We start from the raw sequence: 57,671 nt of genomic DNA, 5'->3' as shown, positions 1-57,671 counted from the left end.
AAAAGAAGGACTAAATGTTAAAGACAAAAAAACATCCGTCACTTAATAAAAATTAAAACAATTGCCCCATGAGAAAATCAATTTCAGTACTAGTGCTTTTTTTACTATTCATCTCTTTCAATCAATCCTTTAGCCAGATAGATGTTAACGTAACAGATATTGAAAGTGAAGAAACTTTTTCATTCAATGAGATCTATGACACTTACGACTTGGACAAATCACTTCCCACTATGGTCATTACCTGGAGCGGAAAATGGTGTTATCCCTGCATCAATTTAATCAACCGATACAATGATTGCGACTTGTCGATGCTAAATCTAATAACCATAAATGTAGACGCTGAAGACAACTTAGCCGATATCTTAGACGAGGGGCACCACCATGATTGGGACAAGGCAATAAACCTTCATGCAAACTTAGGGGAGGATGAGAAGGGCTTTGACAATGTATTCAATGTTACCTCAGCTCCATTGGTGCTGTATTTAGTCGATGGGATGATCTCAGATGCTGTAGTTAGTTATTCCCTTTACCCCTATCGCTTGTTACAAACCGACCGAATCAAAGACATTGGTTTTATATGGAACAGTTCAAAAGACTTAAACTCTCTTGCATGGGCTTATTACAGCAATGAGGATGACAAAGAAAAATTAGAACTGGCAAAAGAATGGGTTATTCGCTCAATTAAATTGGAGAAAAACTACTCAAACACTGACACTTACGCCGCTTTACTTTTCAAAACAGGAGAATATACAAGATCATTAAAACTCGCCAAAGAGGCTATAGAAATTGCCAAAGAAAAAGACCTGGATTACAGTTCTACAACAGATTTAATAAATAAGGTAATTGAAAAACTATAAGAAAAAACCACTTAATATAGGGCTGTGATAAACATTAATCACGGCCCTTATCTTACCTCTCCTCATTCGAACAATCCTTTAAATACACACCACAAAACAGAACATTTAACTGAAAATAGGACTAGAAACGAAAATTAATCACATAGATAGGAACTACCACCAAACCCATCTTTTATTACTATCTTAGCTAAACTTTTATTATACAATTAACCTAAACTAAACCCACTATAAATTCAGCGGGAAATATATCATGAAATCAATTGCTTTCATAGATACTGAAATAGATGCAAAAACCCGAAAGGTTTTGGACATAGGGAGTATTAAAAGCAATAGGGCAGTATTTCATTCTCCTTCAATAACTGCTTTCACAAATTTTATTAATGGGTCACAATTTATTTGCGGCCACAATATTTTCAATCATGATTTAAAGTACATTCAAAGGAATCTCAACGAAGTAAAAATCGAAGCTGCCAATATTATTGACACCTTATATTTATCTCCACTATTATTTCCTAGAAAACCTTATCATGCCTTACTAAAAGATGACAAACTTCAAACAGAAGAAAAAAACAATCCTTTAAATGACGCCATAAAAGCCAGGGATTTATTTTTTGATGAAATTGCAGCCTTCCAACAGACAGATGAATCCTTACAAAGGATATACTTTTTACTGCTTAGAGATAAAAGAGAATTTAGTGCTTTTTTCACCTTTATTGGGTTTGCAAGCAAACAGGTTGAGGTAGAATCCTTGATTCGTGAAAAATTCAATTCCGAGATTTGTAGTAATGCAAACCTTAAGCATCTTATCGCTAATAATCCCATTGAGTTGGCCTATTGCCTTTCATTGATACATACCAAAAGTCGTTTTTCAATCACTCCACCATGGGTATTGAAAAACTACCCTGAGGTGGAAAGGTTAATGTATTTGTTAAGAAACAATGCCTGTCTCACTGGATGTGGTTATTGCAACCAGGCTTTGGATATTCACAGGGGATTAAAAAGATTTTTTGGCTATGACGCTTACAGAACTTTCGGAAACGAGCCCTTACAGGAAAAAGCCGTAAAAGCAGCGATTAACAACAAGTCAATTCTAGCCGTTTTCCCTACCGGAGGGGGCAAGTCCATTACTTTTCAAGTTCCTGCCTTGATGGCTGGGGAAAATGCCAAAGGTTTGACAGTTGTAATTTCCCCCTTGCAATCCTTAATGAAGGATCAAGTGGACAATCTGGAGAAAAGTGGAATAACGGATGCCGTTACCATTAATGGCTTGTTAGACCCTATAGAGAGAGCCCAGTCCTTTGAAAGGGTAGAAAATGGCGCAGCATCCATTCTTTACATTTCCCCGGAATCATTACGATCTAGAACCATAGAACATTTACTTCTTGGCAGGAATATTATCAGGTTTGTAATTGATGAAGCCCATTGTTTTTCCTCTTGGGGCCAGGATTTCAGGGTAGATTATTTATATATCGGGGATTTTATTCACGCTTTACAAGTGAAAAAAAATAGAACGGAAGGAATCCCTGTGTCTTGTTTTACCGCAACGGCAAAGCAAAAAGTCATTGAAGATATTCGTGATTATTTTAAAGAAAAGCTCTCCCTGGAATTGGAGATTTTCAGTTCGAATACTTCAAGAACAAATTTGCATTATAAGGTCTACCCTAAAGATGATGAAGAGCAAAAATACAATACAGTAAGGAATTTAATTGAAGAAAAAAACTGCCCAACAATCATATATGTATCAAGAACCTATAAGGCCTACAAGTTAGCGGAACGCTTATCCGATGATGGTTTTCAGGCAAAACCCTACCATGGAAAAATGGATAAACAGGAGAAATCTGAAAATCAAGATGCTTTTATTAATGGGGATATTCAAATAATGGTGGCGACATCTGCATTTGGAATGGGTGTCGACAAGAAGGATGTTGGTATGGTAGTCCATTACGAGATTTCAGATTCTCTTGAGAACTACGTTCAAGAAGCGGGCCGTGCAGGTAGAGATGAAAATATTACTGCAGACTGTTTTGTATTATTTAACGAAGATGACCTTAGTAAACACTTTATATTACTCAATCAGACCAAATTAAGTATAAAAGAAATTCAACAGGTTTGGAAAGCTATAAAATATATCACCCGCTTTCGCTCCTCGGTATCAAATTCTGCATTGGAAATAGCCCGCAAAGCTGGTTGGAATGACAGTATTGATCAAATTGAATCTAGAGTCAAAACAGCGATTTCAGCATTGGAAGAAGCTGGCTACTTGAAAAGAGGGCAAAATATGCCTAGAATTTTCGCTAATAGTATATTATCAAAAAATGCACAGGAAGCCATTGATAAAATTAACGCTTCGGAAAAATTTCAGGATAAACAAAAACAACATGGCGTTCGAATAATAAAAAAGCTTTTTTCCAGCAAAAGCAAAAGTCACTCAAACAATGAAGAAGCAGAATCACGGGTAGATTACATCTCTGACCACCTCGGAATTGTTAAGGAAGAAGTCATTAATATTATCCGCCTCCTTCGCGAAGAAAATATTTTGGCTGATGCCAAAGATTTAACTGCTTTTATAAAAAAGGGGGAACACAAAAATAGATCTCTTAGCATTGTGGAATCATTTGTTAAAATTGAAAACTTTCTTCTTTCAATATTTGAAGAAGAGGAAATGTCATTTCATATAAAAGAACTGAATGAACAAGCCGAAGAAAGCGGCTGTGAGGAAGTAAGCCTCCATAAGATTAAAACCATTGTTAATTTTTGGGCAATCAAAAATTGGATCAAACGGAAAACACAAGGCTATTCCAAAAGCCACCTGGCCGTTGTATGTATTCAGCCGAAGGAAAACCTTAAAGCGAAATTAAAAAAACGGCATGAACTGGCTGTTTTCCTTGTAGATTTTCTCTATACCAAAAGCTTCGCCAAAACCTCGAATGAGGTACAGTTCAAAGAGCAAGTACTGATTGAATTTTCGGTTCATGAACTTAAAAAAGCCTATGAAGATTCTCCTCTGCTATTTAAGCTCGATATCACAACTGAAGACATCGAGGACACGCTTTTTTATTTATCGAGAATTGAAGCAATAAAAATTGAAGGTGGTTTTTTAGTTGTTTATAACTCATTGACCATTGAGAGAATTGAACAAGACAATAAAATCCGGTACAAGGTCGAGGATTATCAGAAATTGAATCAATTCTATGAAAACAAGGTGCAGCAAATCCACATCGTAGGAGAATATGCCAAAAGAATGATCAGCGATTACAAGGAAGCCTTACAATTTGTAGAAGATTATTTTCAATTGAACTATAGTGTTTTTTTGAATAAATACTTCAAAGGAAGTCGACAGAATGAAATCAAAAGAAACATCACACCTACTAAATTCAGACAACTTTTTGGTGAACTTTCACCTCGACAGTTGAAGATCATAAAAGACAATCAATCAAAGAATATAGTGGTTGCAGCAGGTCCGGGGAGTGGCAAAACAAGGGTGTTGGTCCACAAATTGGCTTCCTTACTTCTTATGGAAGATGTGAAACACGAACAGCTACTTATGGTTACTTTTTCGAGGGCAGCAGCTTCAGAATTCAAACAAAGATTACTCAATTTAATTGGCAATGCTGCTAATTTCATCGAAATAAAAACCTTCCATTCTTACTGTTTTGACTTGCTTGGAAAAATTGGAAATTTAGATAAGTCGTTGGACATAATTAAAAAAACAGTTGAAAAAATAAACAATGGAGAAGTAGAAGCCAACAGGATTACAAAGACAGTTTTGGTAATAGACGAAGCCCAAGACATGGATGCGGATGAATTTGCCTTGGTCAATGCATTAATGGAGCGAAATGAGGACATGAGAGTAATTGCTGTTGGCGATGACGACCAAAATATATTTGAATTTAGAGGAGCCAATTCCAAATACTTGCAAAAATTTATTAATGAAAAACGGGCGATCAAATATGAACTGACAGAGAATTACAGAAGCCAAAGTAACCTGGTGGAATTCACCAATCAGTTTATTGAGAAACTTCAAAACCGATTAAAAAGCAGTCCAATTAAAGCCGTCTCAACTACAAATGGGAAAATACGAATGGTAAAATACCAAGGCCAGCATCTGATTTCTCCTTTTGTGATTGACATCAGAAACACTGAAATCAAAGGAACCACCTGTGTATTGACCAGATCAAATGATGAAGCTTTACAAATCACTGGCTTGTTGCTTAAAAATAATATTCCGGCAAAATTAATTCAGAGCAATGATGGCTTTAATTTATACAATCTTTTGGAGGTTCGGTTCTTTTTGAATCAATTGGAGTTAGACGACGATGTTTTTGTGATAAATGATGACGTTTGGAGAAATGCCAAACGTGCTTTGTGGGAAAAGTATCGAGGGAGTTCAAAGATTGAAATTTGCATTAACCTTATTAAGGAATTTGAAGCATCCAATCCCAAAAGAAAATACAAAACGGACCTTGTCCTCTTTATTCGTGAGTCAAAGCTGGAAGATTTCATCACTGATCAGGGGGATACAATTTTTGTTTCGACCATACATAAAGCCAAAGGCAAAGAATTTGACAATGTTTTTCTACTCCTCCAAAACCTTACCCATTTAAATAGCCAGGACATAAGACTCTTGTACGTTGCCATGACAAGAGCTAAACAGAATTTGCTTATTCATTTAAAAGGAAATTTTCTGGATAAAATTATCGTTGATGACTTGCTGAAAGCAGAAGACCCTGAGCTTTGGACCGAACCAGATATTATGGTCATGCAACTGAGCTATAAAGACGTTTGGTTAAGCTTCTTTAAGTCCACTCAATATAGAACCTCCCAATTAAAAAGTGGAGATGAGCTACAAACTTACAATAGAGACTGCTTTGATAAAGAAGGAGAACCAATATTAAAGTTTTCAAAGAAATTCCGTAGTCAAATAAATGAATTGGAAAAGCGAGGTTTCTAGCTCACCTCAGTAATAGTAAACTTTATCGTATACTGGAAAGAAGAAGAAACTGAAAAAGAAATCAAGGTTGTATTACCCGAATTGCATTTTAAAAGAATACCTTTCATTACCACCAATCCACCTGAATTAGAAAATAGCCCTTCTGTGGCTTATTAGTATCAGCTTAAAACAGGCAGGTGACATTCTCCTTGAAATCAGAATGGCTCAAAATCGCATAGGTGAAGCTTCTTAATTTGCTTGCCGTTCCAAAAAAAACACTACAATCCATTGAATACAAATAAATACAAAGTCTTACTCGTCGCACTTATTTTATTGGTTTTCTCCCGTGTAAACGCTCAACAATTGGATGCCCCTAAGGCTGGGGCTTTATTGATTATGGGTGGAGAATGTACCAATGATTATTTTTTAACACAGTTTTCAGGATTAGTGGGTGGGCTTGAAAGTAAGATTGTAATTATCCCTACAGCCATGGAGGACAATCTGCTTGACACTGAATTTGACCTCAACAGGATTAAAAAACCTTTTGAGGATCATGGCTTTAAAAACATTGAGATTGTACATACACGAAGCAAAACAATTGCCAATGGGGATTCTTTAAATGCTATCCTGCTTAAAGCAGATGGGATCTGGATCACGGGAGGCAGACAATGGAGGCTGGCCAAAACCTACCTCGGCACCCAAGTCGTCACCTCCCTAAAAACCATCTACAATGCAGGGAAAATCATCGCCGGAACCTCAGCCGGTGCCTCTATCATGGGCTCCCTACTTGTCAGGGGAGATTCGCTAGACCACACTTTGATGATTGGAGATTTCCCAGAAGGTTTTGGCCTGGTAGAAAACATTGCCATTGACCAACACCATCTCGCCAGAAACAGACAGTTTGATATGTTTGAGATCAAAAGAAAGTATCCTAATCTCCTCGGAATTGGTATTGAGGAAAACACAGGGCTTATTGTTAATAAGGACAAATTCAAGGTGGTTGGAGCGGGTTATGTCAGTATTTACGATGGCACTCGATGGTCAGCCGAACGGGATACGATTTACAATCTTCCCGCAGGTTTGGAACAATTCTATTTATTGGCCGCTAACCTCGAGTATGACATGCAAAAACGAAAGGTTATCTTCCCTGAAGACCGCTTAGAAGGCAGCACCAATGCTCCGCTACCATTGACACTGGAAGGGACCTACCAGCAAGCCGAAGGGCTTGAGGTTGGGAATGACATCCGAATTAAGGTGACCATAGAGAACGGTAAATGCTATTTTGAACAATCATGGAATGGCGCCTCCTATGAGGTCAAGTACGATCATGCCCTGACCTTCTTCAGGCCCAATGCCAATGCAGTATTCTATTTTGAAAAAGACAAATTCGGATCCATCGATCGTTTCAATTATTACCAGCATGGAAGTACGACATGGAAAAAATTAGACAAGAACTAAAAGTAAAACCCTTATTCCAGTTTCCCAAACATTATCCGCTCTTTACGGCTGGCTGAAAAGTCACCCTGTGTTGTGATAAGCCAGATACTATTGTCGTGTTTAGCGAAACTTGGATACTGAAAAGATTTGGTGGTCCTAAAGCTGTATTTGCGTTCCCAATTTTCCCCATCACGAGAAACATCAATATTAAATACACTACGAGAAACGCCATCCACTTGGCTTGCTTCCTGCCAGCCTAAGTAATAGATTCCATCGAAACAATCAAATGTTGGCTTTGAGCTTGTCCCATTAGGAATGGAAGGAATTGGTTGACCAATGGTCCAGTCATGAGCGTCTTTGCTATAGCTGATATAGTAATTCCTGTCTCCCTCATCGCTACGACAAATGGCCATCCATCTGCCATCAGGAAGCCGGTTGACAGAAGATTCAGACAAATTCGCTGATTGCGGTTTATTGAAATGACCCAACACTTCAAAAGTATCCAGCTTTTTGTTTGTTACAGCCAAGGCATTTTGCTTACCGGGGAAGTTGTTCAGTGCCACATAAATTCGCCCGTCAATTTCTTTGAAGGAATCAAAAAGGTAGGCACCGTATCCAACCGGCTTTTTATTAAAGCCTTGGGCTTTGGCATCCCTATAAAAGTTTTCAGTGGTAAAATCTTGTTTGCCTGCGGCTGTTTTGATTTTCGCTTTGTAAATCTTCTTCGAAAAGCTTCCAGAGCGCAAATTATAATCAATGTACCATACCTGAGAATGAGGGTTTTCTCCTGAAAGTTCGCTCACAAAGTAAATGCGAAGCGTTTTCTTATCCTTCTGAATGATCCGCGGTATCCAGCATTGCCCTTTTGGCAGGGTAACATTCTCAAAACTTTGTTCACCACGTGCAAAGGGGATAATCTTTTCTGTTTCTAAAGTCTTTAAATTAACTATAGACATGGCAGAATAAATAAAGTCCCAATTACCACTCTCGCCAGGTTGTAGATCATTTACCTCAGCCACTATATAGGCGTAGTCACCCACCATTACAAATTCAGCATCATGCGCTCCCTTGACTTCGGGAGCAGTAACTTTTACCAATCGCTCAAGTACTGCATTTCCTTCGGCAACAGGGTCCCAATTCTCCGGTAAAATTTGCTGGGCATGTAAAGACAATGAACTGAATACGGCAAGCAATAACAAAAAACTTCTCATGGTAAATATTTGGGTTTTGTAAATTGACTAAGCTAGCTTAATTGCTTTTAACATTGCTTACCCTACTATTTGCCTTCTTCTCATGCACGCTAATTAATGAAAAGGAACAGGTTTTTTCTAAAAAACTTTTCTAATCTTTGAGAATAAATAGCCACTTTAATTGCTTTCAACCATAGTTGGGGCTTATTTAAACTAGGAGTCAAAACTTGATCAGTAGATTAAACGGCAGTAAGATAGGGGTTAAGCCAAATATTTACAAGGGTAAACAATCACGCATAGCTACCGGAGTTCCTTATGGCTCAGGAGTACAATAGACCAAAGCCTTATTTCGCTTCATTCTAGTATAATTGCTGGCCAATCGTGTTTATTTAAATTTCTCTTTTCTTTTATTTAAATCTCTTGAGGAATGATGAACTGCAAGAATGCTTACCTCATTATCTGATTTGATTCTATAGATTATTCTATAATTGCCTTCAATCAATTCCCTTATTTCCGGATCATTAATCTCAGGTATGATTTTTCCAGACCTAATTTGATTTTTGAGAACTTGTGTTCTGATTTTTATTCTTGTTACTTGTAATTTCGCATATTTTACCGAGTCAAGAGAAATGTATTCGGCGATATTTTTCAAATCATCCCTGGCTTGAAAGGTCCAATTTATTTGAACCATTTACTCATCTCTTTTTCAAGTTCATCTTCAGAGATTTCTTCACCTTTCTTAGACTGCTGATTGCCACGTTCAATTTTTTCAATCAAAATCAGTTTTTCAACCAGCTCCTCAATGGTAAACTCCTCAGGGAGATTTTCTATTTGTTCTTTAAGCTTTGTTTTTGTAATCATTTTTCTATATAATATAAGTCAATTTACAAAAATAAGTCAAATATCCGCTTTTAAAATATTTGCTAATGTAAGGGTATTATACATTGCTCAAGACATTCAGTATTAATTGATATGCATCTTTAATGCGTTCTATCGCTGGTTTGTACTTTTATTATTACCTCTTGTATGCCCACCAAGTGATAAAATTAAGCAGTGATTTTGATTAGCTTGTCCGGTTGATACAAATGACCAATCCAATCTCCCAAAATGGCTTCACTTGAAGGCCTGAGCCACCCATGTCTTAGGTTTTTTGAAACCTCATGAAGCTTGGAATAAAACGATAAAGCAAGCACTAAAAAGCGGTACAAGACCAACAATCCGTTCACTTTTCACAAAGACGCCATGTAAATAATCTACTGAACCAACTAACAGAAACTATTGAACACTCCTAGTGTATAACTATTGGAGGTTCTGATGGCTCAGGAACACAATAAAGCGAAGCCTTTATTCGCGTAATTGTTTGGCTAATCGCTTTATTAGAATTGTAAGTTTAATTTCAATTTTGCTCCCAAAGCATTGAGAATTCTCATTACTGTTTCAAAAGTCACATTTCCAGTACTATTCTCTAATCTTGAAATTTGAGCTTTTTTAACGCCAACTAATTCCCCTAATTGTTCTTGTGTCAAATTTCTCTTTTTTCGGGCAGTTTTAATCATATCCCCTATTAGTTCAAGTTTAAGCTCAAATTCATATTCCTCTCTTTCCGGAGTTCCTTTTTCCCCAATCAAAAGGTCTTCTGCTTCTTCCAATTTGTAACTTTTCATTGCTTTTTGCTCTTCAGATAATTTATTCTAATGTTTTCCGCTTTGTCTATCTCTTTTTTATCCACTTTGCTCGTTTTCTTAATAATTCCATGTGTGGCAAAAACAAACGTTTCAGTTTTATCCTCTTTGTCCCAAAATGCCAATAACCTGTATTGTATTCCCGAATATAAAATCCGAAACTCCCAAATTTCCTTGGTGAGTTTTTTAAAGAATTTTGGGTTAGAATGTTCTTCAGCTCTTCTTATGTTTTGTAATATTTTCTTCCTGACCTTTAAATCCTGTTTTTGGACAAATTCAAATGCTTCTTTTAAAAGCCTGGTTTCAAAGCGTTTCATCAATCATTTCTAAATCCAATTACGAATTAAAGATACAAAAAGTTTCGTTAATTGTAAACACTCATTTTATATACAAACGTTTGCTTGTCTAACTTCAATTTCCTCTTCAAGGCCCTCAAATTTAGTTTTAGCAATGAGCTAGGTGTCTGTTTATTTTAACCTGTAAAAACACTAAATCTTAACCCTAGTCTTAGGCTTCACTCAAAATCAACATTGAGCAAAAAACTACTTATTTTCAATTCTTTCTTTTGGTAACAATTCACGATACCACTTTTCTAATTTTTGATCTTTAAAAACAAACAAATAAAATTCGTCATTTTCAAAATGGTCCCTATAAGACAAAACTTCTATTTCATTGTCGTCTTCTAATCGCTTTTCCGCAATTGTATAGTCAGTTCCTAATATCTGAGTAACCTGTTCTTTCGACATACCAAGTTCAAGCTTATTCATCTTAGCACTTGTCATATGGGCTACCTGTAAGGAAGTACATGAATAAAGTAACACCAATAGAAAACCTGAAAAAATCCAATTTTTAAACTTTTTCAAATACATAATTATTTTTGAATATTGTTAATAGGATTGAGTGATTTAGTTTTGATTATTTGTCCATAATCTAATCCCATATTCTGATTGCTATCCTACACTTTCCTATAACGGCAAGTATATGGTTTTTTGGCGAATTTGAAACACAAATCTTTCAACTTCACCTCTATTTTTTTAATTGAAAAATCACTCCTATTTAGCACATCACCCGCCATAAATGATTTACCCTGTTAAACGAGTCCTGCTAAGCCAGGAAAACAGCAGTTACCCTCCTTTCATCCTGTATTACACATACCGTAATATTCAACATTTTAAGCTCTGAAAAATAGCAAACTATCATTGAAAAAGCCTGTGAAAATGTGATTGGCTTAGATTTACATTCCAAAAACTGCATAGGTGGAACAGTAAATTATTTAGGAAGGATTTACACCTACAGGATTACAACAGCTTTGTGGTCCACTAACGATCAGTGTCGAGTAGGAAAAGGGAGTTTCACCCTTCCCCTCTCACAGAACCGTACGTGATAGTCTCCCATCATACGGCTCTTCTAATTTAATTTACAAATATAAGCTCATCCTCTTTCAAGTTGGCAAATCGTATTTTAAATTAGCTAACCCCTTTGCTCCACTCCCATTACAGGAGATTCATCACTACTACGGGTTAGTCCGCCACCTTACACTACATTGGTAATCATCTTGCGGTTGCTCTGCTTGATCTTTCCCTTTTACATTAATGTAAGGCTTCCTGCGTTCCATCTATAAGCTCAGATAAAAGTCATGCCCCCTATACGACGGTTGCCGAATAGCCAGTAAATAGGTTTCCGCTATCCTTGTCCCTGAGAACTCGACGTTTCTCGGATTTGACAACATCTTTTGCCTTCTCGACGCTTCGTCGGTAGGTTCGCTTTCGATCATCTCTTTTATCAACACCTGACAGATCCAGTCTGCCTTTTCTTCTCTCGCTTCACACAAACAAATCACTTTGAATGCATTAGAAAAGTGGTTTAGAACCAACTCCTATAAGCGGATTCTGGTGGGTCGGTTCCACCATCTTATAAATAGTTACGTGAAACTGATGTTTCACTCACAGCACACAGCGAGCAGGCAAGGGGGATTTCACCTCGAGCCTATCATCTCGATTGACAGGGATACGTTAGAGTCTACCAACATACGGCTCTTCTTATACAATCTTTAATCCCTAATTAGAATACCCCACATGCCAGTGATAAAACAGACTTGGATATTGTATCCGAACCCTGTCCAACCATTTATAAGCTTTTGTAAGGTTGTTTCTATACCTTTTGTAGCGATACCTTGCCCACCTTATTAGTTTTATACGCAATATATAAAACACTTTGGATAGACTATAGCCACGGTATTTACCAAAGTAACGGATCCATCCCCTAAGTTTTGGGTTTAAATGATGGGCAATACCTACAATTCTGTCACATTGAATTCGTGGGATTTCCATCTTCCTGAGTTGGTCGAATATTCGTGACCTTGACTAGATGCTCATAGCACAATCAAATCCTAGAAACAGTTTCTTTGTTTTCTTGGATTTCGAAGTACGCGGCTGGAATGTATATCCGAGAAAGTCAAATTGTACTTCCCTATACTTTTGTCGCCTTTTGAAATCCTTGCAATACACGATTTTCGTCTTATCAGGATGCAATCTCAACCCACAATCTTCCACTCTTTCTTTTATTTTTTGTAGGCTCTTTTCTGCCTGAGTTTTTGTCTGGCAATGAATGATAATATCATCCGCATAGCGTACAAATTTAATAGAAGAATCAATTGTCTTAAGCCAAACGTCCAAGGTATAGTGCAAATACAAATTGGCCAAAAGTGGACTGATCACTCCTCCTTGCGGTGTGCCTTTTGTTCTTGCTATAACTTCACCTTCTTTGGTTTGCAATGGAGCATTGAGCCATCTTTTGATGTACTCGAATATCCACTTTTCTTCCACATGTTTGTTCAGCGCTTTGAGCAACTTAACATGGTCTATTTCATCAAAGAAATTCTTGATATCTAAGTCTATCACCCAATCATACTTCCAGCAGTTATTTCGAACCTGTTCTAGCGCCTGATGGGCACTCCGTTTTGGACGATAACCGTAGGAATCCGGATGAAAAATCTTTTCCAATCTTACCTCTATCTGATTCTTAATGACCGTTTGAGCTACCCTATCGCTGATCGTTGGAATCCCCAATTGACGCATAGATCCATTCTTCTTGGGAATCTCAACTTGTAGGACTGCTGGTGGAAAATAACTACCCGAAGCCAAGCGATTCCAGACTTTATACAAGTGCCGATGTCTTTGCATATCATACACTGACATACTTAGTTCATCCACTCCTGCACTCTTCCCTTTCCGCTTTACCTGTAGGTAAGCTTCCCATACCATTTCTTTGGTAATAGGTACTGATTTTGTCTTCTCTAATTCAATCATCCTCTTGCGAGTTGTAAAACTGATGAAAACTGTATAAGCCAATCCCTTCGCTCCGTTTCTATTACAGAAATTTCAACACTACTACGGATTGGTCCGTCCCTGAACCAAACATCGCTATTCTGCCTCTAAGTTGATCTTATTGTGCGTTTCACTTTGCATCTTGATCCAGGTTCCCGAGTTCCGTAAATAAGCCCGAATAAAGGTTCCCGTAAATACGGGACAGGCTATGCCTCCTAAATGATCCCGAGGCATCGGGACCGTCCAGTCAATAAACAGGTAACCACTGAACTCGTAATGTTTGTCATACTTCAAACACTCCTGCCTGCCGGTAGGCAAGTTTGACAGAATGTAGCACTTTCTCAGCCTGCCCTGAGTATCAGGGACACTTCATCAGAGGTTCATTTGCATTCATCTCCTTTATCCTTACCTGACCACGCTCTTGACGTGGCCTTTTCCATAACGCTCAATACCTTGACTCTTTACCAAAGCACCTTATGGTGGTTTGATGCTCTCCCCTGTAGGACAACACCAGTGGGTCGGTTCCACCATCTTATAAACAGTTGCGTAACGATTTTCAGCCGTTCGTTACTCTCGGCACACATAAGATGTCGTAGCTGACGGTAGGAAGCAATTCATTCTTAAGCAGTCTTTATTTATTCAATTATCAGTTCGCATTTTTCCTTTTTAGCCATTTCAATTGCCCTGAAAATTACTTCAAACAAATCTCGTCCATCTGAGGTCACGAAATAGTTTGATAGGTTGGTAACATCTTCACTTATTTCATTTCCCCAGGGCGGCTGCCTTGCCAAGTCATTTTTGTCCCAAACGACTTTGTAGGGTTGTAAGCGAACGCCCACCCCCATCTGTTTTTTTTGGTAGCAGTTCCAGACCTTTGCCCTCATGAAACAAGAAACAACTATTTCCCCCAGGGATTATTATCATTCCCTATATGAAGACTGGAAGGCCAGCGGTATATCCGTCGGTCTGTTCTGCAAGCAAGCCTCAGTCAAGTACGCCACGTTCCGATACTGGTCCAAAAAGTTTGGGCAGGAAGGAAATGCGGATACGGGTTTTACTGAGTTGCGCGTCAACGGCCCCGGACCGGATCCTGTTGTGGTCTTGAACTTCCCCAACGGTGCCAGCCTTTCCTTTCACCGCCTGCCGGACGCCGCATGGCTCAGGACACTGATGTCGTAAACAGGGTATGCTGTTCCTTTCCTCGTCGGCGCGCTATTTTCTATACCAGCAGCCCGTTGACATGCGCTGCGGAATTTACTCCCTTGCCGGCCTTGTACAAAACAACCTGGGCCTTGATCCCCTTTCGGGTGACGTGTTCATCTTCATCGGCAAGCGCGGCAACCAGCTGCGTCTGCTCCAGTGGGACAGGGACGGGTACGCCATGTTCATCAAGCGCCTGGAGGCGGGTACTTTCGAGCGTCCCAAAAACGGGAAACTGTTAATATCCTCCCGGGAGCTGAGCCTGGTTCTTCAGGGCGTGAAGCTGGCTTCCGTACAGCTCAGAAGACGGTATGAAAGGAGTGTTTCCGCTTGAAAAAAAAGCGAAAAAGATTGTAAAAAAATGCCCTTAATATGCCAAAAAGTCATTTTTTGTATTTATTTTTATACTATGAACACAGCCGTAACGGACTACAAAACGCTCTACCTTGAAAGCCAAAAACAGCTGGCCGAAAGCACGCGCATGCTCCTGGAAACGGAACTCAAACTCAAGCTCGCACTCATGGAAGCGGCCGAACTCCGGTACAGGAAGTTCGCCTCGGGTCAATCAGACAACCGGGTAACCGGGCAGCTGGGCATCTTCCCGCTGGGCGCCGGGGATGCCGACCTGCGGGCCTCCGAGGAGCTTACCGCCACCGAGGCAGAGCAGAACAACCGCGAGCAGGACATACAGGGCCGCAAGCGCGTGAAGGCAGCCGCACGCCGTCCCCGCATGGTGTTTCCCGAAAGTCTGGAGCGGGAGATCGAGATCATAGACCCCAACCAAGACCTTGAAGGCTACAAAGTTATCGGGGAGGAGACCAAGGAGGTGTTGGTGATGGTGCCCGCCAGTTTTAAGGTCCGCAGGATCATCCGCAGGAAATGGGCTCTCACCGACCCCTCCCAAACCGACAAAAAGGGCGTGCTGATCGCCCCCATCCCTTCCAGGACCGTCAACAGGGGACTCTTTGACGAATCCGTGCTGGCCCATCTGCTCACCTCCAAGTTCGTCGACCACCTTCCCCTCTACAGGCAGCGGCAGATGTTCCTGCGGATAGGGCTCGAAATCCCCGCCTCCACGCTCATCGACAACACCAACGCGGCCTGCAGGGCACTCACCCCCCTCTACAAGGCACTCAAACGGGAAACGCTCGCTAACCTTTACCTGCAGGCGGACGAAACCCGGATGCAGGTGCTTGAAAACGGATCGAAAAAGGGTTCCACCCACCGGGGGTACATCTGGGCATACCATGCACCCGCGGATGGGCTGGTAATCTTTGACTACCGGACCAGCAGGAACAAATCCGGCCCGGCGGAAATGCTGGCCAACTATACCGGAGTGGTCCAAACAGACGGCTATGAGGTGTACCAGAGCCTGTTTGGCAACAACAAGGCCATAAAACATTACTATTGTATGGCCCATATCCGCCGCAAATTCGACGAAGCCGCCGGTTACGACAGGGAAAGGGCCACCTGGGCGGTGACGCATATCGCCAAACTGTACGCGGTGGAAAAACAGATCAGGGAAGCCGAACCGCCCCTGTCAGAAAACCTCGTCGTCGAGAAGCGGGTGGCCGAATCCCAGCCCGTACTGCGGGAGCTCCACGACTGGATGCTCGCCGAGTACCCCAAGGTGCTCCCTTCCTCCCCAATAGGAAAGGCAATCGCATACGCACTCCCACTCATGGACAGCATGAAACTGTACACCGCCCACGGACAGCTGCAGATCGATAACAACCTGATAGAAAACGCCATCAGGCCGATCGCCCTGGGCCGGAAAAACTACCTGTTCGCTGGCACCCACGCCACCGCCCAGAACGCCGCCATGATCTACTCCCTGTTCGCCACCTGCAAAAAGCATGGAGTCAATCCACGTGACTGGCTGCTCGACGTGCTGAGGAAACTAAACGACATGAACTATGAAGGCAGATTCTCCGACCTGTTGCCCCACAGGTGGAAAATTAACCAAACGACCCCAACCTAACTATTGATAGGGGGATGGGCGTTTGCTTACGTAGGGTTTAAGTCTTTTTAGTCTTTTTCGGATTTCCTCCAACTCTTTTTATGAATTATCTTCCAAATTAATGTTTTAGGACAAGAAAACTAGGCTTGTACCATTAATTATATGGTAGAATGAGTAAAATTATTAATGGATGGCTTGTAATTTGGATTAGATGCTATAAAACAAGGAGTTTAAGGCAGGCATGTCAGAGCATAATCTTGCCACCAAACACACTTTATCAAAAAGGCTTCACCGGATATCCTGGAATACCTATGCCTTAGGTTTGCTTAACCTTAACATGCTATACAAAATATTTTGCTCCTTTATTCTTTTTTCTCGAATATCAATTTTTTAGGATCTTCCCGAGTATCAAAAAGTCTTACGATTTCAATTTTATCTTCGTTTTCTCTATAGAATAGTGTATTCTGTTTCGTTATTACACTCTTTCTTATCTGCATCTCTTCATTAATCAAAGGAAATATTTTAGGATCTTCTAAAATAAGTTCAATGCTGTCATCTACTTTATTGATGAACCTACTCGTGATTCTATTACCCCATTTCAGTTCTAAATATTCAAGTATGGTTGCAAAGTCGCTTTCAGCATCGGGGGACCAAATGATTTTTTTAGTCATTTGTAAAACGTTTTCTCATTTCTGCCATTACGTCTTTATGATTTTTCCCCTGTCCATTGTTTAGTTGTTCCACACCATGACGGATAGCCGATTGTTGTTCAGCAGTAAGGTTTTGCCAATCATCAACCTCAGACTTACCATTGATATAATTCAACAGTATCCCATAAGCTTCTTCTAGTCGTTTCCCTTTGAGCGAATCTAGTTTTCTAAATAAGTCAATCTTAATCTCTGCTGAATTCATGAATTTATTCTTTTTGTAAAAATAAGAAATCTTAATTAGGTTGTAAATTGATCCCCAGATTTTTAGAGTACCGCCTGATAGGCTAATCATTAACGCCTTTAAAGATAAATATAAATCCTTAACCATCAGCGCCTACCAATATTTATTGCCGATTGTGCTCTTCATAAAACTTTCTAAAAAGGTATTGACAGGCTTCAGCAAAACCCTCAGGCGTTTAACTGTCGGTTTTACTTCTAATGGAACAGTAAATTATTTAGGAAGGATTTACACCTACAGGATTACCATAGCTTGGTGACACATCAATGGTTTGCATATGGTTTGTGTCGGTTTCAAAGTATTTTCTTGTCCCCTGAAACCAAAGCTGGCTTCAGAACTAACTTCGGTATTCTATCTGGTCTCGATCGACTGGGATGCTGAGAGGAGTGCTCCACAGGCTTTTGGCTTGGGCCATCCACTCGGTTGGGCTTTAATTTTCATATCTCTTTGTCTAATTTTTTGGGGTTTTGTCTTGTGTCAAATAACGTAACAATATTGATTCGCTTGGAATTATAGCGATAGTATAAAATCGTTTGTTTTGTGATAACACATTTTCTTAAACCTTCTCCTTTTTTAGATTCCGGAAATATTTCAGGTTGGTTTTTAATTATTTCTATTGATGAATCTAATTTTTCAACGAAGTCCGTTTTAACCTTAACAGACCATTCCGTAATTAAATACTCAAAAAGTTTATCTAATTTCTTTTCGGCTGTTTTTGAAAGAAAAACTTTTCTGCTCAATTTACCTGTGTTTTTGCATAAAAGTATCGTAATCCGTTACTTCTCCATTTTTAATTTCAAGTGAAGCCTTTTCAATTTCTTTACATTGCTCGACAGATAAATCATCCTGAAAGTCAGCTGCTTCTTTTTTGAAAATTTTTTTAATGGATTCAATTATTTTTGGATTTTCAGTATCCAAAAGCATTTTAACCAGTTCGATTTTTTCAGCTTGAATATCCATAGCATTTAATTTTATAATCAAAAATAACGATTTAAACCTAAATTTCTGATGGTGAGACGAAATTTTTAAATGAAGCCATTAATTAAGGTTTGCTAAGATATAGGGAAATCCTTGTTCAACTGTCGGGAGCCCTTCCAAATACACACCACATTATTTAGGTAAGACTTTCACTCGCTGGATTACCACAGCTTATTGGTTTACTTTTTCGAATAAAATATCTTTTACTGTTCCTTCTGAGGCTACATAAAAAGAAGACACCTTATTTTTAACATCTCGTATAAAAGCATATTTGGTTCGTCTATTTGCTCCAAAAACATCTTTTTCCCCTTCTTTCAATACCAACCCTTCATTATTTGGGTAATTCAAAATCAATTCTTGATCAGAAACAATGATCTCGTAACCAATATTTAGCTCTTTGGAAAAGTAGCTACCTGCATATTCAGAAATATTCGGATTTGGGTTCCTTGCTAATTCAATCTTTTCAAAGTAAAACACTGCGCCTCCAAAATCTACGAGTAAATCTGCCTCTGATTTTTTTTCTGAAAGAAAGGTATATTTCACAGAAGCATTGTCAATTCTAGCAAAAGAATTGTCAGATACTGAATTGAGTTGCACCGGATTTCTTCCATAACTGCTCTGTACATTAAGGGTGTCATTATTTATAAATAGGTGCATTCTCAAATCACTATTTAGTTCTTGATAATGTCCTATGAATTGATTCAACTCGTTTTTCTTATGATTGTACTTTGTCTGATTGTAATCGTTTTGAGGAAGATCTTGAATATAAAGGTCCAGGATTTTGTAGGATACATCCACCGCATTGATCTCTTCAGAATTAGCAAAAACGACTACTCCTAGATTTAAATCAGGAATACAGATGAATTGGGACCGCAACCCTAAGTCTCTGCCGCTATGATTAAAAGTATTATAGCCCTTATAAGCTGTCACAAACATTCCGCGAGCGTGTTGCATCTCCTCACCATTGTTCAGTGGCTCAAGCTTTGTGACAAAATCTGCAATATAGGAGAAAGGGTGCTTGCTGTCTAGAAAAACCTGAGACCAGGTTATTAAGTCAGAAATCGTACTACTCATTCCGCCAGCTCCAACACAAAGTGTTAACGACTTTGGCTGTTTGAATTCATTTTTTACTTGATAATAAGGGTAAGCACGATTCTTAACAATGCTCCTTAAATCACTGTTATAGAAAGTATTCGGCATCCCAAGAGGCTCGAACAATTCTTTTTCAGCAAATTGATGAATAGGCATTCCTGACACGCTTTCAATGATAAGTGCCAGCAAAACATAATTTGTATTGGAATAAAGAAACTTGTCTCCCGGTTTATTGTTCATTCCTTTTTGGCGGAACATCAGTTGTTGAATGCTTTTATTTGTATAACCCTGATGTTCATAATCAAACCCAGACAAGTCCAACAAAACATTGTGATTTCGTATTCCACTTGTGTGATTTAATAGGTGCTTAATCCTTATTGTGTCTCCAGAAAAATACAATTCAGGAACAATTTTTCTTACATCATCATTTACAGAGAGTTTGCCTTGTTTTTCGAGTAGGGCTATACAGGCTGAAGTAAATTGCTTGGTAACTGAAGCAAGTTCAAATGTCGTAGCATCATTAAATGGGATATTGTATTCCAAATTCATTAAGCCATTACTGTTCTTATAAACAAGTTCCCCATCTTTAACAACACCAACTGTTAAACCAGGGCCTAATTCGGTAACAACCTGCGCTGACAAAATGGAATCTATTCTTTCATTCAACCCATGTTGTCCAAAAGAGCAAATGCTAAATGATGAAAATAGTATAAGTAATAGAATTCTCATTTTTTCAACTTTACTAATGATTTAATATGAAGTAACGTTTCAATTAATGACAACAGGCTATGGTAGGATGTTATGCGGGATCATGGGACGATTTCCTAACAGTTTTCACCGACTTTTTTACGAATTACAAGCTTACCAAAACCCCAGAAACCCGCATGCATTCTACCATGTGTTAAATGAATCCTGCTAAGACAGGAAGCCAGTAATTATTGCCCTTTCTTCCGAAATTAGACCTATCATTAATTTTCAACATTATAAGCTATGAAAAAAAAGCAATCATTCCGTGAAAAAGCCTATAAAAAAGTAGTTGGCTTAGATGTACTGGAAATACCGGTGATGTTGACCCCTCCAACGGTGATATTGACCCCCCTTGGATTTTGGTAACTAAAAAAGGCTACTATGACAAAATTACATTAATTTTCTAAGACTCTCCCCTTTGAGTTCGATTCTGTGAGAGGTATGCACCAATCGATCCAAAATTGCATCTGCAATAGTGGCTTCACCTATAATATCAAACCAACTTCCTACCGGTAATTGACTGACTATTATTGTAGCTGTTCTGGCATGCCTGTCCTCTATTATTTCCATTAGATCCATTTGGTGTTGTTTTTCCAGATGGGTCAGCCCAAAATCGTCCAGGACAAGCAAACTGGTCTTGGATATTTTGTTTAAGAGTTGATATATGGTTCCTTCCAAACGCGCCATTTTTGTATGTTGCATGAGTTTCTGAACATTGAAATAGGCTACCTTGTACCCCTGTGCACAAGCATGATGTCCCAATGCTGAGGCTGTAAAGCTTTTTCCACATCCGGTGGACCCTGTTATCAATACAGACTCTCCGTTGTTTATATAACTGCCTGTAGCCAAAGAAGCTATAAGTCCTTTGTCCAGGCCTCGAGAGTTATCGTATTTTAATTCTTCCAGTGAGGCCTGATACCTAAATTTGGCGGTTTTTCGTAATCTTTCAAAACGGCGGTTAGCTCTGTCCTGAAGTTCTGCCTGCAAGAGTATCTCCAGGCCTTCATTGAGCGAGAGCTCGCTTGACCTTCTTGTCTCCATAAGCGCACTCCAGCTTGATTTAAACCCATACAAGCGTAATTGTGAGAGTTGATTCTCAATGTTCTCCATCGTATTTTAGTTTAAGTGATAATTGATTATCGTAATATTCTTTTCCTCTGATATTGTGGTGTTCCGGCAATTTCTTCTTGGGTTGTTCTTCTACATATTCGGTTGTTTTATTTTTGATAACGTTCTGGACAAATAGGTAACTGTAATTTTGGTAATCAATAGCCATTTGACATGCTTTTTCAAAGGTTTTCAGAGATGTGCTTTTATACAGGCTGAACAGCCCATCACAGCTTTTATAGAGCTGTTCCGGGTATCTGTTTTGGGCAAAGACGAGCTCCACAAGCTCCTCCAAGGTTTTCGATAGCTTCCCTGCTTGCTTCTTGTAATATTCAGGACTGCGGTTCAGGTAGTGTTGATGGGTCGAGCACAAGTGCTCTTTATTGGTCGTATACCTGCCAATACCTGATTTTCGTTTGTGTACAGCTATCAAGTCATGCTGATGAAAAATACGCACCAAAGAACGCGTGTACACTACTTTTAGTTTTTGCCCGATATATTGATAAGGAGCACTGTAATAATGCTTGTCCTCACTCAGGTAGATATGGTTGTTCGGTGCAAGCTTGTACTCTTTGTAGTACTTGATCTCAAAAGATTTTGCGGGCAGTTCCTTAAGCAAAGGTTTTTCGTTAGACAGGAAGTGTTCTTCTCTACAGTAATCACGCCTTTGCATGCGAGTTTGGTTGTGATTGATCATATGGTGCTTAATGGCATCATTAAGTTGTTGCAAGGAGAAAAACTGTTGTTGCCGGATACGTGCATAAACCCGATTGTAGATAAGCTTGACCTGATTTTCTACCAGCGCCTTGTCTTTTGGTTTTCTTGCACGTGCAGGAACCACTGCCATGTTGTAGTGGTTAGCAAAATCCTCAAGAACACGATTAAGAGTAGGTTCATATTTATTGGCCTTTATAACCGCAGATTTCAGATTATCCGGCACCAGTACCTTAGGTACACCTCCAAGGCTTTCCAAACAGCAGGTAAGTGAATAAATAAAATCATCGATGCGCTGACTGGGAACAGCCAAGCAGAAGCCGTAATCTGAATAGGGAAGACAGGCAACAAACACCTGACAATTCATTATCTCTCCTGTACTTTGGTCTATGTATGAAAGTGGCTTACCTGCAAAGTCAACAAATAACTTCTCACCCGGTTGGTGAGTTAAAACCATGGACGGACTCTTGACCTTAACATGCTGGGACAAGTGATAGCTGAATTGGCTCAGGCTGTATCCTGTGGGCTGAGACATTCGGTATTCTTCCCATAAAAGCTGCTTGGTTACTCCGGTTTTTTTGAGCTCTTCTACATACCCGTCCAATCTGCTTTTTAACACTTCAAATCGATTGTCTTTATATGCGGGATTTCCTGGGTGGAACACTTTTTCAAGAGCGTGATCCTCCATTTTCAACAAGGTGGAAAGCCTTATTTTAGACTTGCGGTATTTTTCAAGATAACTTTTGACGGTATTCTTGCTGATACCCAAATCCCGGGCAATGGTCTTATTCCCATAACCTTGATTGTGTAGTTGTAGTATTTGCTTTACCTGACTCATTCTTTTAGGTTTACCTGCCATAATCAGTATTAATTAGTAGTTTAGACTACTAATTAATAAAACCTAAATCCAAGGGGTCAACATGCTCCGTTTTTTAACAAACAGAAGCTACAAATAGGGGTCAATATGCTCCGTTTTATTTTAATTCAAGAGCTAAACTTTGACGCTATTCTAAAATAAAGGGGTCAGTATCCGCCAGAATGTCACATTAAAACATCCCTTTCTGGATCACTGCTTAAGGGGGTCAACATAGTCCGGAATATCCAGTTGTACAGCTCAAAAGGCCCCGAAATTCGATAAGCATTTGAAGTAGGTGAAAAACTATCCCCCACAGTAAACTTTAACCCAAGGCCCTGAAGTGTGGATCCAATACGGTAATGGAATCTATGCCTGATCCCTGAATCTGAGCCTGGTCCCTGAGCCTGTCGAAGGGTGGCGAAGGGGCGATGGGTGGCGAGGGGGGCGAAATGTACCGAAGTCCCTAGTTATGATTTATCTTTTAAAATAATCCGAGATAATTTCGGGATCTTGTCGGTTGTCCCAGAAGGCTGTAATGACTATTGTTTCATCAGCTACTTGGTAAAAAATGCTAAAATTCTCAAGGGAGGCTACGCGTGTATCTTTGAAATCTGCTTTTTTAAAAATAAATGGTTTCTCGGCAATTTGCTTTGATCGTTCTGCTACTTTTTCAATCAATTTTCTAGCATAGGTAGTTGATTTATTTCGGTTCACCCAATACTCCAAAATTCCAAGGTATTGAATTTCCGCAGTCCGGGTCCACTTTATAAACCGTTTAGCCATTCGAGGTTTCGTTTATCCATCGCCTCTTGTGAAATCAAGCGGCCATTTTTGATGTCCTCTTCACTCAGTTTAAGCATTTCTTTTTGCTCTTCCGTAAGCCCAACTAGCTCCTTGTCCGTTCCACTTAAAGAAACCAGTTTGTCAAGCGCCAATAATAAATCCTTGTTTTTTATAGTCAGGATTTTATCAATCAATCCGCTTCTTATTTTATCCACCGTTGCCATAAATGCCTTTAATTTTGTCTACAATTTCGGGAATTTTCTCGAAGTTTCATAATCTACCTTAACAGCCAATCGTCAGTCAATTTATTTGTAATCTCTTCTTTACCAAGCAATAAAACCTTATTTCATAGCGCTTTTTTGTAAAGTGTTTATTTGTTTATTTTTGTATCAAGTGTTCTTTTCCCAACAGTATAAGCATAGGCAGATGATGGTAAAAATTGAAAAAGAACCTCCGCATATTCTACTTCACCTTCTTTACTTATTGAAGTGACAATTGGTGTTTTAATATTGTTTTCTTGACAGAATTTAATTAAACTTTTTAATTCTTTCGGCTTATTATAATATCTGTCAGACCATTTTATCTCCAGTGCCCATATAGGCTTTAATGTATTATCACTAAGTCCAACCATATCTACTTCACCATTGCTCCATCTCGCGTAATACGGGGTAAACCAATCCCTATGCATCCATTGCGCAAAAATAGCAGTCTCTACCATGTTCCCAATCATTTCATCTGTTGATGTTATTGGGGTAAATAATGCGCTTCTTAAAGAAGGATTTGTAAGATAGATCTTAAAAAAATTATCTCGTTTAAATCTTTTTCCACTTTGATCAATTCGTTTTACTTGCTTTATAAGAAATGCAGCTTCCAAATACTCAATATACTTTTTTAACGTATTCTTAGGCACTTGAGATTGTTTACTCAGCGTCTCTAATGAAAATTCACCCCCACTATTGTAAGCTATTGTGGTGAACAACGAATACAATTCTCTTGTGTCACTGATACCATACAGGCTTGGTAAATCTCTAAGTATCACTTTATCTACAATGTCTTGTCGAATGTATCGTCCCGGATTAGCTTGAATTTTCTCTGAAAGTATAACTTCAGGATAACCTCCATAGTTGATATAATCTAAAAAATGCCTATTGAGCTCATGCAGATGACTTGTCGAATAAAATTCTGTTTTTTTATCATTCCATTTTAACTGTATTGGCTTTATTAACCTGTCCAATCCTTTTAAAGATATGTATTCATTAAAAGTAAGTGGAGGGAGTAAGAAATCCGTAAATCGACCAGCGCCACTTTCATTACTTGCAAATTTTAAGGCAGCAGCAGCAGATCCTGATACAATAAATTTATCCTTTCTATAACTATCTACCAATGATTTTAAATGTACTTCCCAATCCCTACAATATTGAATCTCATCAAATATTATATGCCAATCTGATTTATCTGTCAAGCCTGATGCTTCTTTCGAATAATTGAATAGTTGTTCAAGAGAAATATTGTTATAAATTGGGTTCTCGATAGTGATAAATATTATTTTTTTTGGGTTCGCCCCATTATCGATTAATTCTTGAACCATATGATAGAGCATAACTGTTTTGCCAACCCTTCTGGGCCCCATCAAGACCACTGCTCTTCTAATCTCTCTCTCTTTTACAAGTGGTTTGAAGAGTTCAAAATATAATCTTCGTGGCATTTCATCATAATCAGCTTCAATTTCCCCTTCAATCCACCATGGGTTTTCAAAACGAATGCGGTCTAATACCTGGTATTTAGAGATTTCTCTTATCATCCTTAGCATATTTTAAAATAAAAATACAAAATAGAATCAATTAAATGATCTTATTTTAATAAAAAAATGATTTTAAGCAAAAATTACCCTTTGGAAATTCTTATTTCGCAAAACTCTACAACATTTGTATTTGTACAATTTTAAAGAAGCAGTTTCCTACAAACGGACTATTTACCAGCTCTCCTTCTTAAATCAATCCTATAAGCCTAGAAAACCAGCTCCCTACCTATAATTCTATGGTAAAAGGTGAGAATTGATGGATGGCTTGTAATTCGGGTAAATGGTTAAAAATTAAGAAGTCTAAGACAAGATTATCAGATGATTGTATCTTAAAGTTGAAAAAATTACTTTTCCCGAAATAGCTTTAGGGCTTTCCGTATCCTTAAAAACTTCAAAAACCACCCCCATTGGATCAGTCAATATTTTAACTTATATTCAATACCCCACACCTGTTTTATCCCAAGGGCTTTGCGCGATGCCAGCTCCTTTAAGTAGTGCTTGGGCTTTAACTACAATTGAAGAACGCATATGGATTTGTTGAATAAGTTTTTAGGATTTGAGCTGCTTTCTATTGGGGAGTACAGCCTAAGGGTTGGGACTTTGGTGCTGGTGCTCCTCATTATCGTTTTGACGAAGCTGATTTTGTGGGGAATTAAAAAATCCATTTTCCGCAAAAAAAGAATCAGCAAGTTCAACGAAGGAAATATTTATTCCCTGTATCAGATCTTAACCTATATCGTCTGGGTGGTCGCCTTTGGTCTAATTCTGGAAACCCTCGGCATAAAAGTCTCCCTCTTAATTGCTGGTTCCGCCGCCCTACTGGTAGGCATAGGGCTGGGTTTGCAGCAGACCTTTAATGATATTGTTTCTGGCATCATCTTACTTTCCGAACGGTCGATCAGAGTAGCGGACATTCTGGAAATTGATGGGGGCATTTTAAAAATTCAGGAAATCGGCTTGCGTACCTCCAAAGGACTGAATACCGATGACATTTCCATAATTATCCCCAATTCATTGATCACCACCAATAAAGTCATCAACTGGAGTCACCAAAGAAAACAAAATCGCTTTAGAATTGAGGTTGGGGTAGCCTATGGAACAGATGTGGAGTTTGTCATCAAGATTCTGGAAGAAAGCGCCAGAGAACATCCTGAAGTAAATGCGGAGAAATTAGTAGAAGCAAGACTGGTGAATTTCGGGAATTCATCGCTGGATTTTCAAGTGCTTTTTTATAGCAGCACCATTTTTGGATCGGACCGCATGAAAAGTGATATCCGAAGAATCATCAACCGGAAATTTATCGAAAACAAAATTTCAATCCCTTTCCCTCAAATGGATGTGCACATAAGAACGAACGAGAAACGGGGGGAATAATACCCCTATTTAACAAACCTTATAGGTTTTATTTTTAACGTCAAACCACTTCCAGAATCTCTGTCGTACTGCCTCTAAAGGCTACTCTATCCCCTACCCTTTTTCCTTTCAAGGCGAGGACTAGCGGAGAATCAGCGGAGACGACCTGGATTTCTTGGTCAAGGTGCATTATTTTGCCCATGGAGGCGGCAATCCATATCCAGCCAAGAGGAATTTTAACCAAGGCTCCGGTGGTAACAATCGAAGAAGGATCTACCGATGTCTGCTCAATCATCTTTTCATTTCGATCCAACTGCACCTTCTGCTTTTCCAGTAAACCCCTGCTTTGGTTGATGCTTTCTCTGCCCGTTTCATATTTGTCTCCCATACTGCTTTTGGTGTCGGCATTGGAGGCTTCCTGTAAGGCCAGTAATTGCGATTCAAAGTCTGCCTTTTTTTCTGAAATTAAATCAAGAACGGCCTTTTTCAAGCCGGTTTTAAATGTACTGTCCATCAATGGAAAATGTAGCTGTTAGGTTGAATTAAAAATTATTTATCATTCATAAGGGTTTCTATTTCTTCAGGGTCTATAGGGATATTCCCCATAAGATCTGTGTAGCCATTGTCATTGATCACAATATTGTTTTCCAGCCTGATGCCAATTCCCTCTTCCAGCACATAGATGCCCGGCTCCACGGTAAATACCATGCCTGCATGAATCGGCTCATACATAGTGCCTACATCATGCACATCCAATCCCAAGTGATGAGAAGTACCATGCATAAAGTACTTTTTATAAGCTGGGTTTGAAGGATCTTGATTTTGAACATCTTTCTTGTCTATCAAGCCAAGGCTGATCAATTCGCCTTCCATGACAAGGCCTATTTCTTTGTGGTAGCTCTGAATGTCTATGCCCGGTCTGAGCATGTTCATGGCCTGCCGCTGTACGCGCAATACGGCATCATAAATTTGCCTTTGTCGCTTGGTAAAGCGACCATTGACCGGAATGGTTCTGGTCATGTCAGCATTGTAGTTGCCATATTCAGCCCCCACATCCATCAGGATCAAATCTCCATCCGCACAGGCTACGCTGTTGTCCAGGTAATGCAGTACACAAGCATTTCTACCAGACCCTATGATGGGTTCATAGGCAAAGCCCCTACTGCCACTTTTTATAAATTCATGCAGAAATTCCGCTTCAATTTCATATTCGAGAACTCCCGGCTTGACAAATTTCAATACTCTGCGAAAAGCCACATCCGTAATATCACAGGCTTTCTGAAGTTGAGTGATTTCTTCCGGTTCTTTAACTGCTCGGAATTTATGCATCAATGGCGCTAAACGATGGTATTGGTGCAGCGGATACTTTGCTCTGCACTCCTTAATGAAGCGCGCATCTCTGGTTTCTACTTCTACTACAGCCCTTAGGTGTTCATTGGTATTTAAGAACACATGTTTGCTAAGCTGCATTAAAGTGTTAAATACCGTATCGAAGTCGGTATTCCATTTTATGGTTTTAATCCCAGAAAGGGCTGCCGCCTCTTCCATGGTAAATTTATGTCCTTCCCAAATGGCGATATGCTCACTGGTCCGCTTGATAAAAAGTACTTCTCTAAGTGCCGGATCCGGAAAGTCCGGACAAATTACCAATATCGTCTCTTCCTGATCGATTCCACAAAGGTATAAAAGGTCATTGTTTTGCCTGAACTTCATGGTCCCATCCGCATTGGTGGGCAAGATGTCGTTGGAGTTGATAACTGCTAAAGAATTTGAAGGTAATTTGTCGGCAACTTTAGCCCTGTTTTTAATGTAAAGTGATGCTTTGGCAGGTTCGTATCTCATAAAATATTGGGTTTTGACAAAGGTAAAAAATATCCCTTGATCGCAAATTCAACTAGGTTAGGGAATTGGTGTTTTTTATCACTGCTTAATACAAGTAAGTAGTGACCGATTCCCTGCTGCGCCTTAAGTTAACAAATTTAATTCTCTAATGCCTTTTCGGTACCTGCAGTAAAGGTATAACGAAGTAAAACTTTGGTCACACTAGCCAGCAGCCCTGTAGCTATGGTCCATAACAAAGCCTCTTTAAGGGAATTTTTTTCCGGATAGGGGTTTTTGGGAGCTTCTTTACCTGTGCGTTTCTCATACAGTTCTTCCAAACCTTTCCGCACCAAATAGGCGCCAAGGATTGTTCCTCCGGTGATTACTGCTGATTGTAAATACTCCTTGTTTCGCTTTTTCATGGGTTAATGGTTTAAATTATAAACTTATAGTAGTTTAATAATCATGCCAAACCCCTGGATTTTCACCCATAATTTGGAATTAATTGCTCTTGCTATATTTTGAAGGGTGATTAGTTGAAGTTTTTTAAAGGATTCCAGTTCATAAACAAATCCCTCCCGACTATACAGGTCTGGTCCCTTTGACTAAGGGGGACTTGCGGGAAATGAGATTTAATGCTGATTTTGTATTCATCCATCGAGCCGAGTAGACTAATGCGTTTGCCGTATCCGTTAATCCGAAGGAATCTAAATCCCCCTTTCAAAAGGGGGACAAAGGGGGATTTATTACGTAAACTGTAACCCAATTGTAGTTTTTAAATCAGAATAGGTAAACCTATTTTAGGACCAAGCACCGTAAATTCAAAGCCCAACACTTCTATTCTATAGAAAACAATGATATCCTAAACCATTACGAAGAAGCCTGAAGGGCTTCAACAATAATAACCACGGGTGAAAACCCGTGGAAAATGAAATGTATATAATCCTGATTTTGGCGGCATTGTTGCCTTTTTTTCTGCAACAATGCTAACAAAATCATATCGACGTAATCGCTTTAATTTGACTAAACCATCGATTCATAACTTATACGATTCCTCAAAGGATTCCGGTTCTTATACAAATCCCTCCCGACTATACAGGTCTGGTCCCTTTGACTAAGAGGGACTTGCGGGAATTGGGGTTTAATGCTGATTTTGTATTCATCCATCGGGCTGAATAGACTAATGCGTTTACCGTATCCGTTAATCCGAACGAATCTAAATCCCCCTTTCAAAAGGGGGACAAAGGGGGATTTATTACGTAAACTGTAAACCAATTGTAGTTTTTAAACCAGAATAGGTAAACCTATTTTAGGACGAAGCACCGTAAATTCAAAGCCCAACACTTCTATTCTATAGAAAACAATGATATCCTAAACCATTACGAAGAAGCCTGAAGGGCTTCAACTATAATAGCCACGGGTGAAACCCGTGGAAAATGAAGGTATATAATCCTGATTTTGGCGGCATTGTTGCCTTTTTTTCTGCAACAATGCTAACAAAATCATATCGACGTAATCGCTTTAATTTGACTAAACCATCGATTCATAACTTATACGATTCCTCAAAGGATTCCAGTTCATAAACAAATCCCTCCCGACTATACAGGTCTGGTCCCTTTGACTAAGTGGGACTTGCGGGAAATGAGATTTAATGCTGATTTTGTATTCATCCATCGGGCTGAATAGACTATTGCGTTTACCGTATCCGTTAATCCGAACGAATCTAAATCCCCCTTTCAAAAGGGGGCCACAGGGGGATTTATTACGTAAACTGTAACCCAATTGTAGTTTTTAAATCAGAATAGATAAACCTATTTTAGGACGAAGCACCGTAAATTCAAAGCCCAATACTTCTATTCTATAGAAAACAATGATATCCTATACCATTACGAAGAAGCCTGAAGGGCTTCAACTATAATAGCCACGGGTGAAAACCCGTGGAAAATGAAGGTATATAATCCTGATTTTGGCGGCATTGTTGCCTTTTTTTCTGCAACAATGCTGACAAAATCATATCGACGTAATCGCTATAAGCTGACATTTTCTCAGAACTTTAAGACAAGCTCACAGCCCTAAAAACTTTTTAATATTTCCCGACTGCAAGTCCTCTCTGGTCTTTGCATCTGCCTCATCTTCCCTTAGTGAAGCTATTCTAAGCGCCCCTGTTTTGTAATCCAAGATTGGAGAATGCGTACCAAAACCAAACTTTTCCTTACCAAAGGTTTCCATCAATCCCGCCAAGTCTATGATATTCCTACCCGAGGTATCGAGGAACAAATCGGTCTTTTTGATCAATGCCAAATCATCCTTTTCCAAATGTGTACTCCCAGCTACATTCAACACCATAAACTTAGCATCAGGCACGGCTTTCACTATAGGCATAATATCGCTAAGTCTCCATTCATTGCTGATATCCAACCAGGAACTTGGACGGCTATCTACCATTCTCAATGTCAGGCCAACGGGTATACCCAAATCCCTGCACATTTTCACCAATTCAATACAAGCAGGATGGTCCAAATTGTAGCGGTGGTATTTAGGGAATATCCTGACCCCTTTCATTCCCAATTTGCTGGTGCTCTCCTTCAGGTCTGCTTTCCATCCCGAATAAACCGGATTAATCACTGCAAATGGGATCAAGCGATCTTTCCATTTCTTGTTGGTATTGATTTCATCATAGGTTTCCCGATTGGCAGCCTGGGTGTCTTTATAAAAAATCCCATTGATATTCGTCAAAACCGAGGCCGAGATACCATTGGCATCCATTCTTTCTACCAAGTCCTTACAAGTACTGTTTCTTACCTGACGAAAGGGCCAGTGGCCTATATATGCATTACTATCTATCCACATGGTTGCCTGACTTTTTAAGTACATTGTTATAATTATCAAAAAAGAGCTTTTTCCTTTGGGTCTCTGTAAGGTCAGCAGCCATTACATGTCCTACGCCCTGAAAAAAGCTATTGTCACAGCCAAAGAAGATCCTATCTTCACCTACATGCTCCATGGCATAAGGAATGATGTCTCCTTCATTATTACTTCCCGATACATCTACAAACACATTGGTATAAGGCGCTACAGCTTTACAGGCATCCAACCAATCGCCTCCACCAGCAAGGTGAGCCAATTGGAACATTGCCTCCGGATAGCGCTCCGCAATCATTACAAAATCATCTGGCGTAGAAACATTCTCAGGTTCTCTGGCATCGTAAATAACCCTGGACTTACCTATACCCATATGCATCAAGATGATCATTTTCATGTCGATGTATTTTTCGATAACTGGGTAGAACAAAGGATCACTTATTTTAACATGGTTGTAAAGTTTCAAACCTGTCATGCCATGGTCCATGCATCTTTTTATCTCTTCCATGGCCTCTTTAGGGAAGGCGGGGTTGATTGTGGGCTGGCCAATAAACCTATCGGGATATTTGGCCATAGACTTAATGATCAAATCATTGCAAGCAATAAACTCTTCAGGAAGACCTTTGCTACCCGGCGCCATCGGCCTTGAAATCACCAATTTTTCAATTCCCAATCGATCCGCAAAACCTATTTGGGTTTCTGGACTATCGGCTGTGGTGTAAACATGGGCATGGGAATCTATTTTCCTGTATTTCATGACCTCTTTCATAAGGTCATTCTCTTCTTGCGGTTTTTCCTTGCTTGTAAAACCCGTCATATGTACGCCCAATGCAATCCCTGAAACAGAAACGGCACCAGTCGAAAAAAACTTTCTTCTATTCATATTTTCTAACTGTTTTTTTGAAAGTTTAACAATCAATTCTGAATCGACACCTTGATCATGCCCTAGAACAATTCATTTACTCTTATATTTTTTTGGCATTCCCCAAGTTAAAGGGACAATGCTTCCATCCATGCAATTTTCCCGTTTTGGACAGAGGCAGCAGCAAAGTGGCCATTCAATATTTCCTTGCCCTTGCCATGTTCAATGCTCATTTCTCCATTGCCATGCATGGACATAATATAGTCTTTTCCTAAAGAAGTTTCCACCTCTACAACTCCATTGATGTCCACGAGTACTACATTTTTGACAAATGACTCCTCTCCGTCGAAGCCCTCAAAGACCGAAACAAAAGTCTGTAAGCCCTCTCCTCTTTTCCGCCTTACAAAATAAGGCAGTGTGGTGCCAATATCTGCATTCTTCCAATCTTTTTGTCCCCAGCCATCGCCAACAAACATCTCCTCCCCTTCCTGTCCCAAGCACCAGGCCCGAGTAGTCAATCCATACTTATTTTTCCATTCACTGGTCCAGGTTGCATTGCCATCAATCGTTCTGATTTGCTTGAAATCATAAAGGGTCAATCCAGCCTTCTCTACGGGAGAAATACCGCTTATTGTTAGTGAATTACTCGAAGCGTGGAAAACATAATCCTGAATTTCACCACCCTGTACCCTAAAGAAATCCACCACATAACTGTGCCCGTTTCCATGATCGACCAATACAGCCGTTCGCTTGTAAACCGAAGCCTGGGCATAGGCCGTTGAAGCCATTTCCATTATTTTGACTTTAGGAAAGGTTTTGAACAACAAAATTTCTCCCCCTCTTCCTTTACTCATCTGGTTTTCTTCATCGATCAGCACCGTATTGTGCGCCAGGGCCCTGATATTGTTGGGCTTAAATGGATGATCCCATAAATACCCTAGGTCTGAAAGTAAGGCAGTATCTTTTTTCCAATAGTAAAGGTTAAGGCTGTCATTTTCATGGTGAATACCCCAAGGGCTAGCACTCAATAACAATAAGCTTTCCCTACCGTCAAGCCCCGTTCTAAGGTGGCCAATTTGCAGATTTGGCGGGCACCAATCTGAGAGCGATAAGACAGCTCCTTTTTCCTTTTCCAGCTTTGGCTTTCTATAATACATGGAGAAAGACAAAGCACCATTGGGCTTGGTAAGGTCATAGGGAAGTCGAAGTACGGGTTCTACCTCACTGTCTGTAAATGCACTGTTAAACCTCGCTGATCCACTGTGTAAAAGAAGTTCATCCCCGCAAAGTTCTTTTAGCAAGGCGAGGTATTCCTTTTTCTCCGGATAATTGGCGACCATTAACTCCACATAAGCCACATCAAGTGTGGTATTTTCGAAAGAGTCAGCATAGGGTGGGTATTTTAAATCTCCTTGCAAGCCATTGAAAAAGGCCTCCCAAACCAGTTTATAATTGCTATCATGGTAAAGGTCTAAATCGTCTATTCGATGTCTCGCCTTGTCCTTATATCCTGAGGGGTCTGAATACCCATGAGCGGCTTGTGCCATGTCCCAAATTCCTCCCAAGGTCATCAAGCCATAGAAAGGGGATTCGCTGGTAGTTCCATCAGGCAAATACCAGCCATCGACCGTCATGTTAAATCCTTCAAGTCCAAACCTAACCAAACCCGGATGTCCTACACACATTCCAACCAGGGCTACAGCGGTTCGGTTACTGACAGATTTATTGTTCAATCTCTTGTCGCAAACCAGCAAAATGGTACTTTCAAGAAGCAGGTCTTTTTCTATTTTGCGTTTGTCTTTTTCAGTATAAAGAGGCCTTCCATCGGACTTCTTTGCCTGACAAGTGAGGTCATAGGCTGTGACAACTTTTCTCACAAAATCAGATTCCAAGCCTACTCCACTTGCCCTTCCTGCACTCCAAAATCCTGTCCAAAGGTAATTATCTGGCACATTGGGCGGAGGGCAAAGCTCTGGCTCGGGAAGTTTCATCATATTGAGTGCTGCCGTTTTTGGATCCATGTCCGCATATTCCCCATAACCCACGTGTACAAGCCAGCCCGGATAGCATTTGGCTAGCCGAAGTAGAATCTCTCTACAGGAGGCGGCATAGCTAATGTCTTCGGTAAGTAAATACCCTTCTGCCAGGGTTTTGCAAAAGCCTGCGATCCATTGTACTTTCCTGGACCTTATATTGGCCGTAAAGCTTGGTCTGCCCTCTTTGTATTTGAAGATCACAAAGGGATCTCCACCACAATAAGTTAGTTTTTGAGGCTTCCCCCAAGTTGTCGTTAGGACAATTTCCTCTGGATATTCACTGTTAGGAAATACCGCATCACACTCAGTACATTGGATTTCCTCTGGATTTTCCACATCCCAACTCCACAAACCATGAGGATGAACCGGCAAGCCTTTGTCTCTACAAGAAGGGCAAGGTGTCCAAAGCGGGTCACCAGGAGTTGTTTCTTCCACCATACTATTGAGAAAGTCTGGTGTGATCTTGCCAATATGCTCCTTTATGATCGCGTCAATCCGATCAAAATGAACCCTGGCCCAATCGTAATTTTTAATGTTTTCTTTAGCGGCTTGCAGGTTGTCTTCCTTGATTGTCAGGCAAGGATGATTGACTGAGAGTCTGTATTTTTCCCAATCGGACCAGTCAAGTAATTGCTCGGTATCTGGATAGCCATAATATTTTGAAGGGTTTGATGAAACAGCCATGGGGCTTAAATACATTCCTAATCCCAAAAGCGCACTCTGTTTCAAAAAGTCCCTTCTATTCGCTGATTTTTTATCCATGATTGAGCGTTTAAATTGCCTTCTACTTCTGTAATTATTTTTTGTAAAGCCCTAAAAATCGGCCATCATCTGGTTAATTCGGCTAAATATTTTTGATTCCAGGGTTGGTTTCCATGTTCCCGGATGACCAAAAGCGATTTGTGAAGTAGCTCCTTCGTAACCGCCTTCGTTCAACACCGTTCTGGTAGGAATATATGCCATCACATCGTTTGAATAGCCAAGGACAAATAACTCTTTCCCATACTGGGTTTTCAATTTCACGGAGTAGTCCACAACAGGCTCCCCACCCAATGCAATCATGAATTGATCACCCAATTTCCAAATCTGTATGGGATAGGGATAGGTAGTATTCACCTCATTATTCTTCACCTTTTCATACATCATCTTGGCCCATCGCTGGTAATGCCCACTGCTCTCCTTGATCATCTTTTCCAAGATTTCATTGGAAGGTGGCTCATTTATTCCCAGCTCAACCTCTGTATAAGCTGTCTGTAAATGTGCTTCCAAAGGCTTCATTTCTTCTTCCAGCACACTTTCTACAGCTGCCGCCAGTTCTTTTCCATACTTCCTAGCCAAAGGAATGGTCCTTCGTGGCAATGGGTTTTGGTCGGCTCCTGCTCCTTGAAAAAACATTGCGGTAGCCTCAGGATACCTTTTCTCCAATTCAATCTGCGCAAAACCCGGATAATCTCCCGACCACTGCGTTACAGATAAAACGGTTGCATGGCACGCGTAACCAAAGGTAATGGCCTTGATATTGTCATCCATATCGGTAACTTTCAGTACCGGGACGGCATAATCATTCGGCCCAACCATGTCAGATACTATATCAATGGCAGCTTCTGTGTTATTTCTTCGGTTTACCTGAAACCTGGCTACTCCATTCTCTGAATAAATCTTTGCCGGTGCCAATCCTTTCAATACTTCCCCTACCAGTGCGACCATTTGTTCCTCCAGCCATGCCGTATAATCAATGACTTTTTGGACCTCGGTATCACTCAAAGGATACACGTGGTACAGGTAATCTTTAAGAACTGGGCCGGAATGGGAATGAGAAAAATTTAACAACACGGCAGCATCAGGAAGTGAGTAGCGTTTCTTTATTTCATCCTTAATTCTTCTGGACATGTCACGAGGCATGCCGGAAAGGTCACTGGTAATAAGAACAGCGGTATTATTATCCGCATCCTGAATGGCAAGTGCTTTGGACCATATAGGGTGAATGGTTCCTTCGGAAGGCCCTATTCTTGAAGCAAATCCTGCCATCCACATGGGAACTTTAGGCGTAATGTCTACTTTTGCCACATTTGCTTTCCATTGGGCAGAAGAATCTTGCGCAAATAATAGAGAGGCGCTTAAAAAGCTGGAACCTATGAGTACTAAAATAGATAGGTACTTAAAGCTGATAATTTTTTTGTTATTTCTCATGGCGCTACTAAGGGATATTCCACGGTTTTAATACCTAAACTTTCAGCAAGCGCTGTCGCTTCTGAAATTATATTGTCTTCTATTGAAGCATCCCACTGCGTAGTGAATATGGGGGATCTGTTGGCTTCATACCCGCCTTCAGCAAGGACTTTCCTAGTGGGAATATAGCCCATCACATCATTGGAATAGCCCATCACAATGATATCCGGGCCAAAAATCTTTTTCAGTTCCAAGGAATAGCCGACAAGGAGTTCACCTCCAAAAGCAAAAATAGGTTGATTGCCTATTTTCCAGGCTTGAACAGGATAAGGATACGAATCTTTGATTTTTTCTCCTTTGTCCAGTTTTGAAATTAGAACTTTTGCATTTTCCTTTAGGTAATCCGGGTATCCTGGGGTTGCGCCACTGATTATATCTTCCAGTTCCGCTTTGGTAGGAACGGCTTTAGCGAAGGTCAGGTCTATTTCTGAATAGGCCGTTGATAGTGTTCCTTCTAAAACATTCATGTCTTCATTTAAAACGCGTTCTACAGCTGCTGCCAGCTCTTTGCCATATTGCTGTGCCAGGGGAACGGATCGCCTTGGCAGTGGATTTTGATCAGCACCTGCTCCTTGGAAAAACAAGGCGGTAGTACCGGGGTAGAGCTTCTCCAGTTCTATCTGAGCGAAACCTGCATAGTCCCCTGATAGCTGGTAATCAGACAGAACAGTAGGATGGCAAGCATAGCCAAAAAGTATTGCTTTAATCTCTCCTTTTTGGTCTTCGACTTTTATGACAGGGACAGCATAATCGTTGGGACCTTTTAATTCAGTTTGGGCGTTTAATTGGGCTTCTTTGTTATTTCTTCTGTTGACCTGAAGTCTGGTTACCCCATTTTCAGAAGACAAGGTTACGGGTTCTAGTGCCATGATGGCATTGCCTACCAATTCCACTATTTCTCGCTTTACTCTGCCTGCATATTGATGTATTTTATTGTATTCGTCTTTACTAAGTTGGAATTCATATCGCGGATAGTCCGTCTCTGGGCCGGTATGTGTATGCGAACTGTTGAGAATTACCTGACCCCTTGAAAGCCCATATTTCTCTTTCAATTGGTCTCTTATCATATCGGATAAAAATTTTCTAAAAGCCAGCAAATCTGTGGTCACTATAACAGCGAGTTTACCATTGGGATCTTCTATTGCAAGGGCTTTTGCCCATATGGAATGTCTAACCCCCTCAGATGGATGATTTCTGGAGGCATAGCCTCCCATCCATATGGATTCCTTTGGGGTAATTTCAACGCTACCTACACCTGCTTTCCAGGAGGAATTGTTTTGTTGTGAATATGCCTCTTGGCCAAACAGCAAAATTGTTAATCCGAAAAAAATAAGGTGACAGGATCTTGGGTAGATTATTTTCATGAGTCAATATTTAATGGAACGTATTTAATCGCTTTAAAACCTATTAAACTAAAGGGTTTTAATCCCCTTCTCAGGTGATGCTATCATAAGAAAGATCCTCAATTTGGTTTGAAGAGCAACGCTCTTATAATCTGGTAGAAGATCACAATGTTAGGCTGGTATTGAAATGATTTCATTACCTAATAGAATAGTTATAAGATGTTTTGGGTTTAAAATGCTTGAAAGTATAATAGTATCAAAATACTTCAGATAAAATTAGTCAGCAAAAAATAATAGGTCTTTTTCCCCACATTCGTGGAATTGAATCAGGAATTGATTCTTGATGAAAGGGATTGGAAAAAAAATCCCTCTGCTAAAAATTTAACAGAGGGATTTAATTAACTATTCAATAGTTTCCAATGGTGGAATATTGTTCTCAGAACCCACATAACCTTCATTTTGGTTAATGGTCCCTAAGGAGTTTGCTGTGATTACATTATTGTCAATTGGCCATAACACATGGAATGGAGCAATTGCAGGTGTGTTTCCTATAACTATAGGCTTGATAGTGTACATGATGTTTTTTTCCATGATTCTATCGTACCACCAGTTATTGTCTGCAAAACTTGCAAGGCTATATCCACCCAGGTTTTGAGAAGCCATGATGTAGGATACTCTAACCATTTCTGAATGGCGAGGCGTTTCCAAAAACAACTCTCGAGCTCTTTCGTCAAAGATATATTCTATCGTTACATCTGAGGCACCTATTGGAAGCGCATTGGCTCTATTTCTAACCTTATTGATATCCGCTGCTGCTTCTGCCATTTGGTTTTTCCAATAGTAAGCTTCTGCACGAAGTAGATAGGTTTCGGCTAGTCTAAAGATGTACCAGTCTCCATTTCCACCCATAGGAACTGCTGTGGAAGATTGTTGTGGTACATAAGTTTTGTAAAAGGGAAGTGGGAAATGCTTGTACACCGAATCCTGTGGAGCCGTCATGTACATTGGATTAACAGGCTTTCCAAAATCAACAGATTCAGGATTGGTATAAACAAGTTCGTGTTTGTCTATCCAGTTGATATCACTTCTTCGAAGATCAGGTGTATTGGTATAATCAAAACCATTTTCTTCCCATATTTCATAAAAACCATAAGGGGTAGAAATCATGTCTGGGTTTCCTCTTCCTAAAGAATCATACCTTGGTCCACTGTCAAAAGTACCTCTTAAACCTTCACTATCTCTAATAGAAGAATGCCACCAGGAAGAATGGAAATGTCTCATGGTATATAAACCAGCAGTTTGAGCACCTGAGGGAGCCTCAAATCTATCTACCATGGACAAAATGTTTTCTGTATTTTGATTACTGTTTTTATTTTCCGGACGGTGAAGATCCCAAATAACGTTTTTCTCAGCGATATCCCCTTCAGAACCAAATCTATCTTCAACCAATGCATAATTGCCATTGATAACTGCTGAAGAAGAGGCAATGGCTTTATCAAATTCCATATTGGCAAGGTAAACCTTGGTCAACAAATGGTTACCAGCACCTTTAGTTATTGCTCCTGGAACTGCTGTTTCAGGCAACCATTGTACAGCGAACTCTAAATCTGATTGAATTTTATCAAGAATGGCCCAACGGCTATGGGTTTGGTAATCCAATCTAACACCTCTTACTTCTTCTCCAACAAATGGTACATCACCATAAGCATTGATCAACCAGTAATACCAATAAGCCCTGTGCCATAAACTTTCGGCAAGAATTTTATTTTTAGTAGCATCATCATCCCATTCAATGTCATCAATTCTGCCAATAACAACGTTGGCATTTTTGATAAATTCGAACGACTCAGAAAAAAGAGGTACAAAGGTATAGTATCTATCAAAGAAAGGAGTGGTTTGAAACCAATCCATTTGAAAAGTAGGAGTTCCTGCTTCAGATGAAGACCATTCTCCTACCATATAATGCCTTCTACTCCCTGTAACACCCTCAGTAAGGGCTTTTCTCATGGTAACCAAACCAGCTTCATATCCTGCTGCATCTATAAATACATTTTCCGGTGCAAAAAAGGAGAGCGGTTTTTGATCCAGTAAATCTTCTGAGCAGGAAAATGCCAGGCAACTTACCAGAAAAAGGAACAAATATTGTTTTATATATTTCATAATATTTAAATCTTTTTGGTACTAAACATTAAAGCGAAAGGTTGATACCTGCAGAAAACGATTTTGGCATTGGTGTGTTTCCTAAAACAGGTCGATCACCCGGTTCATCAGGAATACTGGTGGATTCAGGATCCCATCCTGGCCATTTAGTAAAAGTCAGAAGGTTACGTGCAGAAACAAACACTCTGATACTTTTTGTTTGCAACTTTTCTGCGATATAGGAAGGAATATTGTAGGACAAAGAAACGTCCTGTACCCTAAGGAATCCTAAGGATTTAAACACCCTTAAACCTCCACCATATGCACCATGAACTTCGGAAGTACGCGCATATTCATTTTCTCCATTAGTTGGTGTCCAGTAAGGGATATCCATGATATTGATTCTATCATAAGTTGAGGACTCATGCGTTGCATAGGTAAACTCTCCAATATGTCCTAAATCAGCTCTCAAGAAAATAGTTGCAGTGAAATCTTTAAGGAAAGTGAAATCATTTCTTAAACCCAAACGGTATCTAGGTCTGGTATGTCCGATAAACTGTTTGTCAACCAAAGCATCATACACTCCATCATTATTTACATCCTCTGATTTGTAATCACCAGGCTGCATATTGTAAACAGCTGCTTCGTCAGCTTCATCCAATTGCCAAACACCTTGTACATTATAATCCCATACTACATCAATTGCCTGTCCTGGGAACCATTGATTGGTATAATCAGGAACTTCTCTGGTAACAGTTTCACCTCCAATGATTACCTCTTCAGTATCACCAAATAATTTAACAATTTTGTTTCTGTTCAATGAGAACACAAAATTGGATTTCCATAAAATATTAGGACGGTTTACGTTTACTGTATTAATGGTGATATCCAATCCTTTATTTCTTAATTCACCTAAGTTCGCAGTGATGCTGGAAAAGCCGGTTATTTCAGGCAATTGCCTGTTCATCAACAAATCAGTGGTAGTCATGTCATAGAATTCTGTAGAAACATCAATTCTATTTTCTAACAATCCCAAATCCAAACCAATATTGTAAGACTCGGTTTTTTCCCACCTCAAACCTTGGTTTGCCAATGTATTGTTGTACAATCCTAGTTGAACATTGGTTCCATCATAGTACAAGTTGGTACCAATTTGTGCCAAAGAAGAATAAATACCGATATCCCTGTTACCATTGACACCCCAAGAACCTCTAAGTTTCAATAAACTGATTGCTGTATTCTGAGGGAAGAAAGGTTCTTCAGAAACGATCCATCCTAAAGCCACGGCTGGAAAAGTCGCTACGTTATTGTCTGCACCAAAAGCAGAGTAACCATCTCTTCTTACTGAAGTGGTCAACAAGTACCTGTCTAAATAGGTATAGTTAAGTCTTGCCATGTAGGCATTTCCACCAGCTTCAGTATCCTTAGTTTCAACAAGTGGTCTTGCACCAAACTGAAGCCCATTGTATCCTAAGGCTTGGTTAGGTTGGAAAGTTTGATTTTCTCCATAAGAATTAAATGTCTTGGTTTGTTCAGCATTGTAAAGCAAGGTTACATTAAAATTATGATCACCTATTTCTTTGCTCCAAGTCAAGATATTATCAACCATCCATGCATTCAAAGAATAATCCGTTCTCGTACCATATCCATCCAATCTGTCTCTACCACCAACAATGGTTTCAGGTCCCCAGAAATTATAATTCTTTTGGAAGTTGAATCGAGGCTGGTAAGACAATTTGTACTGAATACCAAAAGGCAATTTCACATTCGCATACAAAGAAGCGAAAACACCAGTAGTCTTATTAAGTCTTTCCTGATACGTATTATTGATCAATGGATTTACAATGATCGGATATCCATGAGGATACCAATTCAAACTCCCATCTTCCTCATACTTAGAACTATAAGGGCTGATTGAGGCAAAATTCATACTAGCTGGAACAGAGCTATTATCGGTATTTGAGAATTGCGTGTTAGTACCCACATTTAACCAATCGGTTACCTTAAAGTCTAAATTCAACCTAGATCTAATAGAGCTAAAATCATCACCCACCAAATAATTTTGGTTATCTACATAACCCAAAGACCAGTAGTATTGGAATTTTTCATCTCCACCACTAATACTTAAATCATAATCTTGTCTTACACCATTACGAGTGGCTTCATTCATCCAATTGGTAGTATTACCGGCAAGATATTGATCTATCTCAGTATCAAAGAAATTAAGTCTGTTCAAGTACTCCAAAGTATTGTCTGAATTTGAATTGGCATTGGCATTTCTCCATTGATCAAGGGAAACACCATCTGATAGGCTAGCAGGATCATCCCAATAGTAATCAGGACGATCAGCAACACCTAAGGTCCTAAAGAAATCTCTTCTAAAGTCCTCATATTGTTCAGCATTTTTTGGTCCGAAATTTTTATTGGTATAGGTGTTGATACCAGTTTTGGCTGAGAAATTAATAGTTGGCGCACCGGATTTACCTTTAATAGTAGTTATCATTACCACACCGGAAGCTGCCTTAGATCCAAAAACTGCAGCGGAACTCGCATCTTTTAAGATATCAATTGACTCAATATCATTTGGGTTAATATCGGAAAGAGCACCATAAAAGATCACACCATCTACCACGATTAATGGTGAGGTTCCACCATTGAGAGAAGTAGGTCCCCTTACCTCTAAAGAAGTCCCACCAGAAGCAGAAGTTCCTTGGCTACCATAAAAACCGGCTACTGTACCTGCTAACATATCAGAAACCTGAGTCAATGGTTGGTTCTTAAATGTAGCTGCATCCACACGGGTTACCGCACCTGTAAGGTCACTTTTCTTTTGAGTACCATAACCTACAACAACAACCTCATTTAAGTCTGTTGCACTAGTTGTTAATCGTACATCTATTGTAGTCTGGTTACCTACTTTAATTTCTTGATTCAAAAATCCTATAAAAGAGTAAACCAATGTGGCCTCACTATTAGGAACACTTATTGAATAAGTTCCATCAATATCCGTTATGGTACCGATACCGGAACCTTTCAAAAGAATATTAACACCCGGTAAAGTTTCACTGTTTGAAGCATCCATGACCACTCCAGTAACAGTAACTTCGTTCTGTGCTTGTGCACCTGAAACCCCTACAAAAGAGACTCCTAACAGTACCCAAAAACTAAAAGCCAATCCGCGCAATTTCCCTTTGCTAGGCAGGCTATAAGGTTTTGAAAAAGCAGCTACTTGCTTTTTAAATTTGGTAAGAATTTTTATCATAACATTGAATTTTGGTTTGTGAATCTCCTTTACATCTCTTTACTGATTTTTAAAACCAATAAATACATTTAAAGGAACAAAGTGGATTAAGTAGATTATTTTTTCATTAAATATTTGACCATATTTCATCTAAATATTATTTCTTGGTCCTGAAATACGCTTAAAAGTTATTACAATTATTTTTAATACTAATAAAACTAAAAAATTAAGTTTGTTTTATTTTACATTGATGGTTAAAAAATCAAGTCATTAGAAGAATTACAATCGATTTTTTTGTAATAAATTCAAGTTTTATTTACACTTGAAAAATAATGAAAGCCCATTTAATAGGAATATTAAATGCTTAAAATGATAAAGGGATCATTTTAAACCTATTTGGTTGGGAAAAAGTAATTTTAAATCATAATAGCCAACAATGTATGGAACCCCCTTCCCTATATTATGCCCTCGAAATAGAATAATAACAGATTATTCATCTCCTTAAAACCCTTATTAAGCATGGCAATATTTAATTACTTAAAGGAATCAAAAAAATAATAATCGAGAAAGTGAAAAGTGACCCAAGGCCTGGACATGATACAGCTTTCGGCAATCCTAAATAGCACTTGCCACATGTTCCCATTGAAAAGCTTTTCGCATTTCTAAAAAGCTTGCTCACCACTTTGCGGTTGACCTAGTGTGATATTTATTATTACCGGCTTTTCCAAGTATTACTAAAGTAGATTTGCTCTTCTCATACCAAAGGGAACAGCAACAAATAACTTTATGAGCAAACTGTAACCGCTTACAGGCTTAGCAATGTCCTATTTTGGGATTTTGGTTGCTTTTAAATTAAATAAGAGATGGATTTAGAAATCTCTATTTAAGAATAATGGCATCGCCATTTTGAAAAAAAATATTAGGTTATTCACCTCATTTACACTAACTTATAACCTAATTAATTTTAATTTAAATTATTTTAATTGATAAAGCGGGAAATTAACTTTGCTAACAGAAGCTAGTTATTCGTGAACATCTCTCTATAGGGAGTGAGAAATAATTGTTCTAAAACACAGCATGTCCAGCCCTTCAAAAAGGGCTTGGCCCAGCCGAATTATTAGACTACCATCAACTCGAAAATATATACATTTCATTAATAAAATCATTTTGGAAATTTACCTTAACAATAGTCCCAAATAGATTTTAAGTCCCCTTTCTTTATCAAGGGACTATTAATAATTAAGAAAAGGCTCTATGTCTGTTATCATTCTTTTATAACAGTATAAAAGACCAATAACCTTGACATATCTCAATCTTTAATTGGGCAAAACAGGTTATAATGGTGTATTAAGTTTTCATTTGTTGTCTTTTATAGACAATCCTACCAATTAGAAATTATTCTATAAGGCGATTTACCCTTTCCATATAAAGAGCCTTTTTTATTTACGGGTAATTTTCTAAATTAAAAGCTATTACTTTAACCCTCAAACCATGAAATGCAAAGAAATCAGATTACCTCAGGACCTTGATAAATCCTTTATTGTTTTTAGGGAAAAAGGACAGTATATCCCCTGTCCATGGCATTTTCACCCTGAATATGAGTTGGTACTGGTTTTGAAAAGTACTGGCAAGAGAATGGTAGGTGACCATATAGGGAATTTTCAAACTGGAGATTTGGTTTTAGTTGGGCCTTATTTACCCCATGTTTGGTCAAATGACCCCATTTATGTCAATGGACAAGCCACAGAGGAGGCGGATGCATTGGTGATCCAATTTAAAGAAGACTTTTTAGGTGGTGATTTCCTCAACCTTCCTGAAATGGAACCCTTCAGAAACTTTCAGAAGCTTTCGAGAAGAGGGATGGCCTTTTATGGGAAAACAAAGGAGCAAATTAATCCATTGATTATGGAAATGATCCATATGAACGGGATACAAAGGTTATCCAATTTGCTCTCCATATTTGACATTCTGGCCCATACAATGGAATACGAATTACTGGCAAGCCCCGTATATGTGGCTCAGTTGGATCCGCCCAATACGGATAGGGTATCAAAAGTTAAAAATTATATACTGAACAATTTCAATAGGGACATCAGCCTGGCAGAGGTTGCCTCCATTGCAAACATGGCCGTTTCGACATTTTGCATTTTCTTTAAGGACCAATACCGGATTACATTTGTGGAGTATTTAAATTCAATTCGGATAGGACATGCCTGCAAATTGCTAATGGAGCAGAATGATAGCATCCTGGAAGTGGCTTATAAAAGTGGCTTTAATAACCTGGCCAACTTCAACCGACAATTTAAAAAATTTAAAGCCATGACTCCCTCTCAATTCAAGAAAACCATAAATGAGACCGAAATGGCCTCTTAAATAGGTTCCCAATAAATATTGCTCTCATAGCCGCGGAGTCGCAAGAAATGTTTTCTACGTGCAGCCCCCTGGTTCAGTGAATGGACATTAAATGATTTTGACAATATTCTTTACTTTTTTCTGCAAAAAACCTGACAAAATCTTTGAATCCGCGTTTATTTATTTCTCAACGACCTTTCCAAGGCAAATTCGAAACCCATCCCGTGAATCTGAGTAAGAAGTACTATGAAGGCCTAACCTTACCGCAGATCTGGCATTTCCTGGTACGTCATAATAATTTCCTCCACGACAAACAGGTTTATAATTCTGGTCAACGGAATAAAATGCCTCATGCCCGCCTTTTGGATCAAAGTGATCCAGGACAATTTCCCAAACATTCCCCAACATGTCTGACATACCAAATCCATTTCTACCTTTCTCTCCATATTGGTCAACCGGAGACACGAAAGAAAAACCATCACTCCATGGCACTTTAGCCAATGGCCATGTCTTGTTCCTTCCCGGTAAAAAATCAACACTTGAAATATTTAAACGTCCTTCTCCATCCCTGAGGTCATTTCCCCACCAAAAATAAGTACTTCCTTCATTTCCTCCACGACAGGCATATGCCCATTCCGCCTCAGTAGGTAGTCGGTATTCCATTCCCTCCGGAAGTCTACCTGCTGCTCTTTCCTTATCTGTCAACCAAGCCCCAAAGGCATTTCCATCATTCCAGCTAACACATACTACCGGATAATCATCTCTCAGTGGAAAGCCAAAATTCGGATCTCTCCAACTTTTATCTTCTGCTTTGATCCATGGATGAGGAGGTGCTAAGCCTGAGATTTTCCATTCCGGATCAAAAACCTGGGTCATGCCTCCTGGTTTTTCAGCATCGGTAATGTATCCACTTTCCTTTACAAATTGTCTGAATTGTCCTACTGTAACTTCAGTCCTACCCATCCAAAACCCATTCTTCACTTCCATGGGGCGAGGGTATTCACCTTCATAAGACTCTCTTTCGGTACCTGCAGTTGCTCCTCCTTCAGGTCCTGTGGCCCAGGCTTTTTCTTCTGGCGTGCTTCCCATGTGAAATTTACCTGCAGGTAGATAAACAATCTCAAGAGAAACGGCATTGCCCAAATCAATATTTTTGGATTTTGGGTCGGCTTTGTTTGGATCCAAATCCTTAGAAAGCAAACTGGCTGGGCTTACCGATTTGTTTGGTGAATAATAAATTGAAGGGCCTATCAAAACGCCCATTCCCAATAAAGACAATACAAGCAAACTTTTCATAAGATTATTATTTTCAGTTCCCGATTACTTTTTGAAAAAAAATGGTCTTGCAACTGCATTTCCAAGACCATCTCTCACGCTAATATACTTTTGGCAATAGGCTGCGAAAATTGAGATGGAAGCCATCCAGATTCAATTGCATTTTGTTATTTCTGTGATTTCTTTGAGGAAAACCATTTTTTCAATTGGGTTTCAGGAGTAAGTCCCTGATTAAGTGCAAGGCGCATCCATGCATAATAAATTACTCCCGTCGTTATCATTCCATTTATTAATGAGATGAAAAACTCCTGACTAAAATATCCCACTAAAAATCCTATAATCCACGCCAAAAAGGCTGCGGGATTGATTACCATATCGGGTTTGCCATCGGCCTTTTCATAGAGATCTCTTTTTTCAGGAAATAACCAATAATCTATAATCACCGTCATGGCAATGGGACCAATCACCCAAGACAAGAACTGAAGGAAGAAGTTGAATATTTGATCAGGTCCATACCAGGCAAAAAACAAAGCAATTCCCCATGAAATAAGTAACACGAGCTTTCTGTTTTTCTCTTCAGTCTTATATTTTGGCATTGGAGGAGTTGACATCATATTGGCTCCGAAATAAATCGCTGCCATGGCAGTAGACCAGGAACCCAGGAATATGGCAAGGAAAGAAATTTCCAAAAGACCGAACTGGTCCATAATTAGGAAAATATTCCACTCTCCGGTAGCAAGCGCACCTAGTGTAGCACCGATGTATTGAAAGACCATCATTACGCCATAGGTCAAAAACAAACCTATTGCTGCCTGTTTCCCAGTTTTATAAAACCTTGTAAAATCGGATATTACTGTATTCGCATGCAACCATCCACCAGCTGCAGCGGTGAAAACAACAAAAGAAGAAGCGGAAGCTACCGGAGATTTATCAATAATTGCCATTAATCCACCACCAGCATCCAATGCGCCCCAAACGGTAACAATCAAAATAAATACTATCGCAGGAACAGCCAAATAATTCACATAGGCGATCCATTTCATGGTTTTGTAGGCAGGAATAAGGAATAATATGGCCATTAAGAGCGTAATTCCATAAAAGAGCACCGGAGAATCAAGGCTTACCCCAATTATCCCCGTAAAAGAATCCCTGGTTAAGTTTAAGATCACCGCAAACCAAATGACAGTGGTAATGGCTATTATAAAATTTGGAAGCAAAACCCCCTTGACACCATAGGAATACCTGAAAATCATGGCGCTGGTATACCCGGTTCTTGCTCCTATTATCCCAATTAAAATGGCCACTAAACTGTTAAAAACACCTGCCATGGCAATAACAATGACAGCATCTTTAAATGCCAGTTGGGACCCTACCAGTCCCCCTACCAGCAAACTGGTAACGGTAAGAACTAGACCCCAAAGGATAAAGGTGTTGCTCCAAAAGCCCAGGCGTTTGGAAGCAGGTAATCTAGACCTGACTTCGTCTCCTCTTTCTAATTCATTTTCAATAGTTGTTTCTTTCATGGAGGTTTTAATTTTTACATTGATATTTAAACAAAATCATAATTTTCTATAACCATATTTATTACCTAATTGAAGACATTCCATCCAAGGCAAAATGGCCTCGGAGGCGGTATTGTCCATAAGGCTAGTAGCCGCCACATTGACACCTAACTGGAGAGAAGCCTCCATCTGCCAACCTTCATGCATCCCAGCCAAAACTCCGGCAGCAAATGCATCTCCGGCACCAACTGTCCCTTTCACCAATGTTTTAGGCATTTTTATACATGGCTGAAGAATTTGATGCCCCTCTTTATTCATTGCCAGGGCCCCATTGGGAAAATGTATGACCACCCAACTAAGCACGCCCATATCAAGGAGTTTTTTTGCAGCTTTAAAACCATTGGCAATCATAAAGACGTGGTCGGTGTCCAATAATTGAATTCCAGTAAGGTTATGCGCTTCCAGCTCATTGATAAAAAGGAAATCAATAAAAGGAAGTGAAGAAGGAATCACCTCCGTATACCGATCTGATTGTTCACTTACAATATCAGCAGAGGTATACATTCCTGCCTCCTTTGCCCTTCTTAAAACTTTCGCAGCTCCGGAAAGCCCATCCGATTGAATTCTGTCCAAATTATCCAATAAAAGCAAATAGCCTAAATGGAAAAATTTCGCCTTCGAAACCTCAAAATCAAAATCATCCTCTTCCAATAAAGCATTGGCCCCACGGTGGTGAAAAAAGGTTCGTTTTCCTGTAGAACAAACCGTCATCACATCAGTAAAGGAGGTATCTACTCCTTTCAAACGCTTCATTTGTCTGGTTTCTAAACCCAACCTTTCACATTGATCCAAAATATCGTCACCGTATTCATCGTCACCCAACACGCCTACCCCTTCGAGTGGAATTGAAAAGTCCATTTTACGAATGGCTTTCAACACATTGAAAGGAGCGCCTCCGTTTCCTGAATTTTGGCTTATAATATTGGCCAGGGCATTTTCATTTGGATACACATCAATCATTTTGATGAAATCCAAAATCCAATTCCCCCCAGCCAATATGCCTACTCTATTGCTTTTTTCCATTATTTCATCGAGTCAAATCCAGCTATAGGTGATTTTGTGAAATAACAATTTATTGCATTTGCCATCTAACAATATTTAAGGTATAACAATGGCTGATTTTGTTTCGTGAGACTTTAAGGCTGCAGCAAAAACCTGATGGCTCATAACTGCTTCTTCGGGAGTTACACACCCCAGTCTTCCTTCCAGGAATCCTTCTCTTTCAGCAAAATAGGCAGCTAGCATCTGCATGAAACAATCAGTGAATCCAGGTTCAAATATTCCACCTGTAATAGTGGTAAATGGAACCTGAAAACCCAGGTCAACTCTTTGCCAAACCTGCTCTTTTTCCCGACTGAATTTCCATAACACTTTGGTATCTTTGGTACTGTACCTTACACCACCTTCGGTGCCCAAAACTTCAATGAACCAAGAGTTCGTTTCCCCTGGAGCCAGGCGCTTCATTTCCAACATCATCGGCACATCTTCCCCTTCAATGGATATGGTAGAAGAAAGATGCGCATTGTTCCAGGTGTCACATTCACTCCATCCTCCTTTTCCATCAGGCCTTTTTGTTACTATCTTCTGAAGCTGGGCATATACCCTGCTGGGTTTCCAGCCCATCCTCAATGGAATATGCATTACATGCATTCCTAAATCACCCATTACACCAATATCACCACAAAACCTGGATTGCCTTTTCCAATTAATTGGCTTAAGCGGATCCATATCACTTGAATGGCAAAACCCGGCTTTTACCTCAATGATTTTACCAAGTCTTCCGGATAAAATTTCTTGGATCACCTGTTGGCCTCCAGGGAAATAGGGCATTTCAGAACTACACCTTACAAAACGACCTGATTCATCTATCTTATTTTTGATAATTTGGGCCGCTTCAAGATTTATCCCGAATGGCTTCTCAGCAAATAAATCTTTTCCTGCTTCCAGTACTTTCAGGTAATATTCTTCATGCAGGTGATGCGGAAGGGCTACATAGACAACATCCACATTTGGGGAATCAAGCAAAGCTTTGTAATCAGTGGTCAGCAAATCAATGGTAGGAATCTGTTCATACCATTTTAAAGCCTCCTCATTGATGTCACAAACAGCTTTTAAAACAACCTTCAAGGGATAATCATTGAGGACAAACCACCTACCAAGCGCACTCGCCACCTCTTTGCCCATCAGGCCTCCTCCTATTATTCCTACGTTAATGGTTTTCATTTCCTAATTTGACTTTAATAAACCCCTCACTTCAGCCGGAGTGGCATCATTGTGAACAATAGCCATTAGGGCTCTGGTCATTCCTCCTGGATTGGCATGCTGCACTACATTTCTGCCATAGACTATGCCTTTTGCTCCTTGCTTCATAAGTCGATAGGTTCTATCCAATATTTCTTCGTCACTGGCGCGTCCTCCACCTCTTACCAATACAGGGATGTCACCAGCCACTTCGATTACTTTATGGTATTCTTCCACATCATCTGTTGGATCCGCTTTGATTAAATCTGCACCCAATTCAGCTGCCTGTCTTACCATTGGCGTAATCAGTTTTATATTGCCATCCACCATGTAACCACCTGCTTTATTATTGGGTTGGAAAACCAGTGGCTCGATCATCAGAGGCATTCCATAATAATCACACAAAGGTTTTAGCTTTAGTATATTCTGGATACAATGGTCCGTAACTTCAGGTGCTCCAGGGATGTTAAATAAATTGACAACAACACATGCCGCATCCAGTCGGACAGCCTGTAAAACCGGATCTTCTATCATCCTACTGTACAAAACCTCCTGCAATTCAAGACCATACACATTCGCCACATCGGTTCTTAAAACCAGCGCAGGCTTTCTCTTACCTGGAACTGATTGTAAATGACGGGCTTGGCCAACGGTCAATTGGATAGCGTCTGGATCAGCATCGATCAAAACTTTGACAGATTTTGAAATATTCTCTATTCCACTCAAAAAAGTATATTCACTGAAAAACCCATGGTCAATGGCTACATCAAAACATTTTCCAGATTTCTCGTTAAAAAGCCTGTTGATTCTACTTAATTTCATACTATTTTTATTTACTAAGGTTATTTCGTTTGATTGAATTAAACCCGGATTATGTAATAGAATTCGTGATGAGTGTTGCAATCGCAAGAAAATCAGGCTGTTTGGAGATTTTAGCATAGCACCGCTATGGTGAAATTGAAAACAGCAACGAAGTGGCTGATTTTAAAGCGATTTCAGCACGTAATAGATTGTCTATTGCATATTTCGGGTTAAATTTTAATTCTATTAATGGTATCGCTAATTTTTATGGGCTTTCCACCCTGTCTTTTACTTTCATCAGCGGCTTCCATGAAAGCATAAATCTCAATGGTTTCTTCTGGAGCTACTGGTAATTTACCTGTCCCGAAAAAGTCATCTATGGCCCTAACCAACCTCTGATAACCTTCAAATTTTCCTATTGAATTAATTCCATCTGTACCAAAAACGGTCCCTCCGAAACCAACTTTCCCCTCTCGAATCCCTCTGAAATAACCCAACTTATCACCAGGCCATTTTCCTACAATCAAGTCAGTTCCATTGGTTGAGGTCCTTGTTACCGTTTCACAGCCTGTTCCCATCACACTATAGAGCGATTCTATCCCATGGATACCATCCCAGAACATATCCACATGGGCTTGTTGGAGGGGAGCAGGACCGTAGGTCTGCGCTCCCAATAATTCCCCCACATATTCCCCTGCTTTAATCGATGTGTTTTGGCTTCCGTAGCGTAGGGCAGAAGAGCTAAATACTTTGACTCCATAACGATTGGCTTCATGGAAAATCCTCATCACATTTTCCAAATTCTCGGCCAATGGTTTGTCGATATAAACCGGCTTCCCTGCTTTCAACACAGGCAAGACCTGCTCCAAATGTGGTCGCCCATCGTTGGTCAATAGCATTAAAGCATCCGACTTTTCAATGACTGTTTCAATTGAATTAACTGTAGCAACCCCTTGTTTACCAATCCTCTCAGAAAAGTTTTGCAACCGTTCTTCAGAGAATTCCACGTCGGGATTTCCTTCTGGGTGGTAAATCGCTACTACTTTACAATTGTACCCTTTGCCATTGGTATCCACTGCATTTAGAATCTCAGTAAAGTCTGCACTGTGTACAGAAAGGCCAATAATACCTACGCTAATTTTCAGCTTAACCATTGTTTTTCGTCTCCTGCTTTAGAATGAATGTACTCGAATGAAATAGGGTCGTGAAATTAGGGTAAAACCCGCATGATGCCTCTCATCACAGGCGCATGTCCCGGGAAAGTGCATACAAACTGATACTCACCCGGCTTGGTTGGTGCTTTAAACTTCATTGTTTCCACTGTTTTGCCATTTAGCAATTTGGAAGCGGCTATTATTTTCGGGCTTTCGGGAAGATATTGTTTGGCAGGGCCATCGTCCCCCAAGGCTATGGCCAATGAGGCTATTTCATCCGCAGCACCTGGTTCTACAATAACAATATTGTGTTCCATCAGGTCTTTGTTATCCACCGTCAGTTCTATTTGCTGACCAGCCTTAACCGTAAATTCTGAAACATCGAATGCAAGCAACTCAGCTACAATGGTCAACTTTGCAATGGGATCTTTTTGTAGTTCTAGTTTTCGTTTCCCACTTTCATTCGCTTTCTTAGCTGGTGCCATATTGGCATGACCTTTCATGTCTTCATGCTTCGTCTCCACCTTGGTAGAATCTGAATCCGTCCAGAATTTTTCATAGAAGGTTCTATTTTGCATTCCTGTAATGTCACCTGAAGTACCTCCACGTCTATGAGATTCCCTATCGCTCCAAAACCAGGCAACTTTTTGTGCTGCAATTCTAGCTTTTTCCTCCGGGGATTTTAATACTGTCGTAAGCAAGTCCCTGTTTTTAACATTGTGTTGCTGGTGGAGCCATAAAATCTCCAACATCGGAAGCGCATCCTCTTTACTTTGAGGGTCAAGTGTCTTTGCATAAGCCTGCGCTTTCTCTATCACTTCCTTGGTCTCCCTGCCACTCAATTCAATCCTGACAGAATGCCTAATGCCATCCACAGGACTTCTAAACAGTTCCAGAAGCTTCTCTACAGGTTCCCCGTAAATGGCTACCGGCTCCTGAAGTGGTCTGTTTTTTGCAGTTATGCGGTAAATTCTACCATGTGCCTGATCCCTGTTGATGTCCCTGAGATTATAGGGGGAATGGGTAATGATCGCATTGTGCCAATCCCCAAAGTACAAGGCCCCGTCTTTTCCTATTACCCCATCAGAAGGACGGAAGTTAGGGTCACCTGTGTAACCCGGAGGCACAACCCTAGGTTGGGCTTCAGAGGAAGGACGGAAGGTTGGATCATTTCCTGTAAATACCAGGTCTCCTGCTTCTACACCTTCTACCACTCCTAATTCCTTGTATTCTAATTGGTACCTTTTTATCCCCTGGAATCCAATCACATTATAAATCAAGAAATTATTTTCGTATTTGTCTGGAAAATGCTGGCTTGATAAAATTTGATTGGAGGTAATTGGTCGGATGGTTTGTTTGAACAAAGGCCTTTTGTCAAATTCATTGGTATCGGTTCTGGAAGTAACCGTCCTTTTGTAGTAAACCTGAAAAGCTTTTCCGGTTGTACCATCCGTAATTAGCGGATTGCCCCACCTATCGATACTGATACCATGTGCATTGGGGGTATTTTCCACCATAAATGAAAAGTCAGAAGTCCTTGGATTAAATCGATAAAGTCCCGGTGTTCCTGATTCTTCACTTTTCCGGTAAGGTGTTTCTACATTTTCAAGGATGAAAATCCCTCTTTGGTAATAGATATTGCCATCTGGAGAGTAAATAAGGTTATTCGCCGTATGATGGGAATCATCCGATCCCAAGCCTCCAAAAAGACGTTCTTTAAAATCGGCCACGCCGTCACCATCGGTATCTTTAAGAAACCAAACATCGGGAGCAGATATAACGATTACCCCACCATTCCAGAATTCAAAGCCTGTAGGATGTGGAACATAAGCAAAAGTGGTTACTTTATCCGCTTTGCCATCACCATCCTCATCACTGAGATAAGCCAATCTATCACTCATCTCTCTTCCAGGCTCCCATTTTGGATAAGTAGACCAGGAGGCTACCCAGATGTTCCCTTTAGTATCCACCTGCAATGCAACAGGGTTGATGATCTCTGGGAATTCATCCTCAGCAGCAAACAGATTAACTTCCAGATCATCAGGGACGGTCATTCTTTCAATGGCTTCCTCTGGATCTATATAAGTTAAATCTCTAACAATATGGGTGCCTACCATTATAGGGTCGGGCATGTTACTGTCATCCACTTCCATGTCTTCACCATTGGCTCTGGCCCATATCTTCTCATCCCTATTGGCGGCCATCACATCCAACATCTCTAATTCCCTCTGAAGGGTTTTATAATTGCCATCTTGTATGGATCGCGTTCCCCAAACATCATTGCCACTAATGGCACGATACCGGTGAAACCAATAAAGGTTTTTGTCTTGAACGGTAGATCTTATGGAATCCAAAGCTACCAAATCGGCACTGACCCCACCACCCATTAGGGTTTCAGCAATGTATTTACCCACTTCCTGGTTTCCTTTTTCATTCAAATGGATACCATTTATAGTCAATGGTTCTTCTATAGATTCATACATTTGCTTGGTTGCATCAAACAAATTAACAAAGACAACCCCTTTCTCCTCAGCCACTTCATCCATGGCCTGGGTATAGGCCTGCAAGCGGGAATTGTTTTCGGAACCATCAGGAAGATTGGGAGAACCTAGGTCTTCATGTGCAATTGGCGAAAACAATACAACTTTGGGTACATTCACAGAATCATATTTCTGCGTACGCACATGATCAATCCAAAGAGAAAGCTGTTTTTTAAATGTCTCAGGTTGGTTATCAAAAGATTCATTGTACCCGAAAAAGGAGAAGATTACATTGGCCTTAACGTTTGACAAATGACTATCGCTGTCTCCAAACCCTTCATGGGCCCTGGGTCTGTAATGCACCTGATCTCCTGAATAACCCAGGTTTCTGAAAACTAGCTTTTTGCCCGGGCTAGCAGCTTGAAGATAAGTCTCCATCCATCCATCATGTTGGAATCGTTCAGCCAATGAATTCCCAACAATGGCAATTCTATCCCCTTCACTGAACGAAAAATCAGACTCACTGGAACATGCCCCTAAATAAACCAGGCTAACCAGGAGGAATAAGGAACGAACCACCCTAATAGGGTTTTTCGAATTTGTCAATAATCTCATTTAGAATTTAATTTAAATAAATATTAATTTTCCAACCTATTGGATAGTAGTCTCCTTAATGCATTTCTACAGAACAGGTACCTAAACCCGGGGCATAGAAGTTAAACTTTACATTGGGATGATCTGCCAAAACCGACATAGGCACGGAAGTATCTGGTATTTTATTGGATATCATGTAGGTGGTCAGTCTTTGACCAAAAGGATTGTCATGGGCCCCGGCGTGCCAAATAGATACTTGATCCGTTTCCCATGTTTCCTTAGGCCCTACCGTCACAGCTTGTGTAGGTATCAAAGGAACATTTCCTCCACAATGTAACCTTGAGTTTTGTTGAATAGTAATAGGGTGCAAATCCAAAACCCTGGTTGGTAGTTTTTTGTATTCCTCCACCGTTTGTGGATTGTCCTTATATTTCCCTTCACGTTTTGGTGGCTCATTAAAGGCCCAATGCTTGACATCGCCCTGTCCACCTTGCATGATTAAACATTTGGCATGTTTCCAGCTTTCTATAAATTTGGCGGTATCAGCCTGCGGGAAATGTATGTTTTCCTCTGGCATGGCCAGCTTTTTGTCTATCCTGCTATAACAAAGGTCATTGAATGCTTTTTTGAAGGATAGGGAGTGATTGGCGGAAACTTCCTTGCCGTCAACCACCCATTCATCCATAGACCAGAAATGAGCGTGTTTTAGGGAAATCTGCAATTCATTGACCAACCTAGCCACAAGGGGTAATTGTTCTGTAGGGCCAATGGGGCCACAAATCCCTACTGGATTGTCAGCAGTAGCTTTTTTCCAGGTAGTAATGTATTCCAGGGCTTCGGCAAGGTAAAACTCTTCTATGGTATCATAAAAAACCACCTCAAAGCCAGGTCTGGATAATTTTATCATATCTGCCGGAGTCATGCTGGCAATTTGATCGGTGATTTTACTGCCTAAATCCAAGGTGGTATAATCCCACCAATCCGGAGCTATTGAACTTATCTTTCTCATATCTTTTTTCGTTAATTTATAGTTTTACAATTTGACACCTGCCTATACTTTGCATGGGGAATAAACCTCTCCCAGACCTTTAAGTGGATCAAATTCTGACTCTGAAAATCCAAAGTGGGTCCTTCTTCTCCATCCTTCTGCATGCACAAAGCCTTCGGACATTGTGCCTACCTCTATGGAAAAATTTTCCATAGCAGCGATGTAAGAATTCATTTTCTGACTGTCTTCCAGCCAGTTTTTTTGACTTTTATGGGCATCTAAAGCTTCTCTTTTGATGGGTTGAACCGATTCAGTATCGATAAATATCCCCGGCACAACTTTTTGACCCAGAGGATCCAAAAGTCCATGTGGAAGGGCATGATATATGGCGCAATTGTAATTGGAAACTGCTGGAAAGGATGCCTTAAAATTGGGTACACCCCTAACAAATGCAGCCGTTACTGCCAAACGGCAAGCATTCATATGATCCTCCATATAATCTGTAGGTGAATGCGTAAGGATAATACTTGGCTTTACTTTGCGAATAATCCCCGTCAATGCTTTTAGCGTTTCAACTTCATAGAAAATTTCAAAATCGTCACAAATAGGAGGATGAAATACTGCACCCAATATCTTTGCGGCATTTTGTGCCTCAAGCAACCTTATCTTGGCAGTAGTGATCGAATCCGTCTCAGTGCTTCCACAATTTCCTGAAGATAAATTCATATAA

Annotated in this window: 47 protein-coding genes (1 of these 47 running past the window's edge); 9 read left to right on the top strand and 38 right to left on the bottom strand. The window is 39.9% G+C overall.

Features of this window, described 5'->3' with window-relative positions:
• Positions 1 to 68: 68 nt before the first annotated feature.
• The 3 genes from AC0L7T_RS08680 to AC0L7T_RS08670 all read left to right on the top strand — a co-directional run bounded on the left by AC0L7T_RS08680 (position 69) and on the right by AC0L7T_RS08670 (position 7,245).
• Positions 69 to 857 carry a hypothetical protein gene (locus AC0L7T_RS08680; protein WP_473342159.1) on the top strand — a complete coding sequence of 263 codons (789 nt, stop codon included), beginning with the start codon at positions 69 to 71 and terminating at the stop codon, positions 855 to 857.
• A 250-nt stretch (positions 858 to 1,107) separates the two neighbouring features.
• Positions 1,108 to 5,808 (top strand): RecQ family ATP-dependent DNA helicase, encoded by a 4,701-nt coding sequence (locus AC0L7T_RS08675; RefSeq protein WP_473342158.1) that lies wholly within the window; start codon positions 1,108 to 1,110, stop codon positions 5,806 to 5,808.
• A 267-nt stretch (positions 5,809 to 6,075) separates the two neighbouring features.
• The gene (locus AC0L7T_RS08670) at positions 6,076 to 7,245 is read left to right on the top strand and encodes a cyanophycinase (RefSeq protein ID WP_473342157.1); all 1,170 of its coding nucleotides are present in this window, start codon (positions 6,076 to 6,078) and stop codon (positions 7,243 to 7,245) included.
• A gap of 11 nt (positions 7,246 to 7,256) precedes the next feature.
• Here the strand turns inward: AC0L7T_RS08670 and AC0L7T_RS08665 are convergent, their stop codons facing one another.
• The 9 genes from AC0L7T_RS08665 to AC0L7T_RS08625 form a co-directional block, all read right to left on the bottom strand.
• On the bottom strand, positions 7,257 to 8,435 hold the full coding sequence (locus AC0L7T_RS08665; protein WP_473342156.1) for a sialidase family protein: 1,179 nt from the start codon (positions 8,433 to 8,435) through the stop codon (positions 7,257 to 7,259).
• Positions 8,436 to 8,799: 364 nt separating this feature from the next.
• Positions 8,800 to 9,105 carry a type II toxin-antitoxin system RelE/ParE family toxin gene (locus tag AC0L7T_RS08660; protein ID WP_473342155.1) on the bottom strand — a complete coding sequence of 102 codons (306 nt, stop codon included), beginning with the start codon at positions 9,103 to 9,105 and terminating at the stop codon, positions 8,800 to 8,802.
• Positions 9,093 to 9,275: a hypothetical protein gene (locus tag AC0L7T_RS08655; RefSeq protein WP_473342154.1), complete on the bottom strand. Its 183-nt coding sequence runs from the start codon at positions 9,273 to 9,275 to the stop codon at positions 9,093 to 9,095. The genes AC0L7T_RS08660 and AC0L7T_RS08655 overlap by 13 nt, the downstream gene beginning before the upstream one ends.
• 515 nt (positions 9,276 to 9,790) lie before the next feature.
• Positions 9,791 to 10,078, bottom strand: coding sequence for a helix-turn-helix domain-containing protein (locus AC0L7T_RS08650; protein ID WP_473342153.1), 288 nt, complete (start codon positions 10,076 to 10,078; stop codon positions 9,791 to 9,793).
• Complete coding sequence (locus AC0L7T_RS08645) at positions 10,075 to 10,413, bottom strand: type II toxin-antitoxin system RelE/ParE family toxin (protein WP_473342152.1); 339 nt, start codon at positions 10,411 to 10,413, stop codon at positions 10,075 to 10,077. The genes AC0L7T_RS08650 and AC0L7T_RS08645 overlap by 4 nt, the downstream gene beginning before the upstream one ends.
• Before the next feature lie 225 nt (positions 10,414 to 10,638).
• Positions 10,639 to 10,959, bottom strand: a complete 321-nt coding sequence (locus AC0L7T_RS08640) for a DUF3192 domain-containing protein (RefSeq protein ID WP_473342150.1) — start codon at positions 10,957 to 10,959, stop codon at positions 10,639 to 10,641.
• A 1,194-nt stretch (positions 10,960 to 12,153) separates the two neighbouring features.
• Positions 12,154 to 12,426 carry a group II intron maturase-specific domain-containing protein gene (locus AC0L7T_RS08635; protein WP_473342149.1) on the bottom strand — a complete coding sequence of 91 codons (273 nt, stop codon included), beginning with the start codon at positions 12,424 to 12,426 and terminating at the stop codon, positions 12,154 to 12,156.
• 33 nt (positions 12,427 to 12,459) lie between these two features.
• Positions 12,460 to 13,404, bottom strand: a complete 945-nt coding sequence (ltrA, locus tag AC0L7T_RS08630) for a group II intron reverse transcriptase/maturase (RefSeq protein WP_473342148.1) — start codon at positions 13,402 to 13,404, stop codon at positions 12,460 to 12,462.
• Between the two features lie 653 nt (positions 13,405 to 14,057).
• Positions 14,058 to 14,306, bottom strand: coding sequence for an Imm70 family immunity protein (locus AC0L7T_RS08625; protein WP_473342146.1), 249 nt, complete (start codon positions 14,304 to 14,306; stop codon positions 14,058 to 14,060).
• Here AC0L7T_RS08625 and tnpA point away from each other — a divergent pair.
• The 3 genes from tnpA (at position 14,305) to tnpC (ending at position 16,603) form a co-directional block, all read left to right on the top strand.
• On the top strand, positions 14,305 to 14,601 hold the full coding sequence (gene tnpA / locus AC0L7T_RS08620) for an IS66 family insertion sequence element accessory protein TnpA (protein ID WP_473337328.1): 297 nt from the start codon (positions 14,305 to 14,307) through the stop codon (positions 14,599 to 14,601). The genes AC0L7T_RS08625 and tnpA overlap by 2 nt on opposite strands.
• Positions 14,602 to 14,608: 7 nt before the next feature.
• Positions 14,609 to 14,956 carry an IS66 family insertion sequence element accessory protein TnpB gene (tnpB, locus tag AC0L7T_RS08615; RefSeq protein ID WP_473337326.1) on the top strand — a complete coding sequence of 116 codons (348 nt, stop codon included), beginning with the start codon at positions 14,609 to 14,611 and terminating at the stop codon, positions 14,954 to 14,956.
• A gap of 75 nt (positions 14,957 to 15,031) precedes the next feature.
• A complete protein-coding gene (gene tnpC, locus AC0L7T_RS08610) occupies positions 15,032 to 16,603 on the top strand; it encodes an IS66 family transposase (protein WP_473337324.1) in 1,572 nt (523 codons plus the stop codon).
• Between the two features lie 341 nt (positions 16,604 to 16,944).
• Here tnpC and AC0L7T_RS08605 read toward each other — a convergent pair whose 3' ends face one another.
• From AC0L7T_RS08605 to AC0L7T_RS08585, 5 genes are all read right to left on the bottom strand, one after another.
• A complete protein-coding gene (locus AC0L7T_RS08605; protein WP_473342145.1) occupies positions 16,945 to 17,253 on the bottom strand; it encodes a type II toxin-antitoxin system RelE/ParE family toxin in 309 nt (102 codons plus the stop codon).
• Positions 17,246 to 17,494 (bottom strand): hypothetical protein, encoded by a 249-nt coding sequence (locus AC0L7T_RS08600; RefSeq protein ID WP_146948225.1) that lies wholly within the window; start codon positions 17,492 to 17,494, stop codon positions 17,246 to 17,248. The genes AC0L7T_RS08605 and AC0L7T_RS08600 overlap by 8 nt, the downstream gene beginning before the upstream one ends.
• Positions 17,495 to 17,967: 473 nt before the next feature.
• Positions 17,968 to 18,270 carry a type II toxin-antitoxin system RelE/ParE family toxin gene (locus AC0L7T_RS08595; protein ID WP_048640290.1) on the bottom strand — a complete coding sequence of 101 codons (303 nt, stop codon included), beginning with the start codon at positions 18,268 to 18,270 and terminating at the stop codon, positions 17,968 to 17,970.
• A 1-nt stretch (position 18,271) separates the two neighbouring features.
• Entirely contained in the window at positions 18,272 to 18,511 is a 240-nt protein-coding gene (locus tag AC0L7T_RS08590; RefSeq protein ID WP_339716683.1) for a hypothetical protein, read from the bottom strand.
• 168 nt (positions 18,512 to 18,679) lie between these two features.
• On the bottom strand, positions 18,680 to 20,329 hold the full coding sequence (locus AC0L7T_RS08585) for a serine hydrolase domain-containing protein (RefSeq protein WP_473342144.1): 1,650 nt from the start codon (positions 20,327 to 20,329) through the stop codon (positions 18,680 to 18,682).
• A 261-nt stretch (positions 20,330 to 20,590) separates the two neighbouring features.
• Between AC0L7T_RS08585 and AC0L7T_RS08580 the strand changes: the two genes are divergently transcribed.
• The gene (locus AC0L7T_RS08580; protein WP_473342143.1) at positions 20,591 to 20,713 is read left to right on the top strand and encodes a hypothetical protein; all 123 of its coding nucleotides are present in this window, start codon (positions 20,591 to 20,593) and stop codon (positions 20,711 to 20,713) included.
• A 24-nt stretch (positions 20,714 to 20,737) separates the two neighbouring features.
• Here AC0L7T_RS08580 and istB read toward each other — a convergent pair whose 3' ends face one another.
• The 5 genes from istB to AC0L7T_RS08555 all read right to left on the bottom strand — a co-directional run bounded on the left by istB (position 20,738) and on the right by AC0L7T_RS08555 (position 25,608).
• Entirely contained in the window at positions 20,738 to 21,457 is a 720-nt protein-coding gene (gene istB / locus AC0L7T_RS08575) for an IS21-like element helper ATPase IstB (RefSeq protein WP_473340888.1), read from the bottom strand.
• Positions 21,444 to 23,027, bottom strand: coding sequence for an IS21 family transposase (istA, locus tag AC0L7T_RS08570; RefSeq protein ID WP_473342142.1), 1,584 nt, complete (start codon positions 23,025 to 23,027; stop codon positions 21,444 to 21,446). Before istA ends, istB begins: the two co-directional genes overlap by 14 nt.
• Before the next feature lie 471 nt (positions 23,028 to 23,498).
• Positions 23,499 to 23,807, bottom strand: coding sequence for a type II toxin-antitoxin system RelE/ParE family toxin (locus AC0L7T_RS08565; protein ID WP_473342141.1), 309 nt, complete (start codon positions 23,805 to 23,807; stop codon positions 23,499 to 23,501).
• The gene (locus tag AC0L7T_RS08560; protein ID WP_473342140.1) at positions 23,789 to 24,031 is read right to left on the bottom strand and encodes a hypothetical protein; all 243 of its coding nucleotides are present in this window, start codon (positions 24,029 to 24,031) and stop codon (positions 23,789 to 23,791) included. The genes AC0L7T_RS08565 and AC0L7T_RS08560 overlap by 19 nt, the downstream gene beginning before the upstream one ends.
• 146 nt (positions 24,032 to 24,177) lie before the next feature.
• Positions 24,178 to 25,608 (bottom strand): ATP-binding protein, encoded by a 1,431-nt coding sequence (locus tag AC0L7T_RS08555; protein ID WP_473342139.1) that lies wholly within the window; start codon positions 25,606 to 25,608, stop codon positions 24,178 to 24,180.
• Between the two features lie 528 nt (positions 25,609 to 26,136).
• Between AC0L7T_RS08555 and AC0L7T_RS08550 the strand changes: the two genes are divergently transcribed.
• The gene (locus AC0L7T_RS08550) at positions 26,137 to 26,982 is read left to right on the top strand and encodes a mechanosensitive ion channel family protein (RefSeq protein WP_473342137.1); all 846 of its coding nucleotides are present in this window, start codon (positions 26,137 to 26,139) and stop codon (positions 26,980 to 26,982) included.
• Positions 26,983 to 27,022: 40 nt separating this feature from the next.
• Here AC0L7T_RS08550 and AC0L7T_RS08545 read toward each other — a convergent pair whose 3' ends face one another.
• From AC0L7T_RS08545 to AC0L7T_RS08500, 10 genes are all read right to left on the bottom strand, one after another.
• Positions 27,023 to 27,475, bottom strand: coding sequence for a hypothetical protein (locus AC0L7T_RS08545; protein WP_473342136.1), 453 nt, complete (start codon positions 27,473 to 27,475; stop codon positions 27,023 to 27,025).
• 35 nt (positions 27,476 to 27,510) lie between these two features.
• Positions 27,511 to 28,803 carry an aminopeptidase P family protein gene (locus AC0L7T_RS08540; RefSeq protein WP_473342135.1) on the bottom strand — a complete coding sequence of 431 codons (1,293 nt, stop codon included), beginning with the start codon at positions 28,801 to 28,803 and terminating at the stop codon, positions 27,511 to 27,513.
• Between the two features lie 137 nt (positions 28,804 to 28,940).
• The gene (locus AC0L7T_RS08535) at positions 28,941 to 29,204 is read right to left on the bottom strand and encodes a DUF4235 domain-containing protein (protein ID WP_473342134.1); all 264 of its coding nucleotides are present in this window, start codon (positions 29,202 to 29,204) and stop codon (positions 28,941 to 28,943) included.
• 1,642 nt (positions 29,205 to 30,846) lie between these two features.
• Positions 30,847 to 31,632 (bottom strand): amidohydrolase family protein, encoded by a 786-nt coding sequence (locus AC0L7T_RS08530; protein WP_473342133.1) that lies wholly within the window; start codon positions 31,630 to 31,632, stop codon positions 30,847 to 30,849.
• Positions 31,619 to 32,527 (bottom strand): amidohydrolase family protein, encoded by a 909-nt coding sequence (locus AC0L7T_RS08525; protein ID WP_473342132.1) that lies wholly within the window; start codon positions 32,525 to 32,527, stop codon positions 31,619 to 31,621. Before AC0L7T_RS08525 ends, AC0L7T_RS08530 begins: the two co-directional genes overlap by 14 nt.
• 107 nt (positions 32,528 to 32,634) lie before the next feature.
• Entirely contained in the window at positions 32,635 to 35,304 is a 2,670-nt protein-coding gene (locus tag AC0L7T_RS08520; RefSeq protein ID WP_473342130.1) for a hypothetical protein, read from the bottom strand.
• Between the two features lie 51 nt (positions 35,305 to 35,355).
• Complete coding sequence (locus AC0L7T_RS08515; RefSeq protein WP_473342129.1) at positions 35,356 to 36,732, bottom strand: neutral/alkaline non-lysosomal ceramidase N-terminal domain-containing protein; 1,377 nt, start codon at positions 36,730 to 36,732, stop codon at positions 35,356 to 35,358.
• Positions 36,729 to 38,135: a neutral/alkaline non-lysosomal ceramidase N-terminal domain-containing protein gene (locus AC0L7T_RS08510; RefSeq protein ID WP_473342127.1), complete on the bottom strand. Its 1,407-nt coding sequence runs from the start codon at positions 38,133 to 38,135 to the stop codon at positions 36,729 to 36,731. The genes AC0L7T_RS08515 and AC0L7T_RS08510 overlap by 4 nt, the downstream gene beginning before the upstream one ends.
• Before the next feature lie 381 nt (positions 38,136 to 38,516).
• A complete protein-coding gene (locus AC0L7T_RS08505) occupies positions 38,517 to 40,274 on the bottom strand; it encodes a RagB/SusD family nutrient uptake outer membrane protein (RefSeq protein ID WP_473342126.1) in 1,758 nt (585 codons plus the stop codon).
• 28 nt (positions 40,275 to 40,302) lie between these two features.
• Positions 40,303 to 43,515: a SusC/RagA family TonB-linked outer membrane protein gene (locus AC0L7T_RS08500; protein WP_473342125.1), complete on the bottom strand. Its 3,213-nt coding sequence runs from the start codon at positions 43,513 to 43,515 to the stop codon at positions 40,303 to 40,305.
• 1,470 nt (positions 43,516 to 44,985) lie between these two features.
• On the opposite strand from AC0L7T_RS08500, the gene AC0L7T_RS08495 reads away from it, so the two are divergent.
• Positions 44,986 to 45,867 (top strand): AraC family transcriptional regulator, encoded by an 882-nt coding sequence (locus AC0L7T_RS08495; protein WP_473342124.1) that lies wholly within the window; start codon positions 44,986 to 44,988, stop codon positions 45,865 to 45,867.
• Between the two features lie 159 nt (positions 45,868 to 46,026).
• On the opposite strand, the gene AC0L7T_RS08490 is transcribed toward AC0L7T_RS08495, so the two are convergent.
• From AC0L7T_RS08490 to AC0L7T_RS08450, 9 genes are all read right to left on the bottom strand, one after another.
• Positions 46,027 to 47,142, bottom strand: coding sequence for a formylglycine-generating enzyme family protein (locus tag AC0L7T_RS08490; RefSeq protein WP_473342122.1), 1,116 nt, complete (start codon positions 47,140 to 47,142; stop codon positions 46,027 to 46,029).
• Positions 47,143 to 47,288: 146 nt separating this feature from the next.
• Positions 47,289 to 48,644, bottom strand: a complete 1,356-nt coding sequence (locus tag AC0L7T_RS08485; RefSeq protein WP_473342121.1) for a purine-cytosine permease family protein — start codon at positions 48,642 to 48,644, stop codon at positions 47,289 to 47,291.
• 36 nt (positions 48,645 to 48,680) lie between these two features.
• Positions 48,681 to 49,706 (bottom strand): carbohydrate kinase family protein, encoded by a 1,026-nt coding sequence (locus tag AC0L7T_RS08480; protein ID WP_473342120.1) that lies wholly within the window; start codon positions 49,704 to 49,706, stop codon positions 48,681 to 48,683.
• Positions 49,707 to 49,781: 75 nt separating this feature from the next.
• Positions 49,782 to 50,906 (bottom strand): Gfo/Idh/MocA family protein, encoded by a 1,125-nt coding sequence (locus AC0L7T_RS08475; RefSeq protein WP_473342119.1) that lies wholly within the window; start codon positions 50,904 to 50,906, stop codon positions 49,782 to 49,784.
• A 3-nt stretch (positions 50,907 to 50,909) separates the two neighbouring features.
• Positions 50,910 to 51,746, bottom strand: a complete 837-nt coding sequence (locus AC0L7T_RS08470; protein ID WP_473342118.1) for a class I fructose-bisphosphate aldolase — start codon at positions 51,744 to 51,746, stop codon at positions 50,910 to 50,912.
• 209 nt (positions 51,747 to 51,955) lie between these two features.
• Positions 51,956 to 52,879: a Gfo/Idh/MocA family protein gene (locus AC0L7T_RS08465; protein ID WP_473342117.1), complete on the bottom strand. Its 924-nt coding sequence runs from the start codon at positions 52,877 to 52,879 to the stop codon at positions 51,956 to 51,958.
• A 56-nt stretch (positions 52,880 to 52,935) separates the two neighbouring features.
• Positions 52,936 to 55,974, bottom strand: a complete 3,039-nt coding sequence (locus tag AC0L7T_RS08460) for a PVC-type heme-binding CxxCH protein (RefSeq protein ID WP_473342116.1) — start codon at positions 55,972 to 55,974, stop codon at positions 52,936 to 52,938.
• Positions 55,975 to 56,029: 55 nt separating this feature from the next.
• On the bottom strand, positions 56,030 to 56,962 hold the full coding sequence (locus AC0L7T_RS08455) for a sugar phosphate isomerase family (protein ID WP_473342115.1): 933 nt from the start codon (positions 56,960 to 56,962) through the stop codon (positions 56,030 to 56,032).
• A gap of 42 nt (positions 56,963 to 57,004) precedes the next feature.
• On the bottom strand, positions 57,005 to 57,671 hold the 3' portion of the coding sequence (locus tag AC0L7T_RS08450) for a PIG-L deacetylase family protein (RefSeq protein WP_473342114.1). The gene runs 101 nt beyond the window's last position; only the last 667 of its 768 coding nucleotides appear in the window; its start codon lies off the right edge, out of view; the stop codon is at positions 57,005 to 57,007.

The organism is Cyclobacterium sp. 10D3-21 (assembly GCF_055809755.1).
The sequence above is the reverse complement of the archived record's forward strand: the minus strand, read 5'-3'. Positions and strand labels throughout refer to the sequence as shown.

Excerpts from the sequence above, each read along its gene's own strand:
- AC0L7T_RS08680 (WP_473342159.1), top strand. The coding sequence starts at position 69 with ATGAGAAAATCAATTTCAGTACTAGTGCTTTTTTTACTATTCATCTCT.
- AC0L7T_RS08675 (WP_473342158.1), top strand. The coding sequence starts at position 1,108 with ATGAAATCAATTGCTTTCATAGATACTGAAATAGATGCAAAAACCCGA.
- AC0L7T_RS08665 (WP_473342156.1), bottom strand. The coding sequence starts at position 8,435 with ATGAGAAGTTTTTTGTTATTGCTTGCCGTATTCAGTTCATTGTCTTTA.
- AC0L7T_RS08660 (WP_473342155.1), bottom strand. The coding sequence starts at position 9,105 with ATGGTTCAAATAAATTGGACCTTTCAAGCCAGGGATGATTTGAAAAAT.
- AC0L7T_RS08655 (WP_473342154.1), bottom strand. The coding sequence starts at position 9,275 with ATGATTACAAAAACAAAGCTTAAAGAACAAATAGAAAATCTCCCTGAG.
- AC0L7T_RS08650 (WP_473342153.1), bottom strand. The coding sequence starts at position 10,078 with ATGAAAAGTTACAAATTGGAAGAAGCAGAAGACCTTTTGATTGGGGAA.
- AC0L7T_RS08645 (WP_473342152.1), bottom strand. The coding sequence starts at position 10,413 with ATGAAACGCTTTGAAACCAGGCTTTTAAAAGAAGCATTTGAATTTGTC.
- AC0L7T_RS08635 (WP_473342149.1), bottom strand. The coding sequence starts at position 12,426 with ATGGAAATCCCACGAATTCAATGTGACAGAATTGTAGGTATTGCCCAT.
- ltrA (WP_473342148.1), bottom strand. The coding sequence starts at position 13,404 with ATGATTGAATTAGAGAAGACAAAATCAGTACCTATTACCAAAGAAATG.
- tnpA (WP_473337328.1), top strand. The coding sequence starts at position 14,305 with ATGAAACAAGAAACAACTATTTCCCCCAGGGATTATTATCATTCCCTA.
- AC0L7T_RS08625 (WP_473342146.1), bottom strand. The coding sequence starts at position 14,306 with ATGAGGGCAAAGGTCTGGAACTGCTACCAAAAAAAACAGATGGGGGTG.
- tnpB (WP_473337326.1), top strand. The coding sequence starts at position 14,609 with ATGCTGTTCCTTTCCTCGTCGGCGCGCTATTTTCTATACCAGCAGCCC.
- tnpC (WP_473337324.1), top strand. The coding sequence starts at position 15,032 with ATGAACACAGCCGTAACGGACTACAAAACGCTCTACCTTGAAAGCCAA.
- AC0L7T_RS08605 (WP_473342145.1), bottom strand. The coding sequence starts at position 17,253 with ATGACTAAAAAAATCATTTGGTCCCCCGATGCTGAAAGCGACTTTGCA.
- AC0L7T_RS08600 (WP_146948225.1), bottom strand. The coding sequence starts at position 17,494 with ATGAATTCAGCAGAGATTAAGATTGACTTATTTAGAAAACTAGATTCG.
- AC0L7T_RS08585 (WP_473342144.1), bottom strand. The coding sequence starts at position 20,329 with ATGAGAATTCTATTACTTATACTATTTTCATCATTTAGCATTTGCTCT.
- AC0L7T_RS08580 (WP_473342143.1), top strand. The coding sequence starts at position 20,591 with ATGAAAAAAAAGCAATCATTCCGTGAAAAAGCCTATAAAAAAGTAGTT.
- istB (WP_473340888.1), bottom strand. The coding sequence starts at position 21,457 with ATGGAGAACATTGAGAATCAACTCTCACAATTACGCTTGTATGGGTTT.
- istA (WP_473342142.1), bottom strand. The coding sequence starts at position 23,027 with ATGGCAGGTAAACCTAAAAGAATGAGTCAGGTAAAGCAAATACTACAA.
- AC0L7T_RS08565 (WP_473342141.1), bottom strand. The coding sequence starts at position 23,807 with ATGGCTAAACGGTTTATAAAGTGGACCCGGACTGCGGAAATTCAATAC.
- AC0L7T_RS08560 (WP_473342140.1), bottom strand. The coding sequence starts at position 24,031 with ATGGCAACGGTGGATAAAATAAGAAGCGGATTGATTGATAAAATCCTG.
- AC0L7T_RS08555 (WP_473342139.1), bottom strand. The coding sequence starts at position 25,608 with ATGATAAGAGAAATCTCTAAATACCAGGTATTAGACCGCATTCGTTTT.
- AC0L7T_RS08550 (WP_473342137.1), top strand. The coding sequence starts at position 26,137 with ATGGATTTGTTGAATAAGTTTTTAGGATTTGAGCTGCTTTCTATTGGG.
- AC0L7T_RS08545 (WP_473342136.1), bottom strand. The coding sequence starts at position 27,475 with ATGGACAGTACATTTAAAACCGGCTTGAAAAAGGCCGTTCTTGATTTA.
- AC0L7T_RS08540 (WP_473342135.1), bottom strand. The coding sequence starts at position 28,803 with ATGAGATACGAACCTGCCAAAGCATCACTTTACATTAAAAACAGGGCT.
- AC0L7T_RS08535 (WP_473342134.1), bottom strand. The coding sequence starts at position 29,204 with ATGAAAAAGCGAAACAAGGAGTATTTACAATCAGCAGTAATCACCGGA.
- AC0L7T_RS08530 (WP_473342133.1), bottom strand. The coding sequence starts at position 31,632 with ATGTGGATAGATAGTAATGCATATATAGGCCACTGGCCCTTTCGTCAG.
- AC0L7T_RS08525 (WP_473342132.1), bottom strand. The coding sequence starts at position 32,527 with ATGAATAGAAGAAAGTTTTTTTCGACTGGTGCCGTTTCTGTTTCAGGG.
- AC0L7T_RS08520 (WP_473342130.1), bottom strand. The coding sequence starts at position 35,304 with ATGGATAAAAAATCAGCGAATAGAAGGGACTTTTTGAAACAGAGTGCG.
- AC0L7T_RS08515 (WP_473342129.1), bottom strand. The coding sequence starts at position 36,732 with ATGAGAAATAACAAAAAAATTATCAGCTTTAAGTACCTATCTATTTTA.
- AC0L7T_RS08510 (WP_473342127.1), bottom strand. The coding sequence starts at position 38,135 with ATGAAAATAATCTACCCAAGATCCTGTCACCTTATTTTTTTCGGATTA.
- AC0L7T_RS08505 (WP_473342126.1), bottom strand. The coding sequence starts at position 40,274 with ATGAAATATATAAAACAATATTTGTTCCTTTTTCTGGTAAGTTGCCTG.
- AC0L7T_RS08500 (WP_473342125.1), bottom strand. The coding sequence starts at position 43,515 with ATGATAAAAATTCTTACCAAATTTAAAAAGCAAGTAGCTGCTTTTTCA.
- AC0L7T_RS08495 (WP_473342124.1), top strand. The coding sequence starts at position 44,986 with ATGAAATGCAAAGAAATCAGATTACCTCAGGACCTTGATAAATCCTTT.
- AC0L7T_RS08490 (WP_473342122.1), bottom strand. The coding sequence starts at position 47,142 with ATGAAAAGTTTGCTTGTATTGTCTTTATTGGGAATGGGCGTTTTGATA.
- AC0L7T_RS08485 (WP_473342121.1), bottom strand. The coding sequence starts at position 48,644 with ATGAAAGAAACAACTATTGAAAATGAATTAGAAAGAGGAGACGAAGTC.
- AC0L7T_RS08480 (WP_473342120.1), bottom strand. The coding sequence starts at position 49,706 with ATGGAAAAAAGCAATAGAGTAGGCATATTGGCTGGGGGGAATTGGATT.
- AC0L7T_RS08475 (WP_473342119.1), bottom strand. The coding sequence starts at position 50,906 with ATGAAAACCATTAACGTAGGAATAATAGGAGGAGGCCTGATGGGCAAA.
- AC0L7T_RS08470 (WP_473342118.1), bottom strand. The coding sequence starts at position 51,746 with ATGAAATTAAGTAGAATCAACAGGCTTTTTAACGAGAAATCTGGAAAA.
- AC0L7T_RS08465 (WP_473342117.1), bottom strand. The coding sequence starts at position 52,879 with ATGGTTAAGCTGAAAATTAGCGTAGGTATTATTGGCCTTTCTGTACAC.
- AC0L7T_RS08460 (WP_473342116.1), bottom strand. The coding sequence starts at position 55,974 with ATGAGATTATTGACAAATTCGAAAAACCCTATTAGGGTGGTTCGTTCC.
- AC0L7T_RS08455 (WP_473342115.1), bottom strand. The coding sequence starts at position 56,962 with ATGAGAAAGATAAGTTCAATAGCTCCGGATTGGTGGGATTATACCACC.